This is a genomic window from Robertmurraya sp., from assembly GCF_036676585.1.
Lineage (GTDB): Bacteria > Bacillota > Bacilli > Bacillales > Cytobacillaceae > Robertmurraya_A.
The window spans coordinates 1-45,539 of the sequence record NZ_JAKFCQ010000103.1 but is presented as its reverse complement, the minus strand read 5'-3'; the positions used below and the strand labels follow the sequence as shown (position 1 = coordinate 45,539).

Annotated in this window: 52 protein-coding genes; 42 read left to right on the top strand and 10 right to left on the bottom strand. The window is 37.7% G+C overall.

Annotated features, from left to right (window positions below; all coding sequences use genetic code 11):
* Positions 1–50: 50 nt before the first annotated feature.
* The 3 genes from ACGLXV_RS14465 (at position 51) to ACGLXV_RS14455 (ending at position 4,156) form a co-directional block, all read left to right on the top strand.
* Positions 51–890 carry a Cof-type HAD-IIB family hydrolase gene (locus ACGLXV_RS14465; protein WP_391559185.1) on the top strand — a complete coding sequence of 280 codons (840 nt, stop codon included), beginning with the start codon at positions 51–53 and terminating at the stop codon, positions 888–890.
* 285 nt (positions 891–1,175) lie between these two features.
* Positions 1,176–2,357, top strand: a complete 1,182-nt coding sequence (locus ACGLXV_RS14460) for an acetyl-CoA C-acetyltransferase (RefSeq protein WP_391559182.1) — start codon at positions 1,176–1,178, stop codon at positions 2,355–2,357.
* A 107-nt stretch (positions 2,358–2,464) separates the two neighbouring features.
* Positions 2,465–4,156 (top strand): methyl-accepting chemotaxis protein, encoded by a 1,692-nt coding sequence (locus ACGLXV_RS14455; RefSeq protein WP_391559181.1) that lies wholly within the window; start codon positions 2,465–2,467, stop codon positions 4,154–4,156.
* Between the two features lie 41 nt (positions 4,157–4,197).
* Here the strand turns inward: ACGLXV_RS14455 and ACGLXV_RS14450 are convergent, their stop codons facing one another.
* On the bottom strand, positions 4,198–5,799 hold the full coding sequence (locus ACGLXV_RS14450; protein ID WP_391559179.1) for an ATP-binding protein: 1,602 nt from the start codon (positions 5,797–5,799) through the stop codon (positions 4,198–4,200).
* Positions 5,800–6,039: 240 nt separating this feature from the next.
* Here ACGLXV_RS14450 and ACGLXV_RS14445 point away from each other — a divergent pair, with 240 nt between their 5' ends.
* From ACGLXV_RS14445 to ACGLXV_RS14370, 16 genes are all read left to right on the top strand, one after another.
* Positions 6,040–7,206, top strand: coding sequence for a TraB/GumN family protein (locus tag ACGLXV_RS14445; protein ID WP_391559178.1), 1,167 nt, complete (start codon positions 6,040–6,042; stop codon positions 7,204–7,206).
* Between the two features lie 235 nt (positions 7,207–7,441).
* On the top strand, positions 7,442–7,894 hold the full coding sequence (locus ACGLXV_RS14440; protein WP_391559177.1) for a GNAT family N-acetyltransferase: 453 nt from the start codon (positions 7,442–7,444) through the stop codon (positions 7,892–7,894).
* Positions 7,895–7,914: 20 nt separating this feature from the next.
* Positions 7,915–8,208: an antibiotic biosynthesis monooxygenase family protein gene (locus ACGLXV_RS14435; protein ID WP_391559176.1), complete on the top strand. Its 294-nt coding sequence runs from the start codon at positions 7,915–7,917 to the stop codon at positions 8,206–8,208.
* Between the two features lie 14 nt (positions 8,209–8,222).
* On the top strand, positions 8,223–8,513 hold the full coding sequence (locus tag ACGLXV_RS14430; RefSeq protein WP_391559175.1) for a hypothetical protein: 291 nt from the start codon (positions 8,223–8,225) through the stop codon (positions 8,511–8,513).
* 71 nt (positions 8,514–8,584) lie between these two features.
* On the top strand, positions 8,585–9,430 hold the full coding sequence (locus tag ACGLXV_RS14425; RefSeq protein ID WP_391559174.1) for a pentapeptide repeat-containing protein: 846 nt from the start codon (positions 8,585–8,587) through the stop codon (positions 9,428–9,430).
* Between the two features lie 106 nt (positions 9,431–9,536).
* A complete protein-coding gene (locus ACGLXV_RS14420; protein WP_391559173.1) occupies positions 9,537–10,100 on the top strand; it encodes a histidine phosphatase family protein in 564 nt (187 codons plus the stop codon).
* A gap of 122 nt (positions 10,101–10,222) precedes the next feature.
* On the top strand, positions 10,223–10,573 hold the full coding sequence (locus tag ACGLXV_RS14415) for a MerR family transcriptional regulator (RefSeq protein ID WP_391559172.1): 351 nt from the start codon (positions 10,223–10,225) through the stop codon (positions 10,571–10,573).
* 14 nt (positions 10,574–10,587) lie between these two features.
* Positions 10,588–10,902 (top strand): thioredoxin, encoded by a 315-nt coding sequence (gene trxA, locus ACGLXV_RS14410; protein ID WP_391559171.1) that lies wholly within the window; start codon positions 10,588–10,590, stop codon positions 10,900–10,902.
* Between the two features lie 80 nt (positions 10,903–10,982).
* Positions 10,983–11,513: a dihydrofolate reductase family protein gene (locus ACGLXV_RS14405; protein WP_391559170.1), complete on the top strand. Its 531-nt coding sequence runs from the start codon at positions 10,983–10,985 to the stop codon at positions 11,511–11,513.
* Between the two features lie 12 nt (positions 11,514–11,525).
* Positions 11,526–12,230, top strand: coding sequence for a YjjG family noncanonical pyrimidine nucleotidase (locus tag ACGLXV_RS14400; protein ID WP_391559169.1), 705 nt, complete (start codon positions 11,526–11,528; stop codon positions 12,228–12,230).
* A gap of 136 nt (positions 12,231–12,366) precedes the next feature.
* Positions 12,367–13,164, top strand: a complete 798-nt coding sequence (locus ACGLXV_RS14395) for an SRPBCC domain-containing protein (RefSeq protein WP_391559168.1) — start codon at positions 12,367–12,369, stop codon at positions 13,162–13,164.
* Positions 13,165–13,195: 31 nt separating this feature from the next.
* A complete protein-coding gene (locus tag ACGLXV_RS14390; RefSeq protein ID WP_391559167.1) occupies positions 13,196–13,630 on the top strand; it encodes an SRPBCC family protein in 435 nt (144 codons plus the stop codon).
* A gap of 99 nt (positions 13,631–13,729) precedes the next feature.
* Entirely contained in the window at positions 13,730–13,807 is a 78-nt protein-coding gene (locus ACGLXV_RS14385; RefSeq protein WP_084362022.1) for a YjcZ family sporulation protein, read from the top strand.
* A gap of 159 nt (positions 13,808–13,966) precedes the next feature.
* Positions 13,967–14,986, top strand: coding sequence for an ROK family transcriptional regulator (locus ACGLXV_RS14380; RefSeq protein WP_391559166.1), 1,020 nt, complete (start codon positions 13,967–13,969; stop codon positions 14,984–14,986).
* A 24-nt stretch (positions 14,987–15,010) separates the two neighbouring features.
* Positions 15,011–16,231 (top strand): MFS transporter, encoded by a 1,221-nt coding sequence (locus ACGLXV_RS14375; protein ID WP_391559165.1) that lies wholly within the window; start codon positions 15,011–15,013, stop codon positions 16,229–16,231.
* 23 nt (positions 16,232–16,254) lie between these two features.
* Positions 16,255–16,635 carry a VOC family protein gene (locus ACGLXV_RS14370; protein WP_391559164.1) on the top strand — a complete coding sequence of 127 codons (381 nt, stop codon included), beginning with the start codon at positions 16,255–16,257 and terminating at the stop codon, positions 16,633–16,635.
* Between the two features lie 55 nt (positions 16,636–16,690).
* Here ACGLXV_RS14370 and ACGLXV_RS14365 read toward each other — a convergent pair whose 3' ends face one another.
* Entirely contained in the window at positions 16,691–17,149 is a 459-nt protein-coding gene (locus ACGLXV_RS14365; RefSeq protein WP_119707881.1) for a hypothetical protein, read from the bottom strand.
* 186 nt (positions 17,150–17,335) lie between these two features.
* Here ACGLXV_RS14365 and ACGLXV_RS14360 point away from each other — a divergent pair, with 186 nt between their 5' ends.
* The 3 genes from ACGLXV_RS14360 (at position 17,336) to ACGLXV_RS14350 (ending at position 18,925) form a co-directional block, all read left to right on the top strand.
* Positions 17,336–18,022 carry a hypothetical protein gene (locus tag ACGLXV_RS14360; protein WP_391559163.1) on the top strand — a complete coding sequence of 229 codons (687 nt, stop codon included), beginning with the start codon at positions 17,336–17,338 and terminating at the stop codon, positions 18,020–18,022.
* Positions 18,023–18,114: 92 nt separating this feature from the next.
* Entirely contained in the window at positions 18,115–18,291 is a 177-nt protein-coding gene (locus ACGLXV_RS14355; protein ID WP_391559162.1) for a hypothetical protein, read from the top strand.
* 28 nt (positions 18,292–18,319) lie between these two features.
* The gene (locus tag ACGLXV_RS14350; protein ID WP_391559161.1) at positions 18,320–18,925 is read left to right on the top strand and encodes a dienelactone hydrolase family protein; all 606 of its coding nucleotides are present in this window, start codon (positions 18,320–18,322) and stop codon (positions 18,923–18,925) included.
* Positions 18,926–18,967: 42 nt separating this feature from the next.
* Here the strand turns inward: ACGLXV_RS14350 and ACGLXV_RS14345 are convergent, their stop codons facing one another.
* Positions 18,968–19,228, bottom strand: a complete 261-nt coding sequence (locus ACGLXV_RS14345) for a hypothetical protein (RefSeq protein ID WP_391559160.1) — start codon at positions 19,226–19,228, stop codon at positions 18,968–18,970.
* Between the two features lie 206 nt (positions 19,229–19,434).
* Positions 19,435–20,856: a sigma-54 interaction domain-containing protein gene (locus ACGLXV_RS14340; protein ID WP_391559159.1), complete on the bottom strand. Its 1,422-nt coding sequence runs from the start codon at positions 20,854–20,856 to the stop codon at positions 19,435–19,437.
* Positions 20,857–21,068: 212 nt separating this feature from the next.
* On the opposite strand from ACGLXV_RS14340, the gene pruA reads away from it, so the two are divergent.
* Genes pruA through ACGLXV_RS14325 form a run of 3 tightly spaced genes read left to right on the top strand, consistent with a single transcriptional unit; the run spans position 21,069 to position 25,174 of the window.
* Entirely contained in the window at positions 21,069–22,613 is a 1,545-nt protein-coding gene (gene pruA, locus ACGLXV_RS14335) for an L-glutamate gamma-semialdehyde dehydrogenase (protein ID WP_391559158.1), read from the top strand.
* Between the two features lie 17 nt (positions 22,614–22,630).
* Positions 22,631–23,836 (top strand): ornithine--oxo-acid transaminase, encoded by a 1,206-nt coding sequence (locus tag ACGLXV_RS14330; protein ID WP_391559157.1) that lies wholly within the window; start codon positions 22,631–22,633, stop codon positions 23,834–23,836.
* Positions 23,837–23,881: 45 nt separating this feature from the next.
* Complete coding sequence (locus ACGLXV_RS14325) at positions 23,882–25,174, top strand: Glu/Leu/Phe/Val family dehydrogenase (protein ID WP_391559156.1); 1,293 nt, start codon at positions 23,882–23,884, stop codon at positions 25,172–25,174.
* A gap of 75 nt (positions 25,175–25,249) precedes the next feature.
* Here the strand turns inward: ACGLXV_RS14325 and ACGLXV_RS14320 are convergent.
* Positions 25,250–26,583, bottom strand: a protein-coding gene (locus tag ACGLXV_RS14320; RefSeq protein ID WP_377058879.1) for an IS3 family transposase whose coding sequence is annotated in 2 segments (ribosomal slippage) — positions 25,250–26,211 and positions 26,211–26,583 — 1,335 coding nt in all. Because the reading frame shifts where the segments join, the coding sequence is not laid out codon by codon here.
* 169 nt (positions 26,584–26,752) lie between these two features.
* Here ACGLXV_RS14320 and ACGLXV_RS14315 point away from each other — a divergent pair.
* The 7 genes from ACGLXV_RS14315 (at position 26,753) to ACGLXV_RS14285 (ending at position 33,217) form a co-directional block, all read left to right on the top strand.
* Complete coding sequence (locus ACGLXV_RS14315; RefSeq protein ID WP_119707889.1) at positions 26,753–27,010, top strand: biotin/lipoyl attachment domain-containing protein; 258 nt, start codon at positions 26,753–26,755, stop codon at positions 27,008–27,010.
* 191 nt (positions 27,011–27,201) lie between these two features.
* Positions 27,202–28,626: an amino acid permease gene (locus tag ACGLXV_RS14310; protein ID WP_391559155.1), complete on the top strand. Its 1,425-nt coding sequence runs from the start codon at positions 27,202–27,204 to the stop codon at positions 28,624–28,626.
* A gap of 314 nt (positions 28,627–28,940) precedes the next feature.
* Entirely contained in the window at positions 28,941–29,207 is a 267-nt protein-coding gene (locus ACGLXV_RS14305; RefSeq protein WP_391559154.1) for a DUF3949 domain-containing protein, read from the top strand.
* A 158-nt stretch (positions 29,208–29,365) separates the two neighbouring features.
* On the top strand, positions 29,366–31,030 hold the full coding sequence (locus tag ACGLXV_RS14300; protein ID WP_391559153.1) for an ATP-binding protein: 1,665 nt from the start codon (positions 29,366–29,368) through the stop codon (positions 31,028–31,030).
* A 30-nt stretch (positions 31,031–31,060) separates the two neighbouring features.
* Entirely contained in the window at positions 31,061–31,594 is a 534-nt protein-coding gene (locus ACGLXV_RS14295; RefSeq protein WP_391559152.1) for a DinB family protein, read from the top strand.
* Between the two features lie 110 nt (positions 31,595–31,704).
* Complete coding sequence (locus ACGLXV_RS14290; RefSeq protein WP_391559151.1) at positions 31,705–32,289, top strand: hypothetical protein; 585 nt, start codon at positions 31,705–31,707, stop codon at positions 32,287–32,289.
* 187 nt (positions 32,290–32,476) lie between these two features.
* Positions 32,477–33,217, top strand: a complete 741-nt coding sequence (locus ACGLXV_RS14285; protein ID WP_391559150.1) for a TerC family protein — start codon at positions 32,477–32,479, stop codon at positions 33,215–33,217.
* Between the two features lie 57 nt (positions 33,218–33,274).
* On the opposite strand, the gene ACGLXV_RS14280 is transcribed toward ACGLXV_RS14285, so the two are convergent.
* A complete protein-coding gene (locus tag ACGLXV_RS14280; RefSeq protein WP_391559149.1) occupies positions 33,275–33,580 on the bottom strand; it encodes a DUF5634 family protein in 306 nt (101 codons plus the stop codon).
* 231 nt (positions 33,581–33,811) lie between these two features.
* Between ACGLXV_RS14280 and ACGLXV_RS14275 the strand changes: the two genes are divergently transcribed.
* Positions 33,812–34,756: a DUF3231 family protein gene (locus ACGLXV_RS14275; RefSeq protein ID WP_391559184.1), complete on the top strand. Its 945-nt coding sequence runs from the start codon at positions 33,812–33,814 to the stop codon at positions 34,754–34,756.
* 104 nt (positions 34,757–34,860) lie between these two features.
* Here the strand turns inward: ACGLXV_RS14275 and chrA are convergent, their stop codons facing one another.
* From chrA to ACGLXV_RS14255, 4 genes are all read right to left on the bottom strand, one after another.
* Positions 34,861–36,039: a chromate efflux transporter gene (gene chrA, locus ACGLXV_RS14270; protein WP_391559148.1), complete on the bottom strand. Its 1,179-nt coding sequence runs from the start codon at positions 36,037–36,039 to the stop codon at positions 34,861–34,863.
* A 13-nt stretch (positions 36,040–36,052) separates the two neighbouring features.
* Positions 36,053–36,361 carry a PadR family transcriptional regulator gene (locus tag ACGLXV_RS14265; protein WP_391559147.1) on the bottom strand — a complete coding sequence of 103 codons (309 nt, stop codon included), beginning with the start codon at positions 36,359–36,361 and terminating at the stop codon, positions 36,053–36,055.
* A 98-nt stretch (positions 36,362–36,459) separates the two neighbouring features.
* Positions 36,460–37,362, bottom strand: coding sequence for an EamA family transporter (locus ACGLXV_RS14260; protein ID WP_391559146.1), 903 nt, complete (start codon positions 37,360–37,362; stop codon positions 36,460–36,462).
* A 171-nt stretch (positions 37,363–37,533) separates the two neighbouring features.
* Positions 37,534–38,502: an NAD(P)-dependent alcohol dehydrogenase gene (locus ACGLXV_RS14255; protein WP_391559145.1), complete on the bottom strand. Its 969-nt coding sequence runs from the start codon at positions 38,500–38,502 to the stop codon at positions 37,534–37,536.
* A gap of 215 nt (positions 38,503–38,717) precedes the next feature.
* Between ACGLXV_RS14255 and ACGLXV_RS14250 the strand changes: the two genes are divergently transcribed.
* The 9 genes from ACGLXV_RS14250 to ACGLXV_RS14210 all read left to right on the top strand — a co-directional run.
* Positions 38,718–39,623, top strand: coding sequence for a sulfite exporter TauE/SafE family protein (locus tag ACGLXV_RS14250; RefSeq protein ID WP_391559144.1), 906 nt, complete (start codon positions 38,718–38,720; stop codon positions 39,621–39,623).
* Between the two features lie 153 nt (positions 39,624–39,776).
* Positions 39,777–40,232 (top strand): RrF2 family transcriptional regulator, encoded by a 456-nt coding sequence (locus ACGLXV_RS14245; protein WP_391559143.1) that lies wholly within the window; start codon positions 39,777–39,779, stop codon positions 40,230–40,232.
* The gene (locus ACGLXV_RS14240; RefSeq protein WP_391559142.1) at positions 40,210–40,395 is read left to right on the top strand and encodes a YezD family protein; all 186 of its coding nucleotides are present in this window, start codon (positions 40,210–40,212) and stop codon (positions 40,393–40,395) included. The genes ACGLXV_RS14245 and ACGLXV_RS14240 overlap by 23 nt, the downstream gene beginning before the upstream one ends.
* A gap of 121 nt (positions 40,396–40,516) precedes the next feature.
* Entirely contained in the window at positions 40,517–42,004 is a 1,488-nt protein-coding gene (locus ACGLXV_RS14235) for an aryl-sulfate sulfotransferase (protein ID WP_391559141.1), read from the top strand.
* Complete coding sequence (locus ACGLXV_RS14230) at positions 42,001–43,023, top strand: ABC transporter substrate-binding protein (RefSeq protein ID WP_391559140.1); 1,023 nt, start codon at positions 42,001–42,003, stop codon at positions 43,021–43,023. The genes ACGLXV_RS14235 and ACGLXV_RS14230 overlap by 4 nt, the downstream gene beginning before the upstream one ends.
* A 14-nt stretch (positions 43,024–43,037) precedes the next feature.
* On the top strand, positions 43,038–43,814 hold the full coding sequence (locus tag ACGLXV_RS14225) for an ABC transporter ATP-binding protein (RefSeq protein WP_391559139.1): 777 nt from the start codon (positions 43,038–43,040) through the stop codon (positions 43,812–43,814).
* A 94-nt stretch (positions 43,815–43,908) separates the two neighbouring features.
* Positions 43,909–44,652, top strand: coding sequence for an ABC transporter permease (locus tag ACGLXV_RS14220; protein WP_391559183.1), 744 nt, complete (start codon positions 43,909–43,911; stop codon positions 44,650–44,652).
* Between the two features lie 110 nt (positions 44,653–44,762).
* On the top strand, positions 44,763–44,927 hold the full coding sequence (locus ACGLXV_RS14215) for a Fur-regulated basic protein FbpA (RefSeq protein ID WP_119707909.1): 165 nt from the start codon (positions 44,763–44,765) through the stop codon (positions 44,925–44,927).
* A 121-nt stretch (positions 44,928–45,048) separates the two neighbouring features.
* On the top strand, positions 45,049–45,539 hold a 491-nt coding region (locus ACGLXV_RS14210), incomplete at its 3' end, for a DUF6944 family repetitive protein (protein ID WP_391559138.1).

Here is a 45,539-nt window from a genome sequence, read left to right as displayed (position 1 = left end):
GTCGGTAAAAGGAAATTCGTCCAAATACAATTAAACAAGTAAAGGTGATCATATTGAAAAAAGTAATTTTTATGGATATCGATGGAACACTTGTAAATGAACACGGAGTAGTACCTGAATCAGCGAAAATGGCCATTCAACAGGCGAGAGAAAATGGACATCAAGTATTTATTTGTACCGGTCGTTCAAAGGCAGAGTTATTTCATGATATCATGGAAATCGGGTTTGATGGGATTATTGGTGCTGCTGGGGGTTACATTGAAGTAGACGAAAAGGTCTTAATTCATGAGCGAGTTTCTACGGAAGATGTCATACATTTGGTTGAGTTTTTCAATAAGCATCAAATAGATTTTTATCTTGAGTCAAATGGAGGCTTATTTGCGAGTAAGAATTGTAAGAAGCATATACAAGGGATTATTAATAACTTTTTAGCAGAAAATCCACATGCCGAAGAAGAGGTCAAAAAGGGAATACAGCCTTTTCATGATTGCTTAATTGATGATGAGGATTTAATTCGTGAGGATATAAATAAAATTTCTTTTTTAGGGTCTAACGTTCCCATTGAAAAAATCAAGCAGGAATTCTCATCAAAATTTAATGTGATACCAAGTACGGTTCCTCTGTTTGGAGAAAATAGTGGAGAATTATCTGTACCTGGAATTCATAAGGCAGTGGCGATTGAGATATTGCTTGAGCATTTACAAGTTGATCGGGAGCACACATACGCGTATGGGGATGGTATGAACGATTTAGAGATGTTGCAATTTGTAAAATTTGGCATTGCGATGGGCAATGCGAAAGAAGCACTGAAAGAAGCAGCCGATGATATTACAGATACGCATGATAACGATGGGATTTATAATAGTTTTAAAAAATATCAATTAATATAAAACATTGTCACTTACCGTACTGGTAGCTTTATTCATGCGGATTCAAGAAAAAAGTGTGTAACGGAAGTAGTGGAAGCTACTTCCATTTTTTTTGTGATTGTTTGGGTTGATATAGTAGATAGACCTTTGGTACAGTAATTATGTAATGAATATTCAGAATACTCTGCTGGTGCAAGAAATAAGATAGTGTGAAAAAAGAATATATGTTGTAAGCGTTTACTATAAGTTGATGACATTATTACAGATAAAAAGGGAACATGAAAATAAGGGAGGGTAAAAACAAATATGACAGATGTATATATCGTAGATGGTGCACGTACGGCTTTTACGAAATTTGGTGGTGTGTTTTCACAAATGGGTGCTATGGAGCTAGGGACAGCGAGTGCCATTGAAGCACTTCATCGCTCGAAGGTGGAGCCGAATCAGATAGATCATGTAATTTATGGAAATGTGATTCATACAAGTAAAAATGCATCCTATTTATCAAGACATATCGGCTTACACAGTGGAGTTCCTCAAGAGGTTCCAGCGCTTACTTTGAATCGATTGTGCGGTTCAGGGCTTCAATCCGTTGTAACTGCTGCACATCATATTTTAGTTGGTGATGCAAGCCTTGTTCTTGCAGGAGGAGCAGAAAATATGTCGCAATCCCCCTACTCTAATTTCTCACAGCGGTTTAGCGGATCTAAAATGGGGAATCTCCAATTTGACGACATGCTGCTGGAAACATTGACCGACCAATATACAGGAAGTGGAATGGGGATGACTGCTGAAAAGCTGGCCCAAATCTATGAGATTACGAGAGAAGAGCAGGATCAATTTGCTGTAGCATCACATCAGCGAGCGGCCCAATCTGCAAGTAAGGGAATCTTAGATGAAGAAATTGTACCTGTTGAGGTGAAAACAAGAAAGGGTATTCAGATTGTTAAGACAGATGAACATATTAAGCCTGATGCAAATATAGAGGCACTTCAAGTTCTTAAATCTGCTTTTAAAATAGATGGAACCGTTACAGCCGGAAATGCCTCAGGAATTAATGACGGTGCAGCATCTCTTGTTATTGCTAGTAAAAAATTCATTCAAGAAAACCGTCTAAAATCGATTGCAAGAATTGTATCCTGGGCCGTGGCAGGAGTAGATCCAACGATAATGGGTATTGGTCCTGTTCCAGCAATTACTCAAGCGTTAAAACGTGCCAACCTTACTCTTGATGACATGGATCTAATCGAAGTGAACGAAGCATTTGCAGCACAATATTTAGCTGTTGAAAAAGCACTTGGATTAAACCGTGCGAAAACAAATGTGAATGGAGGGGCAATTGCGCTTGGTCATCCGGTTGGAGCAAGTGGAGCAAGGATTTTACTAACTGCGGCTTATGAACTAAGAAGGAGAAATGGTCAGTTTGCTGTTGTTAGCTTATGTATCGGTGGTGGCCAAGGAATTGCAATGGTAATAGAGCATAGATAATGGAAGCGTAGATATCTACGCTTTTTTTGTTTCTTCTATTAAGTAGCTAAAGATGTTAGAAACAATGTCGATATAATCCCTAGAAATATATTCAGGAGGGACTATGCTTGAAGATACAGAGTAAATTAATTGTTCTAGTTACTATTCTATTCCTATCGCTTATCGTTACAGGGATTTTATCTGTTTTTCAATTACATTCTACTAAAAACGCTTACCTTGAAATGCAGGAAGACCAAGAAATTCAATTGTTCTTGAAGTCTCTTCAGTATCGATTTACAGGAATATCTAATGATGAAAGAGCCTTTCTTCTAACAGGTGATATGGAGTTAGTTGATGGGATTGCAAAGAAAGTAGAAGAAATAGAGAGTTATTTTTCTATATTATCTTCAATGAATAGCTTAGCATCTGAGGATAAAGAGGAAATTAAAGAGATTCAAGCGAATCTTCAAACCTATTTTGAAAAAAATCAACAAATGGTCGAGTACTATACAAGTGGTGAGCAAGAAAAAGCATTAAAGATCCACATGGAAGAGGAAAGAAGTATTCGAAAAGAACTAGTAGATCCAAGCATAGAAACTTTTCTCACAAAAATAAATAAAGAAATAGAAGCTGATAAAAAGATAGTAAATGCGGATCAAAAAACAGGTTCGTTGATCCTATACATTGTAATTGGTCTATCTATTATCTTTGGAGTAATAGTAGCATTTTTCATTATTAGATCAATTGTGAAGCCTTTAAATGAGATGACTAAACGGTTGAAAGATATTGCAGAAGGTGAAGGCGATCTCACACATGTTATTCATTTAAAATCCAAAGATGAGCTAGGTGTGATGGCTAATTCGTTCAATCAGATGGTAGGGAAATTACGCGATTTAATGAAACAAGTAAGTGACAATGCAGATCAGGTGGCAGCAGCTGCTGAGCAACTAAACGTTAGCTCACAGGAAACAACAAAAGCAACGGAACAGATTGCTTCCACGGTAGAACAAGTTGCAGTAGGAACAGATCAACAAGTAATAACAGTTAAAGATACCTCGATTAAAGTGAGCGATCTATCATCAAGATTAAGTTCCATTGCTTCAAAAACTGAATGGGTTGCTAGCAATGCGTTATCAACAGCAACAGGAGCTGTTGAAGGGAACAAAGCAATTGAAGGTATTGCTGGAAAAATGGATGATATTCATTCAACTGTAGAGCAATTATCACAAGAGGTTAGAAAACTAGGAGAACGATCTGGTCAAATCAGTGAGATTGTTAAAGTAATCACTGGAATCGCTGAGCAAACGAATCTTTTAGCATTAAACGCTGCCATTGAAGCAGCGAGAGCGGGAGAAAATGGAAGAGGTTTTGCCGTTGTTTCAGATGAAGTTCGGAAATTAGCAGAACAATCTGCAGCATCCGCAAGTCAAATTTCTCAACTAATTGGCATCATTCAATCTGACACCAATCAAACATTACGTTCTATGGATGAAACAACAATTAAAGTAAATGAAGGTACATCATACATTCAACATGCTGGACAGTCGTTTAAAGAGATAGAACAATCGGTATCTGAGGTTTCTTCTGAGATCCTTAAAATGTCACGTTCAGTTCAAGAAATATCAAAGGAGACGGAACAAATGGTTGTTGCCATTGAAAAAGTAGGTGACACTTCAGAAATGACAGCGGCTGGAACCCAGAGTATGGCGGCATCAACAGAAGAGCAGCTGGCAGCAATGGATGAAATAAGTTCATCATCAAACTCTTTAGCAAAAATGGCAGAAGATCTTCAACAGTTAATAGGGAAATTTAAAGTGTAACTTAAAACAGCAGCTTCCTAGTAATGGAGGCTGCTGTTTTATTAGGTTTCCTTATGAGTGGGGAGTTCAATCACAAAAGTTGTTCCTGAATTCTCCATACTTTTGGCAGTCATTTGACCATTGTGGTTCTCAATTATTTTTAGCGAGACCGATAGGCCTAATCCTGTCCCCATATCCTTTGTTGAAAAGAATGGTTCGAAAATATTCGTCACAATAGAGGCAGGAATACCTTTCCCATTATCACTGAACGTTATCTGGATATGTTCATCTTTTAAATTAGTACAGATACTTACGGCTAGGGGAATATCCCGTTCAGCCTGTAAAGAATTTTGAAATAGATTAATAAATACCTGAAGCAACTCTTCGCGATTGCATAAGATGAAAAGATTCTCCGTATGTGGTGGTATATTAAAGTCCAGATTTACATTGTGCAGCAAAGCTTCACTTTTAAGGAAATTCCATAAGTAGTCTGTAAAGAAATGCTTAATTTGGATGCGTTCAAACACTTTTTCGGAAGGCTTTGCAATACTTAGAAAATCTGTAATAATTTTATTCGCTCGATCAATTTCCGGAATGAGTAGATTCGAAAATAATTGACCGATATCACTCCCCACCTCTTTTTCAAGAAATTGGAGGTACCCACGTACAGTTGTTAGAGGATTTCTTATTTCATGCGCGATACCAGCCGCAATTCGCCCTGCTAGTACTTGTTTTTCAGCCGTTTTTATCTTTTCCTCCATAAAAAAGCGGTCTGTCATGTCACGTAGTTGTCCGTACGCTCCAATGACCTTCTCACCCTCATATATCGGTTGTGCATCAAAAAGACAAATAATTGGGTCTCCTAAAGCACTTTGAAAAATGACTTCTTTACTATCATAAATTTCCTCCATAGTAAGGACATTCTTGAAATAGTCTCCTAAAATGGGAAGTTCATAAATATTTGTAAAAGGTTTATCAAAAATTTGCTTAGCAAAATCAGTAAATTCTAAAATCATCCCATTTGCATTAGAAATAATGATTCCGTTTCTAGCTCCATTTATTAATACTTGATTAAAGATATTAAGCTTACGATTTTGTTTTCTTAAAAGCAATTCTCTCTCAATGGAATCCACTAATTGGGTAAGCATTGGCAAAAATAAGGGATTGTGAAAAGCAACAGGGACCATGATATTTACACTACCTAATAGATTATCCTCATCTGTGTAATGAAAAGGAGCGCCATAGCACGCCATTTCATGAAGAAAGGTGTGGTAATGGTCCTCTCCCACTAACTGAACGGGATGCTTGTGTTCTAACGCCAAACTAACTACATTCGTTCCTGTATCTTCTTGTCTAAATAAACTTCCCAAGTGAATACCAAATTGATCAATAGTAGACTTTATGAGGTCGTCACCTGCCAGGTCTAATAAGTAACCTTCTGAATCCGAAATAGCGATGAAAATTGGCGTTTCTTGTAAAGTGAAAATCAGTTTTTCTGAAAAGAAACGAACAACGGACAGTATTTCTCTATACGCTTCTTGTCTTTTTTGAACCTCTAATTTGGATAAAGTTACTCTGGGACGAACGATCTCATTTGGATCCATCCCGATTTCTTTACACTTCCTCTTTGAAAGTGTGATATAACGTGGTTCCTTTTCGTTCATCGAATAGCACCTCAAAAATAATAAATGCAAATTGTATTATAACATGAAATATGTATCTTTTATCCTAGTGATTTGCCACATAGGAGGAATTTAAATAGATGTGCACAATTAACGAGAAAATCGAGCTAGAGTAAAAGGCGCAATCGGTAGCGCGTTCATGTTATAATGGACAAAAAGAACATAGACATCATTATTAGGTTAGTAGACAAATCACGTGATGGTTTTTAAAGGAAGGTATCTATGGTAGAAGAAAACATTACAAGAATTCATCTTGACGGAAAAGAATACATACTTATTGGGACCGCCCATGTGTCGAAGCATAGTGCAGAGCAGGTGAAGGAGGTTATTGAAACTGAGAAACCTGATGCTGTCTGTGTAGAGTTGGATAAGCAAAGATATCAATCGATTACGGATGGAAATAAGTGGAAAGAAATGGATATCATACAAGTGATTAAGGAAAAGAAAGCTTCCTTATTGTTAATGAATTTAGCTATTTCTTCCTTTCAAAATCGGATGGCTAATCAATTTGGCATAAAAGCAGGACAGGAAATGATTCAAGGAATTGAATCAGCGAAAGAAACAGGCGCAACACTTGTACTCGCCGATCGGAATATCCAAATTACCTTTGCTAGAATTTGGGGTGGAATTGGCCTTAAAGGGAAAGCGCTTCTTTTAAGCCAAGTGATCGCAGGTATTTTTAGTAAGGAAAGTATTACGGAAGAAGAATTGGAAAAAATGAAAAGTCAGGATACGCTTCAAGCGATCCTTAATGAATTTACGGAAACCTTTCCGCGATTAAAGAAACCTCTTATCGATGAACGAGATCAATATCTTGCACAAAAAATAAAAGAGGCGCCAGGGGAGAAAATTGTTGCCGTACTTGGAGCAGCACATGTACCTGGAATCAAGGAAGAAATTAAAAAAGAACAGGACTTAACAAAGCTAACATCTGTCCCCCCTAAATCAAAATGGCCAAAAATCATTGGCTGGAGTATTCCTGTGATGATCTTAGCAATCATTGCGTATACGTTTATCGCGAACCCGCAGGCAGGGTTATCTCAAACGTTCAGTTGGATTTTGTGGCATGGTGGGTTATCAGCATTAGGAGCAGCAATTGCACTCGGACATCCATTGACGGTTTTAATCGCCTTTTTGGCAGCTCCGATTACATCCTTAAACCCAGTTCTCGCATCAGGCTGGTTTGCCGGACTTGCCCAAGCTTATGTCAGACGCCCAAGTGTTAAAGATTTTGAAACACTGTCTGAAGACGTGTTTAGTGTAAAAGGATTTTGGAAAAACAAAGTTAGCCGAATCTTGCTAATTGTTGTATTATCAAACCTTGGAAGTACACTAGGAACAGTCATTGGCGGAGCAGATGTCATCCGAGTGTTCTTCGAGAACTTATAATATAGGAAGATGAAGATCCGAAGGGGGTCTTCATCTTTTTTATTATTTTGGGCGGGAGCAATTGTTACGGTTTCGTCACTTAGATATTCAGAATTTAGTGGATAGGGGGAAGTAAATTAAGCTATGTAAAATTGGTACTCTATTTATCTGACAGGAAAGAACAGAATTCTTTCCATTTAAAAAAATAAAAATGGTGTATAATGGAAAGTACCATGACAGTAGGTGAGAATTCTATATGAAAATACGAAAGCTTAATACAGGGGAATCAGTCCCATTCGATTTGTTGCTTGAAGCTGATCCTTCTCGAAAAATAGTAGAAGAGTATATTAGAAGGGGAGATTGCTATATAGCTGAAGACTCCAACACAGTAGTTGGTGTTTACGTTCTACTCCCTACTAGACCTGAAACCGTTGAGCTAGTGAATCTTTCCGTTATAGAGAGTGAACAAGGGAAAGGGCTTGGCAAAAAGCTTGTTTTGCACGCTATCCAGAAAGCTATAGATCGTGGATTTCAACGAATAGAAATTGGTACGGGTAATTCCAGTATTGGACAGCTGGCTCTTTATCAAAAATGTGGCTTTCGGATTGTGGGTGTAGATGTCGACTTTTTTAGTAAGAATTACCCAGAGGAAATCTACGAAAATGGTATCCATTGTAGAGATATGATTCGACTATCAAGAGATTTGTAAGAAAAAAGGGGGAGTTTTTTATGATTTTAGAAGCGGTTATGCTTCAGGTTAGAGAGGGTCTTGAAGAGGAATACGAGGAGGCATTTCGACAAGCATCCGGAATTATTTCCAGTATGAGAGGCTATCAGTCACATGAGTTACAGCGCTGTTTGGAAGTGAAGGGAAAGTATTTGTTACTTGTGAAGTGGGACACATTAGAGGATCACACAATTGGATTTCGTGGGTCAGCAGAGTACCAGGAGTGGAAACTTTTATTACACCAATTCTATGACCCGTTTCCGACAGTAGAGCATTTTAGTAAGGTTGAACATTAACTCGGAGGCAGACTATGAGGGTCCTATTAGAACTAGTGAGAATCATATTATTGTTCGGGTTTCTTGGGAGCTTGTTAGGGATGCTATTTACATTTATTTATGAATTTCTAGGAGTAAATATAGCTAATAAAGAGTGGATGGTTTCTCTTTCTATCTTTATTCTCTTATTTGTTTTATATCGGAATAGATGGCAGTTTAGTGGATGGTATAAGGGGAAGGGAAGAGAAAAGCTTCCAAAGAAAGTTACGAATGTACTTGTTTCAGGTGTAAGTTTACTTCTCATTTTAGTTCCCTTTTTAACATGAAAAGGTCCGTTACACGAAAGGGATGTATAGAAATATGCTTGTTGTTTATATTTGGAAGAGGAGTGTACAGGTTGTCTCATCAAACTATAACAAACAAAGGTCTTTTTATAAATTATAAAGCTGATTGTGAAAATTGTTTTGGTTTATGCTGTGTCGCTTTGCCATTTATCAAATCAGCTGATTTTGCAGTAGATAAAGATGGAGGGGTACCTTGTAAAAACCTTCAGGAAGATTATCGTTGCGGAATTCATGAGGGTTTACGGGGGAAGGGATATAAAGGCTGCACCGTGTATGAATGCTTTGGAGCTGGACAAAAAGTTTCTCAATTTACTTATAAAGGTAGAGATTGGCGGGAAGACAAGAATGCAGCAAAGGAAATGTTTCATGTTTTTCCAATCATGCAGCAGCTTCACGAGATGTTGTATTATTTACAGGAAGCACTTATTCTAGCAGAAACTCGTTCCATTCATAATGAGATACAAAAGGTACTAGAGGAGACGGAAGCCCTTACGAAACTAAATCCGAATTCATTAATGGATCTTAGTGTATCAAATCATCGTAAGGTCGTAAATGAATACCTTTTAAAATCAAGTGAGCTTGTTCGTCATAAAGTGAAAAAAGATAAAAATCATCAGAAAAAAGTTGGAAAAGGCATGGATTTAATTGGTGCCAAGTTAAAAGGTGCAAACTTAAAAGGTATGAGTTGGAGGGGTACTTTTCTAATTGCTGCGGACCTTCGTGAAAGTGATTTACGGTATTGTGACTTTATTGGTTCCGATTTGAGGGATGCCAATTTACATGGCGCTAATTTACAAGGCAGTATCTTTCTTACACAAGCACAAGTAAATGCCGCGGAAGGCGACAAAAATACTAAATTACCATCTCACTTAAAAGTACCGGAACATTGGTTAACGTAGGTTAACATATATCACAGGAGAATTTACAAATGATTCAGATCAGGTTGGGCGGTGTAAATTTCATTTACATTGCTTTTTTATTTATTTTTCAGTGGGAGATATATTTATGGAGATTTCTTTAATAAGGCATGGAAGATCAAAATGGGTACAGAATGATTGGATTACATTTAAACAATTTGAAGACTGGGTAACTAGGTATGATGATCATGGGGTTTATGCAGAAGAAACTTACCCGAAGGAAACGAAAAAAAAATTGGCAACAGCCATTATGGTCTATACAAGTGATTTATATAGGTCTAGGGAGTCTGCAAAATTATTAATTCCCACAGTGGATCTTGTTTCCGATTCTTTGTTCAGAGAAACAGAGTTGCCAACAATTTCAGGATTTTTCTCGAAAGTAAAATTACAGCCGAGCGGATGGGCAGTCTTGATGAGGTGCTTGTGGGTTGCGGGTTATTCTAGAAAATGTGAATCCTTTGCGGATGCAAAAAATCGAGCCAAACAAGCTGCAGAGGAACTAGTCCGTTCGGCTGAAAAATCCCAATCTGTGGTATTGGTCGGACATGGATTTTTTAATATCTTAATAGCGAAAGAACTTTTACAAATGGGATGGACAGGCGCGAAGAGACCTGCGATGAAGCATTGGCAAGTTACTACATATACTAAATGAATTTTATTGAAGGAGTTAATCAAACAGGTTTGACTCTTTTTATTTTTCAAAAAAATCTTGACCCTCACATTAGTGTTACGGTTTAGAATGGAAGTATCAAGTGTATGAAAGGAGTCTCCTCAATGAAAATCGGTGAATTATCTAAATTAACGGGGGTGAGTATTCGTTCCCTAAGGTATTATGAGGAGCAGGGAATTCTGAGTCCTACGAGATTATCAAATGGCTATCGCATATACAATGAAACTGCCGTTGACCAAGTCCATACGATCAAGTTTTATTTGGATTTAGGACTCTCCATAGATCAGATTTCTGGGTTTTTACATTGTGTTCTTAAAAATAAAGAAACCTTTTGTAAAGAAGTACTGCCGATTTACGAGGAAAAACTGGAGGAAATTGAAAAGCAGATTGAGACGCTTCAAATGATTCGATTAAATTTAATGGAACGTGTGGCAGCGATTAAAGATGACCGATAAAGGAGGAACAAGTAATGTTGGAACTAGGTCAAGAAACATTTCATGAACAAGTAGAAAAAAAGGGAGTTGTATTAGTGGATTTTGGTGCTCCATGGTGCCCTCCGTGCCGTGTGCAAGAACCGATTTTAGAGGAACTTGAAGTGAAATACGGAAGTCGTGTGGTGATTGCGAAAGTTGATGCGGATGAAGAACCTGAACTAGCATCCCAATTTGGAATTATGGGGTTGCCAACTCTATTAGTATTCAAGGATGGGGAGCTGATCAATACGATGCGTGGTCTGCATAGTAGAGAACAAATTAGTACAATCATTGATCGTTTCATCATATAACAAATATGATAAAATGATATTTATGGAAATAAAATGGCTACCTTCATGGTGGCTTTTTTACTGCTAGGGGGGGAAAATGGATGAATCGAAAGGTTGTTCTTTTCATAGCGACGAGCTTGGATGGATATATTGCCACTAATGAAGAATCACTTGACTGGCTTTTTCAAGTAGAAGGCGAAGGAGATAATGGATACTCAGAATTTTATGAAACAGTAGACACAATCCTCATGGGAAGAAGGACCTTTGACTGGGTGATGAACCAGGTAAATGGACAATTTCCGTACGTAGGAAAAGAGAGTTTTGTATTTTCAAGAAGTAAACAACCGGTGCACGATCAACATGTGAAGTTTGTTGCGGATGACGTTATTCCTTTTATAAATAAGCTTAAAGCACAACAAGGGAAGTCTATTTGGTTAGTTGGTGGAGGAGACTTGATTCACTCGTTTTTAAAAGAGAAGCTTGTGGATGAGCTCACGATTACCGTAGCTCCGGTTTTACTTGGGGCAGGGATTCCGTTATTTAAGGAATACGAGCTTGAACAGAAGCTTGAGTTAAAGGGAATTAAAAGATTCAATCAATTTGTTGAGTTGCATTATATGGTTAAAAGATAGGAAGGAAATAATGTGAAAACATATAAGTATTTATTTTTTGATATAGATGATACGTTATTAGATTTTCAAGCTACGGAGAAGGAAGCGTTACGCGCTCTCTTTGCAGAACAAAATATGGACTTAACGGCAGAAGACGAACGCAGGTATAAAGAGATAAACCAGGGTTTGTGGAATGCTTATGAAAACGGAAAGATTGATCGAGACGAGGTACTCAACACGAGATTTTCGACTTTCTTTATGCATTACGATTTGAAAGTAAATGGAAGTTTATTAGAAAGAAAGTATCGCAGTTATTTAGAGCAAGGACATCAGCTTATTGACGGTGCAATGGACTTAATTATACAATTGCAGCCTCAATATGAACTGTACATTGTAACGAATGGCGTGTCCAAAACGCAGGATAGAAGACTTAGAGACTCTGGTTTATATCCATATTTTAAGGATATTTTTGTCTCTGAAGACACAGGGTTTCAAAAGCCAATGAAGGAATTCTTTGAATATGTGTTTGACAGAATTCCAAACTATATTCCAGAACAGGGTTTGATTATCGGGGATTCTTTATCTGCAGATATTAAAGGTGGACAGATCTCTGGTCTAGATACCTGTTGGTTTAACCCGTTACGAAAAGAAAATCAATCAGGGCTTAGTCCTACTTTTGAGATTCAACAGTTAAAGGAGATACATGAGATTCTACCAAGTTTGGTGAAAACCTCATAGGAATAATAAAGGAAGTGGCGACTTGATATTAAGCTCTTCCTTTTTTTTATTTAACATGTTACTATATAGTCACATATAATAAGTGACCAAAAGGTAACATGTTATATTTAAAACCAATCTGGAAAGGATCATTGTGATGGATGACGAACTTTCGGCTCTTTTTAAAGCACTGGGCCACCCGACCCGAAGACGCATTCTTGATATATTGAAACAATCCCCAAAAACGACGGGAGAACTAAATGATTTTTTTCCCGAAGTCTCAAGATATGCGATTATGAAGCATTTATCAGCTTTGCAAGAAGGCAATCTCGTAATTGTTCGACGCGAGGGGAAATACAGATTTAATTATCTTAATGTCATTCCTTTAGAGGAAATGAACGAAAGATGGGTAGGGAAATATATGAAAAAGGATGCCCGATCACTTCTGAATTTAAAATCATTAGCTGAACAAACAGGAGGAGAACTAGAAATGGATCATTCAAATCAAGCACAAGTGTTTCGTATTGAACAAGAAGTAGTCATAAACGCACCACGGCAAGAGGTTTTTAAAGCTTTGACCGAGAAGGCAGAAGACTGGTGGGAGTTTCGTATAGCTCCAAAAGGTGTGTGCTCAACATTTTCATTTGATGCAGTACCAGGAGGACAATTTATTGAAAGATGGGGAGAAAATGATGGAGCGGTATGGGGAAATGTGTATTATGTAAATGCTCCAGAGGAAATTCGAATACATGGTCATTTAGGCATGCAAGGGGCAGTTAATAGTGCATATACCTATCGATTGACTGAAAAAGATGGTGTTACAACCCTTCAATTATCTCATACTGCTTCAGGTGTTATTGAAGAAGAATGGGAGGAATCACATAATCATGGATGGAAACATCTTCTCGGCACGTTATTAAAGAAATATGTTGAAGAAAATAATAACGTACAATAGATGATCCAATCTGAACTGGAGGAACATTATCATGGTAGACGTGTTTACAGAAATCATCATAAATCGTCCGTTAGAAAAAGTATCAACGTACGCATCCAATCCGGAAAATGCTCCAGAGTGGTATGTGAATATACAGTCGGCGGAATGGAAAACTGAAAAAACTGTAAAGAAAGGATCTCAAATTGCATTTAAGGCTAATTTCCTCGGACGAGAGCTTGCTTATATTTATGAGATTATCGAATTCCAACCAGGGGAGAAGTTAGTTATGAAGACCTCTGCTGGTCCGTTTCCAATGGAGACAATATATACATGGGAGTCTATTGAAAGTGATGTTACTCGTATGACTCTTCGAAATCGGGGAAATCCAACTGGTTTCTCTAAACTTTTCTCTCCTTTTATGACTACGATGATGAAGAAAGCGAATATGAAGGATTTGAAAAAGATCAAAAAGATACTTGAGGACTAAGAATAGCAGGTTTTACCAATAGTTATAATAGGCATTCGCCCTTCCGATCTCTTTCTATCATCATAGGATAGTATTGTAACTCTGAGGAGGTGTGAATGAATGTATAACAATAGTTTTGCGTTAATCGTTGTACTATTCATCTTGTTAATTATTGTTGGTACAGCATTTGTTGCCTAAATGGCATTGTGAATATGTAAAGAGTCAGCCATAACTGGTTGACTCTTTTTGAGTTTAATAAAATTTTGTTATTGTGTGAACGATTTTAGTATGCTATTGTATCTTTGTAACTTATTAAAGATATTTAATAAGTGTCTTGGAACGGTGGTGAATGAATAGATGAGTGACTTAATAGCAACTCCGAAATCAATGAAAAACCTCATCTTAAGGGGAATCCGATCTGGATTAATTGAACTTGGGAGTGCAACAAAAGTCGAATTAAGCAATAAATTAGGAATTAGTTTTCCTACGATTAGCAAATTTCTCGCGCAAATGGAAAAGGATGGAGAACTGTTGGTCGTTGGCCTTGATGATTCGAGTGGAGGAAGAAGAGCCAAACGCTATTCATACAATCCAGAGTTTATGCTGGGCTTGGCGATTTTTTTAGAAAGTAATGAAACCCACTATACCGTATTTAATTGTTTGGGTGAGGTAAAAGAACAAGGGAACACGTCAAGCGTACTAAAGAATAACGATTTGAGTTTATTAACCAAATGTATTCAGGGCATCATTACTGAGTATCCAAAAGTTGCCTCCATTGCGATTGGCGTACCTGGATCGGTTGATAATGGACGTATATTTTACATACCTGATTATGACCATTTACAGAACTTTGATTTAAAAGGGTATTATGAAAATCTTTTTTCTATCCCTGTCGTAATCGAAAACGATATGAATGCAGCGGTACTTGGCTACTATAAATCGCTTGAGCATATGGACAATCAGTCCCTCGTATACTTGTATTTTGGCAAGAATGGTCCAGGTGCCGGAGTTCTAATTAATGGAGACGTGGTGCGTGGGAGTTCCTTTTTCTCAGGTGAAGTATCATTTGTTCCACAGTACGAAAAACAAAACTTCTCTCAAGCCTTAGAAAATCGAGCGGCATTTCTTGATGATCATACTTTGGATGCGGTAAGTAGGTTAGTAGCTACATTTGTTGCCATAATAAACCCTCATTTGATTATTTTTTGTCATGATGAAGTGAATGAAGAAGTTCTTGAAGAGATTAAAAAGAAAAGCTCGACCTATGTTCCACGTGAACATCTTCCTCAATTAACCGAAAGCAACTGGAAACAAGACTATTTGTTAGGTTTACAGAATTTAGGGCTCGAGCTCATGATCACTAAAACAAGTAAGTAAGCAGACAAGAGAGGAGAACTTCTAATGGCAACATTTTTCTTAGTGATTATTTATTTGGCTTTTATAAGCTTAGGATTACCAGATTCCTTGTTAGGAGTTACATGGCCATTAATGAGAGCAGAATACGGAGCACCTATGGAAATGGCTGGATGGCTGTTTATGACGATTGCAGGTGCCACGATTGTTTCGAGTCTTTTTACAGGAAAAGTTCTTAATAGGTTCGGTACTGGTAAGGTGACTTTTGTTAGCTGTCTCCTGACGGCTGTAGCAATACTTGGATTTAATTTTGCACCATCAATGATTTGGCTGTTTATTTGTGCAATCCCTCTTGGTTTAGGAGCGGGTTGCGTGGATGCTGCTTTAAACAATTATGTGGCTGCCAACTATAAGGCACACCACATGAGTTGGCTTCACTGCTTTTGGGGAGTGGGGGCTACGCTTGGGCCGATTATTATGTCTTCGTTTCTTACGGGAGATCAATCATGGAGAAGTGGATATTTTACCATTGCTGGCCTTCAGTTTGGATTAGTCGTTATTCTTTTCTTAACCTTGCCGTTATGGGAAAAGGTAGCTAGTAAATCGACTAACAAACTAAACACTGAAATAGATTCTTCTATCAGTCAAACTACAAAAAATGAAAAGCCTCTTAAAATTAAGGGAGTAAAGTTAGCCATGGCTACGTTTTTATTTTATTGCGGTGCTGAAGCAGGTGTAGGTCTTTGGGGAAGTAGTTATTTGGTAAACGTAAAAGATCTGTCTGTTGGTGTAGCTGCTCAGTGGATTTCTGTATATTATGGAGGCATTACGATAGGAAGGTTCTTGACCGGATTTATTACGCTAAAGGTTGATAATAAAACATTAATTCGCTCAGGTCAGATGACAGCTCTCGCTGGAACGATCCTTATGTTATTACCCATACCATCAATCTTTTCACTTGTAGGTTTAATATTAATTGGTTTAGGCTTGGCACCCATTTTTCCATGTATGTTACACGAAACTCCAACGCGATTTGGAAAGGAACATTCTCAGACGATCATGGGTTATCAAATGGCGCTTGCGTATACGGGAAGTACCTTTTTACCACCAATACTAGGATTGGTGGCTTCTCATACAACGATAGGTATTTTTCCTTATGTGATCGTACTCTTTGCAATAGGTATGCTTTTGGCTTCAGAAAAGTTAAATAGGGTCATGATCGATAGGAAGATTTTATTAAAAAGAAATACTGAATCAACTGCTATGTAACCAATAGGGAGGAGCGGAGTGAATTGAAAATTGAGCATATAGCCATCTGGGTTAAAGATCTAGAAAAGATGAAAGCTTTTTATGAAAGATACTTTAACGGAAAGTCAAATGAAAAGTATCATAATGTGAAAAAAGGCTTTGAATCTTATTTTATTCAATACGAAAGTGGAGCGCGTTTAGAGATTATGCGCAAAGTAGGTGTGAATAAAGAAGATCAAGCTGACAGAATCGGTTGGGCACATGTCGCGTTTTCACTTGGCAGTAGAGAAAAGGTCAATGAACTTACGGAAAAGCTTCAAGAAGATGGGTATGTGCTCGTGGATGGACCACGTCTGACGGGTGATGGCTATTATGAAAGTGTAATAGAGGACCCTGAAGGGAATTTAATTGAGTTAACCGTTTAATACTTCCTTAACAAGGCTACCTTTCAGGGTGGCTTTTTTTTTCCATTATGTTGGCCTAGCTATCTTTTACCAAAACAGGCTCCAACCATTTTTGGAAACCATAAATCAATACAGCTACAAATAAGCTGAGTAAAAGAACACCAAAAGAAGTAATATTTATTAACTTGTAAATACCTAAATACTCATACCATTTGCTAATCCCAAAAGCTAATAATGAATCCATTACCAAATTTGTAAGCATGTACAGTAGAAATTTTCCATAAGTAAAGTACATGATGATCACCGTTCCAACTAAAAACAAACCGTACACAAATGTGGTTGTATTCGTGAGGAGAATAATATTCTCTTTGATTTCCCACCACTTAAATCGATCAGCAAGTTGAAAGACGAAAGTTAAAACTAGTGAACCAAATACTCCAGCAGGAAAGAACCGTTTCAATTTGTTCTTTTTTAGAAAAAATAGTAACAACCAGGGACCAAGTAGTAACGTCCATAATAAAATTTGATTGAACATGGTACACCACCTAGTGCTTTTTTACATAATATTCCCTTAATCTTTCGTATTAAGTCAATTGTATGATTTTAAATTAATTAAGAATCATTATGACCTAGCTTTCAAGTGGGGCATTTTAAAAATTTAGGCATATGATGAAATGCATGATTAATTATAAATAGATTACATGAGTAGGAGGTTGTATCTATGTACAACTACGGCAACCCATATTACTATGCCTACAATTATCAACCAGTCCAACCGTATTATTATTATGAAGATCCATCTGTTTCTACATTAAGACAACCAGTGGATTTAGGTACAAGATGGGAAGTGGAAGAAGGTGGCTGGAGAGCCGTTTGGACAAGACGAGGAAACAGCAATGTGTTTGATGGCAGATGGACGAGAGCCGGACAAACGCCAATTACCGCTGTATTGAGAATGACTGTGGACGGCAATTTCGTCTGTATTTCAAGAAGAAATAGTAGCGATGGAAACAATTGTCAGTACGTAGGCAGAATTGAAGGAAACAGAGTAGTAGGTAGCAATGTGTGTAACAGAGGCGGCGGTTCTTGGAGCGGTACGATTTTAAGAGGACCAGCAGAACCAGATTTAGGAAGAAGATGGGAAGTAGTAGAAGGTGGCTGGAGAGGAATTTGGACACGACGAGGAAATAGCAATGTATTTGATGGTAGATGGACTAGACAAGGTGCAAATCCAATAACAGCTGTCTTACGAATGCAGCAACAAGGAAACCAGGTTCGAATTGAACGTCGAAATAGCAGCGATGGAAACAACTGTACCTACACAGGTAGAATAGAAGGGCGAAGAGCATCCGGAAACTTTACATGTGACCAAGGTGGAGGAAATTGGAGTGCTACAATCACTGGATAATGAAATTGAGAAGGGCTACTAATTAGTAGTCCTTTTATTGTATAAATGGATGATCCTATTTGATAAAATGGAAATATTAGGAGGTTGGTGCTTTGATCTTGGTATTTCTAGCTTCTGTTTTCATTGTTATTTCGTTTGCTTTCTGGATTGATTGGAAAAGAAAGGAAAATAAGAATAATCCCCACATCCCAACCAACCCGAACGCGAAACCTGGAGACAGCTCAAACTATATGATGGGGGATAATAAATATACGGGTGGATCCCAATAATTGTGGTGAAACAAGTAGGAGTGGTAAATTGAATAAGTCTGACAAACTCATCATTGTAATCCATGAAATATATGGAGTTAACCAACATATTAAGACATACTGTAATCATTTTGCCAAGTTGGGATATGAGGTTTTTTGCCCTAATCTTTTAAATAAAGAACAACCCTTTCCCTATGACCAAGAAGAAACAGCATATCAGCATTTTATGAATGAACTCGGTTTTTTAATGGCTAGAGACAAGATCAATAAGATGATCAATGAATATAGGGAAAAGTATAAGAAAATTTATCTTGTCGGATTTAGTGTGGGCGCAACTATTTCTTGGCTTTGTAGTGATGATGAAGGCGTTAATGGGATAATTGGATATTATGGGTCGAGAATAAGAGATTACATGAATGTCTATCCAAAATGTCCTGTAATACTATTTTTTCCTGAAAAAGAAGAAGCTTTTCATGTAGACGATTTAATTCCTAAATTAATAGAAAAGAACGTGGAAGTAAACAAATTCGAAGGAAAACATGGATTTAGTGATCCCTTCTCTATGAAATATAATAAACATTCTGCCGAAGAAGCATTTCAAAGTGTGGTAGATTTTTTAGATAGTCTAGAGGTGCCCAATATACCCATCAATTAAACGGTCAAAAATACAGTGGAGAGGGAAAATCTCCACTGTATTTTATTCTGAAAAAGAAATAGGAGATCCCGTTGATGTGTGTTGATTCATCCATTCTAGAGAGACTTTTGAGACCGTTTGCCAATCAGAAATTTCTGATTTGTGCTGCTCAACCCAACTCATGCAGAATTGTGAGTCAATGCCGTTTTCTTCACATTGTTGTAAAAATGACTGGATACTGGATTCAGTACAATTTTCGAATGAGCCGCAGGTGGTTTGAAAAATCTTCTCCATTTTCGTTTGTTGTGCATTTTCCTGGACCATAATAATTCCTCCCATCGATATTTGTTTGCCAACTTAAGTATATCCATGTGGCAAAAAAATATTTCAAAAAATGGAATTCAATTAGTGCAATGATTCACTAAATCCTGGAATTCACTGGTCCTAAACCAGCAGTTAGAACAAAAATTCAACTGGTATCTGGAAATCCCCAGTCCTAAACAACTTTTAAAGAATCTGGTTTCGCAGTATCAATTTGATTCTATATGTAACTTTTTCATTCGGTACTGTAGACTTTGTCGACTGAGTCCAAGTAAGTTGGCTGACTTTGAAATGTTAAAGTCGTTTTTCTTTAGAACATGTTCAATATATGATCGTTCAAACAATTCCATTTGGTCCTTTAGCGGGACGGTGACATCATTGCTCTCTTTAATAAAATGGTCCACTGTTGATAAGGGAATCATCATTTCTTTCATTTGCATTTTGCTTCGATATTGGAAAGGTAAATGAGAGTATTGAATCTCTTCTTCATCCATAATAATGTTCATGGCAGCTTCAATGATATGTTCAAGTTCTCGAACATTTCCGAGCCAATCATATTCCATGAAGGATCTAGTCACTTCTTCAGACAAACCTTTTACATTCATTTGAAAACGTTCATTATACTTTTCAATAAAATGTTGAACAAGAAGGGGAATATCTTCCTTTCGATCCCTTAACGGTGGAACAAAGAGAGTGACAACTCCCAGTCGATAATACAAGTCTTTTCGTAAATGATCATTGGCAATCGCATCAATTGGGTCCTCATTAATATTGGCAATGACTCTTACATCTACCGCTGTATCCTTTGTATCACCCACACGACGAATCATTTTTTCCTGTAGAACTCGTAATAATTTGGCTTGAAGATTTAGATTTAAGGAGTTGATTTCATCCAGTAATAATGTACCGCCATTTGCTTGTTCAAATAACCCTGGTGAGTCAACAGCACCTGTAAATGCTCCACGCTTTGTTCCAAATAATAGACTTTCTATTAAATTATCGGGTAGGGCTGCACAGTTTTGTGAAATAAAAGGAGCCGAAAACCGGCTGCTTGCATTATGAATACTTTGCGCAAACAGCTCCTTTCCCGTTCCTGTTTCACCAACAATTAACACATAAGAAGAGGTTCGTGCAGCACGTTTCGCAAATTCAATTACTTCTTTAATCGCAGGACTATTGCCGATAATATGATTAAACGTAAACCGAGTCGTCCCTTTCGTATTCATATTTCCTTTTATAAGGCGTTCTAGTTTCGTGACATCATTGGCAATTTCAACGGCTCCTTGAATTTCACCATTTTTAAAAATAGGGAAGGTATTGTTGATAGTTGTAATTTCTCGACCTTTATTGTTGAAGTAGGTTTGTTTTACATTCGTGGTCTCTTTGCCTTCTTGAAGTGCTTGTACAAGAGTACTAGATTGATCGTCTTTAAACATAAACACATCTAATAGATTTTTATCTATTACATCGTGTAAATCCATTGATTCCATCTGCATCATTTTCTTGTTATAAATAATGGTCTTACCGGTTTCATCCACTGCGTGAACGCCAACCTCTACCTCGTTCAAAATTCTCTCATATAACTTATTTACATATTGAAGATACGATAATGATTTTTTAAAATTTTCCATAAGCGTTCTCCCTTGATTTAGTCCCATTACCAACTATTTAATCAAAACAAACTTCATAACGCAAAATATTTTTTGCTATTTGTGACAAAAAAACGAAAATAGTGCAAAAATTTATTGCGTTTATATAAAGAGAAACCTTTATGTGACGCCAAAATAAAAGTTGGCACGAAACTTGCATTAAACATTATGAAGAATCAAAAGGGGGAGAAAGAATGAAACCTTATACACATGAACCATTTACCAATTTTACGATTGAAAAGAATAAACTAGACTTTCAAAAAGCACTAGATTATGTTCAAACACAATTAGGAAAAGATTACCCAGTGATTATTGGAGATGAAGAAATTACAACAGAAGAAAAAATTGTTTCAATTAATCCAGCGAATAAGGAAGAGATGATTGGTACCGTATCTATGGCCAATCAAGAGCTAGCGGAGAAAGCGATGCATGCTGCTCTGACAGCATTTGAAAGCTGGAAAAAGTGGAAACCTGAGCACCGTGCAAACATATTATTCCGTGCTGCTGCAATAATGCGCCGACGTAAACATGAATTTTCTAGTTATCTAGTAAAAGAAGCAGGGAAACCATGGAACGAAGCGGATGCGGACACAGCAGAAGCCATTGATTTTCTTGAGTATTACGGGCGTCAAATGCTGAAGTTGAAGAACGGAATGGATGTGCAAAGTCGTGTAGGTGAGTACAATCAATTTCACTATATTCCACTTGGAGTAGGAGTCATTATTTCACCGTTTAATTTTCCGCTTGCAATTATGGCAGGAACGACGGTTGCAGCCATTGTCACAGGAAATACGGTGTTATTAAAACCAGCCAATTCAACACCAGTCATTGCAGCAAAATTTGTAGAGTTAATGTATGAGGCGGGACTGCCTAAGGGAGTGTTGAATTACGTACCTGGCAGTGGAGCGCAAATCGGAGATTATCTTGTTGATCATCCGAAAACTCGCTTTGTATCGTTCACGGGTTCTCGTGAAGTGGGATGCCGAATCAACGAGCGTGCAGCTAAAGTTCATCCTGGACAAATTTGGATTAAGCGAGTGATCGCTGAAATGGGTGGAAAAGACACAGTGATCGTTGATAACGATGCAGATTTAGATCTTGCTGCTGCTTCGATTGTTTACTCGGCTTTTGGCTTTTCAGGACAAAAATGCTCAGCAGGTTCACGAGCGGTAGTACACCAAGATGTGTATGAGGAAGTGCTAGAAAAAGCTGTTACCATAACAGGTAAGCTGACTGTCGGGAGTCCAGAATTACAAGAAACCTACATGGGACCTGTTATTGATGAAAAAGCATACAAAAAAATCATGGAGTATATCGAAATCGGCAAACAAGAGGGCATGCTAATGGCCGGTGGTGAAGGAGACGATTCTAAAGGATTCTTCATAAAGCCAACCATCTTTGCCGATGTAGATGAAAAGGCGCGATTGATGCAAGAAGAAATCTTTGGCCCCGTTCTAGCATTCTGTAAAGCTCGTGACTTTGACCATATGATGGAGATCGCAAATAATACGGATTACGGACTAACTGGTGCCCTTATCTCTAACAATCGAGAGCATATCGAACGAGCTAGAGAAGAATTTCATGTTGGTAATCTTTATTTCAACCGAGGTTGTACAGGTGCCATCGTTGGCTATCAACCTTTTGGTGGATTTAATATGTCAGGCACAGACTCTAAAGCTGGTGGACCTGATTATTTACTGTTGCATATGCAAGCAAAAACAACATCAGAAACTCTATAAAACAAGGAGGTAACACAATGAATCAAACAACTTCTAAAACTACTAATATTATTGAACAAACTCAAAAATTTGGAGCAAACAATTATCATCCGCTACCAATCGTAATTGAAAAAGCAGAAGGTGTGTGGGTGGAAAATCCGGAAGGCGATCGTTATATGGATATGTTGAGTGCTTACTCAGCAGTGAATCAAGGGCATCGTCATCCGAAAATCATCCAAGCCCTGAAGGATCAAGCGGATAAAGTCACACTAACGTCACGTGCCTTTCATAATGATCAGTTAGGACCTTGGTATGAAAAGATTTGTAAGCTAACGAAAAAAGACATGGCACTGCCGATGAATACTGGGGCAGAAGCGGTAGAAACCGCCCTAAAAGCTGCTCGTCGCTGGGGCTACGATGTGAAAGGGATTGCTGAGAATCAAGCAGAAATCATTGCATGCACAGGTAACTTCCATGGAAGAACTCTTGGAGCAGTGTCCTTATCATCAGATCCGGAGTACAAGCGTGGATTTGGTCCACTTTTACCAGGGATTACGTTAATTCCGTACGGGGATCTAGAAGCGCTAAAGGGAGCCATCACCCCAAATACTGCCGCATTCTTAATGGAACCAATTCAAGGAGAAGCGGGAATTCTTTTACCACCAGAAGGGTTCTTAAAGGCTGCATCTGACTTATGTAAAGAACATAATGTATTGTTTATTGCAGACGAAATTCAAGTTGGCCTCGCGCGTACAGGAAAAATGTTTGCATGTGATTGGGAGGAAGTGGAGCCAGATATCCTTATTTTAGGGAAAGCACTGGGTGGGGGAGTATTCCCAATCTCTTGTGTGGTCGCAAACTCCGATGTTTTAGGAGTATTCAATCCAGGTTCGCATGGATCTACATTTGGAGGAAATCCACTGGCTTGTGCCGTTTCACTTGCTTCTCTTGAAGTTATTGAGGAAGAAAATTTAGCTGAGCGTTCCCTCGAGTTAGGGGAGTATTTCCTGAATCAACTAAAAACGATCAACAATCCGAAGATAAAAGAAATTAGAGGGAAAGGGTTGTTTATCGGTGTGGAACTTACTGAAGGAGCTAGACCATATTGTGAGCAACTAAAGGAAGCTGGTTTGTTGTGTAAAGAAACCCATGAAACGGTTATTCGTTTTGCGCCACCATTAATTATAACAAAGGAAGAAATCGATTGGGCGTTTGAAAAAATTCAAAACGTGTTAGGTTCTTAATGTCAATCGTTAACCAATATTACTAAATCGACGAGGGGTAGAACTATGCCTAATAATACTGTGGTAAATGCGATCGAAAAGGATCAACAAAAGGAACAAGAATCACTTAACTTGTTTTACTCAACGCAAACGGTTATACAAAAAGCCTTAAATAAGCTAGGGTATACACACGAAATGTATGAATTGTTAAAAGATCCAATCAGAATGCTAACAGTTCGTATTCCAGTCCGTATGGATGATGGGACGGTTCAAATTTTTACAGGATACCGTTCACAGCACAATGATGCTGTGGGACCGACAAAAGGAGGTGTGCGTTTCCATCCGGAAGTAGATGAGGAAGAGGTAAAGGCATTATCGATCTGGATGAGTTTGAAATGTGGGATCACGGATCTTCCTTATGGAGGAGGAAAAGGTGGAATTATTTGTGATCCGCGAAAGATGTCCTTTAGAGAACTCGAGAGATTAAGTCGTGGGTATGTCCGTGCAATCAGCCAAATTGTTGGACCAACGAAGGATATTCCAGCACCAGATGTGTACACAAATTCACAAATTATGGCGTGGATGATGGATGAGTATAGCCGTTTGCGTGAGTTTGATTCTCCCGGTTTTATCACAGGAAAACCAATCGTATTAGGTGGATCTAAGGGCAGAGAAACGGCAACCGCCCGAGGAGTAACGATTTGCGTAGAAGAAGCTGTAAAGAAAAAAGGCTTTGAATTACAAGGAGCAAGAGTGGTCATTCAAGGGTTTGGAAATGCAGGAAGCTATTTAGCGAAATTTATGCACGATGCCGGGGCAAAGGTGATCGCAGTTTCAGATGTATATGGGGGAGTTCATGATCCAAATGGGCTCGATATCGATTATCTTCTCGATCGACGCGATAGTTTTGGAACCTTTTCTAAAATCTTTGAAAACACGATAAGTAATTCAGAGTTATTAGAGCTTGACTGTGATATTTTAGTACCTGCAGCTATTTCAAATCAAATTACCGCTCAAAATGCAGCCAATATTAAAGCGAAAATTGTGGTGGAAGCAGCAAATGGTCCAACCACTCTTGAAGCAACAACCATTTTAACAGAACGAGGAATATTGTTAGTGCCAGATATATTGGCAAGTGCCGGTGGAGTTACGGTTTCTTACTTTGAATGGGTGCAAAATAATCAAGGTTATTATTGGTCAGAGGAAGAGGTCGATGAAAAACTATCTAAGGTGATGAACCATTCCTTTGAAAATATATTTCAAACAGCTGCGCTCCATTGTGTAGATATGCGCTTAGCAGCATATATGGTAGGGATTAAAAAGATGGCAGAAGCGGCTAGATTCCGTGGATGGGTATAGGTAAGCAGTTATAAAAAAGGTTACTGAACCTATATTGAACTGAGCCCCATTTCACGGACAGTTTAAAAAAGGTGCTTAAGCTGCTAATAGATGACTCCGGTATTGTACCGGAGTCATCTTCTTTAAGCCCCACTGATAACGATGATTGTTATATTCCTCAATAACTCGATTAACTTCTGCACTTACTTCTGCTAGATTCTCACAGGACTTATACTCGGCGAGATCTTTAAAATGCCCAAAGAACGCTTCCATTGGGGCGTTGTCCCAACAGTTACCCTTGCGGGACATTGACTGTTTTAGCCCGAGGTTTTTCACCTTCATTTGAAACACAGGATGAGTATAATGGAAACCCTGATCTGAATGTAAGATTGCTTCAGGGTGGAAGTGTTTATTTACTGCCATTTCTAGCTTTTTAAGCGTCTTATAGACAATATCCATTTCCAAGGATGTTGATAAATAATGTGCCAAGATTTCTTTGGTTGATCCATCCTTTATACATGACAAATAAGCTTTCTGTCCTTTTCCATAATAAATATATGTAATATCTGTAAGCAATACTTTCCCTGGTTCTTCTTGGTTAAAGTTACGATCTAGAAGATTAGGACAGGTGCGGTGTTCCTGGGTCGCTTTTACCATCTTTCGATATGGATTGGCCCTTCTAATTTTAGTTATTAGGCTATACTTAGCCATAAGTCTTCTGATTTTCTTATGGTTCATTACTGCCGAATAATCATTTTCCATAATCATTTTGATTTGAAGGGCACCAACCTTCTCTTTCTTAGAAAGAAAGATTCTCCTGATTAGTTCAATATCCAGTTCGTCCTGTTCATTACGAATCTCCCTTGAAGGAGTAGCCTTAAGCCAATCATAATAGCCACTTCGGCTTACCCCGGCTAGCTTACACAGATAAGTGACAGCGTGCTTCAATTTGTGTTCTCTTATAGTCTTTTCAATCAGATAGAACTTTTCAGCTGGTGCTAGAAGCGTTTCTTCTTCAACACCTGCCTTTCTAGTTCTTCGAGCTTTTTTAAGAAATCTACTTCAGCTTCTAAAAATTTTATCCTAGCTTCTGCTTTCTTTAGTTGTTCCTCTACAGAAAGTGACCTTGAAGAAGGTCTCCCTGTACTTCCTTTCCCTCGGCGTTCAGTGAGGAAGCCTTCCTCCCCATACTTATCAAAAGTTTCCTTCCACCTTAAAAGACAGCGACCAGGTAGCTTTTTACCTATAATATCTAGGTTGAACCCATTCTCAAGAAAGATTTGAGAAGGACTTTTACCTAGCTTATATTCTTGTACTGCTTTTATTTTGAATTCAGCTTTATATGTAATGGATTTGTCGGATGCATGAATGATATTTGGATTCTTCTCTAATTCTTTTATTTGATATTCTGTATATAAATTCTTGGCCATGATAAATCCCCCGTTTTCGTATGAATTCATTATAAACGGGATTTTTTCTTAAAAGATAAAAAACCCCGAATAAGGGGCACCTTTTTTTTAATAGTGACCGTTATTCGGGGTATAGTTCATATTAGGCAGCCCTGTAAGTAAAAAAGATTTGTAAAAGGAGTGAACCTAGTTGCTAGGTAAAGTATATGAATTTATTTATAGTCCTTGTTCCGGTACGATAGAGAAGGTTCTTACAGGGGAAAGTAACCATGTGTATGAATGGGAAAAGTTATTCGTTATTAAAAAGACTAACGGGCGTACAGAAGAAATATCAATTGGAATTAGTGGACATATCACTTCTTTACATGTGAAAGAAGGCGAAGTTGTGAATCCTTTGACTGTACTAGCTACCATTCAGGATGACCTAATAATTACCGGATCTGATTAGAAATTAAAACTCTTTCCGATCAAACGGAAAGAGTTTTTTTGCATCCCTAATGCAAAATTCAATTTTAAATGCAAAAATACTTGGCATAATATGTTCGGAAAAAGTTCACAATTTAAGCTTTTCTATTTTGGCATGAAATTTGCAATATAGAAGATGTAAACGCATACTTACAAGGGGAAAAGGGGGATATAATGAATTTACCGGAAAACAACACTTCACATGAATTAAAAAGAACAATGAAAACACGTCACTTATTTATGATCTCATTAGGAGGGGTAATAGGATCAGGGTTGTTCTTAGGATCTGGCTACACGATTAGCGAAGCGGGTCCGATGGGGGCAATACTTTCTTATCTAGTGGGTGGAATTATTATGTTTTTAACAATGCTGTGCCTTGGTGAGTTATCTGTTGCCATGCCAGTATCAGGCTCCTTTCAAACATACACGACCAAATTTATCGGACCAGGAACGGGATTTGCCCTGGGTTGGTTATATTGGCTCGGGTGGTCTGTAACGGTTGCGTTGGAATTCCTTGCAGCAGGACAGTTGATGGAAAGATGGTTTCCAGATGTTCCGGTTTGGATATGGAGTGGGATCTTTGCTGTCGTCTTGTTCTCCTTGAATGCATTATCGGCTAGAGCTTTTGCGGAAGCAGAATTCTGGTTTTCTAGTATTAAAATATTAGCCATTCTACTTTTTATTGTGTTAGGTGGAGCAGCCTTGTTCGGATTCATCGATTTAAAAGGTGGACAAGAAGCGCCGTTCTTATCAAATTTTACGGCTCATGGCTTGCTTCCGAACGGCTTTTCCGCGTTAATTATCACTATGATTGCAGTTAACTTTTCCTTTCAGGGTACAGAATTAATTGGGATTGCTGCTGGGGAAAGTGAAAACCCAGAGACAACCATTCCTAGATCGATCAAGCAAACGGTATGGAGAACTCTTGTATTCTTTGTCCTAGCGATTTTTGTGGTTGCTGGATTAATTCCGATGGAAAAAGCAGGAGTGATTGAGAGTCCTTTTGTTGTTGTATTTGATAGCATTGGAATACCGTATGCGGCAGATATTATGAATTTTGTTATTCTAACAGCCTTACTTTCAGTTGGAAATTCAGGTTTGTATGCGGCTACTCGTATGTTATATGCGATGTCAAAAGAAAAAATGGCAAGTCCAGTTTTAACAAAAGTAAACAAAAAGGGTGTACCCATGAATGCATTGATTTTAACAATGGGGATTTCTCTATTGTCACTGCTTTCAGGATTTTTCGCAGCAGAAACGGTGTTTGTATGGCTGCTTTCAATTGCTGGACTCGGTGCACAAGTTGGTTGGATTTCAATTACTGCTTCTCAAATTGCTTTCCGTAGAAAATATATACGGGACGGAGGTAAGCTAGAGGATCTAAAATTTAAAACACCATTTTTCCCGGTACTTCCAATCATCGCGCTTACATTAAATATTATTGTACTTGCTAGCTTAGCATTTGACTCAGAGCAACGATTAGCCCTATATCTAGGCGTTCCGTTTGTCATTGCATGCTACTTGATTTATCACTTCAAGATAAAAGATCAACATGAAAATAAGGAAGAAGCAAATTACCAAGTACGAAAAGTACAGTAACCATACAATACAAGAAAGCTTTATGCTCCTTATGGATATAAAGCTTTCTTTTGTTTTTTTCAGGGTGATATTAGGATGGTTTAATATGGTGAAATGATTTGTCTAAGTACGAGACAATGATTACGTTGAGAAAGATCGAAATGTGATTCGACGATATTGGATAGAAGTGGAGTAATACTATTTATATAAACGCACTTACTACCGGAGTTCCACAGCAGGAATAGTATTTATTCTTGAAACCTTTACACTCCTTACACGTATATAGTTGTAAGGAGCTGTAGACGCTGAGTCTTCCAATGAGAGGGGAAAGTGTGATGAGTGTATACGTAGGTGTTGGGATTATAAGTGCTTATATTGTATTATCATTATTACTAGTACCGGTGCAGTATAAGTATATTAAACAATTAGCAGAGACCAAGAACAGAAACAAGGAAAGAGGAGTTTCTGAAGAAGAGCACTATAATCAAATGAGCTTTGAAACAGAGCAGTTACACTTTAATGCGCAAGGAAATCTCTTGTTCATAGGAGCCAATCTGTTGGCAACCCTAGTTTACAATTTGAAAACCAGAGGGAAGAAGTAATACAACTTTATCATAGTGGATTATGTGCTGCCATTTAAGGCAGTTTTTTTGATATAGTGAATTAATTTTTTAATTAGTTTGTACTATTCATAATATTAGAAATGAAAAAATCCATTTTTTGCATTATACTTAACTTACTACGTATAGGTGAGGTATTTATGGAAAATAAAATTGTACCTTTAACGAATTTGATAGATTTAAAAAATCATGGGCATATATTGTATACATACAATAAGATTGATAATTATATTGAAAATGCCATCTCATATATCGAATCGGGGATTGACCAAGGTCATCACATCATTATGATTGAAAGTAAAGATACATATGAACAAATGAAGATAATATTAAAAGGGATGTTGACACAGGATGCACTTGATTGCATCCATTTTCTTGATAATTATGAGTTTTATCGACTATATGATGATTTTCATTGTGACTTAATCGTTAGTCATTTTTCAGATGTTATTACTCATTTTCAAGAAAAACATATAACCGTAAGAACGTGGGCAAATGTTTGCTGGAATGATGAAAGGGAAATTGAGTTGAAACTCGAGAGCTTTGAAAGAACCGCTGATCAATGTGTTCGTCATTCCAATCTAATATCGGTCTGCGCGTATAACGGGAACAAAATAACCGCCTCTCTCCAAAACAGCATGCTAAAATCCCACGAGTACATTATGACCGATCATGAATTAGTAAAATCTTATTTTTATAAAAATAATTCCGTTCCATTACCTTCGTTAACTATCGCAAAAGAAACCCAACTAGAGGAAAAATTAATTGCTACAAAGCATCAATTGCAATCTTTTATCTTTCAAAATTTAGATCCTGTGGTCATCATTGATAAGTGGGACAAAGTCATTACAGTAAATGCGGCATTTCAGTCAACCTTTGGTTTCACTGCAAATGAAGTGTTAGGTCTTTATGCAAGTGAACTTCCTATCCTACCAGATGATAGAAAATTCGAAGTGATACTAAATAGAAGTTTTACTGTTCTCGGCGAAAAGGTAAAAGGGTATGAAACGATAAGAATAACAAAGGATGGCAAAGTGCTTCAGGTACAGTTGTCTTGTTTCCCATTGCTTGATGAAAGGAATGAGTTGGATGGCTGGGCTGTAATCATACGGGATATTACCGAAAGAAAGCAAGCTCAGGAGTTATTAATTAAGTCAGAAAAATTGTCCATTGCTGGGGAGCTAGCTGCTGGCATTGCTCATGAGATTCGGAATCCAATTACTTCTATTAAAGGATTCCTTCAGTTGATGCAATCAAGTAACTTTGAAAAGCAGATTTATTATGACATTATGTCATCTGAAATTACTCGAATTGAGCAAATTCTTAGTGAGCTTCTTATGTTAGCAAAACCGCAAGCCGTTCATTTTGCACGTAGGGATGTAATGGTACTAATACGAGATGTAGTTACGTTATTAGGACCTCAAGCAACGCTTAATAATGTTCAAATCATCACTGATTTCAAAACGGAAACAGCACAGATTATGTGTGAGGAAAATCAAATCAAACAGGTTTGCATCAATTTTATAAAAAATGCAATAGATGCGATGCCGGATGGAGGAAACTTAATCATACAACTGATTTCTAGTGCAAAGAAGGAATTAATTATTCGTTTTATAGATGAAGGAAGCGGAATTCCAGATGAACTGATTTCAAAGCTTGGTCAACCATTCTATACGACAAAGGAAAAGGGGACAGGTCTCGGATTTATGGTGAGTAAAAGAATTGTAGAGAATCATCAAGGTACTGTCACCATATGTAGTGAAGTAGGGAAAGGCACTACCATTGAAGTGAAATTGCCTAATTAAATTACCTGTAACATTGAGAGGAGAGCAAAGATGAAACAAAAGCTAGAATCGAATGAATATGCATCTTATTATTCCACGTATGTAGACTTGGTACCTGAGGGAGATATGATTAACATCTTAATGCAACAAATGGATGAGACAGCGGACATTATTAAGGACTTAACAGAGCAGCAAGCCCATTTTTCTTATGGAATAGGAAAGTGGAGTATCAAAGAAGTGATCGGACATATTGCGGATACTGAACGAATCATGGGATATAGGCTTTTATCTTTTGCACGTGGTGAAAAAGCTGAACTACCAGGATATGATGATAATGATTACGTAAGAAATGCTTCGTTCAATGGTCTATCCCTACAAGATTTACTTGAAAACTTTCAGATAACTCGTAAATCTACGTTACAGTTAATAAAAAGCCTTCCGAGTGAAGCGTTTTTACGTAGGGGAAAAGCTAATGGCTCAGAGGTTTCCGTCCGTGCACTAGTCTACATTATAGCAGGACATGAGCTACATCACCGTAATCTCATTAAGGAGCGCTATATTGGATCCAGGGAATTTCCTAAATAATATAACTTCCTGACTATGTTAAAAATTTGTATTTAGTGTTTCTTTGGATACGAATGGTCAAAATGGGTAACGATACAGTTATTATTGTATTTTTTAAAAGGATGATTCAATTGTCTAATACCCGTCTTGAACAATTCGATAAAGCCGTACAACTGAGAGAAGATTCAACCGATCTATTAATTCATATTTGGAAAGAGTATCATTTGTACACAACGTTGGAGTACTGGATAATGGCGTCAATACTTGTTGTTCCATTATTAATATTATTTATTAAAATTGATAAAAGTAAAATCTTTTTAATTGGATTTTACGGGTATAGTGTTCATGTTGTTCTTGCTTATGTTGATATATATGGCATGAATGAGGGATTTTGGCACTATCCATTTCAATTACTACCTGTTTTGCCAAGTTTATCTATTGATGCTAGTATTGTTCCGGTAGTAAGTATGATCATGTATCAATGGACGTTAAATCATTATAAGAACTACTATCTTTATGCCATTTTAACTGCAGGTGCCTTTGCGTTTGTATTGAAACCATTACTTGTTGGCCTTGGATTATTTAAATTGTATGGAAAAGTAAATTTTATACATTTATATGTGGGGTACATCTTAATCCTACTTATGGCAAAATTTATGACCAATGTATTTATATGGACTCAAAAAAAATATGGGCCTCCAGCCAAACAATTTTGACCATGCCTTTACAAAAAGTAAAGGCATTTTTTTTTTTTGTATGGGAAAGTGTGTAAAAGAAGGAATAATATACATCTTTGTAGAATTAGTTAAACTTGTGTTTCTGCAAACAATAAAAGAAGAGGAAAGGGAAGTTTATCATCCACTAGAAAAAGTAGTGGAACTGTTAAATAGGGGGATTTAATAAATGGATGTATCATTATTGTTACAATATGGTTGGGTTTTGCTTATTTTGATTGTTCTAGAAGGATTATTATCTGCTGATAATGCCCTGGTTTTAGCGATTATGGCAAAGCATTTACCTGAAGACCAACAGAAAAAAGCGATAAATATTGGATTGCTTTTAGCATTCGTGTTTAGAATAGGGGCCATTTTCATCATTTCGTACCTGTTTCATGTGTGGCAAGTTCAAGCCATTGGAGCAGCGTACTTAATTTATATTGCTTTAAAGCATTTGTTCACGAAACACGAACGTGAAAAAGACGCGAAAGGGAAAAGTTATCGTGCAACTGTAGCTTCAATTGCTTTAGCCGACATTGCCTTTGCAGTGGATTCTATTTTGGCTGCCGTTGCTCTTGTTCTTGCACTACCAGACACGCCACTAGGAGATATTGGTGGAATGGACGCAGCTCAATTCATTGTTATCTTATTGGGAGCGATTGCTGGGTTAATTGTTATTCGATTTGCTGCAGCATTCTTTGTTAAGATCTTAACGGAACGTCCAAGTCTTGAGCGCGCTGCCATGCTACTAGTTGGTTGGGTAGGGATAAAACTCCTTATGCACACTCTTGCCCATCCATCGGTTCATATCATTTCACATGATTTTGTTGAAGGTCCGATTTGGAATACAATCTTTTGGTCTGTCATGTTAATAATCGCTCTTGGTGGTTGGTTCATGTCGGGCAAACAAAAAGCAGTTGGTCACTAAAATAAAGAGGTGCATGAATCCTTATTGGATTTGTGCACCTTTTACATTATTTAAGTATTAGTGCAATTGTTGAAAAGCTTCTTCTATGCTCCCATATCCTTTTTTGTCATCGAAATTTGGTTCATCTGTTTCAATGGTCCATTCTTTATTAATGAGTCCAAATTGCCCCTCATGATTCGTCTTATATGTTTGATGTAGCATGTATGTCCCACCATTTTGGTTAATGGTATAGCCTATATAATATTCTCCATTTGGCCCTTGCTCTTCAAAAAGACCAATATCTTCTAACTTATATGTATCCATTAACGAGTGAAAAGATTGTTGTAATGTGTTCATGATCTCCTCACGTGTACCATATTCCAAATTAATCATCCTTTCATGGTGTATGTAAAATAAATCCTCTATGAGTAGTAATATCCTACAAAGTTCAATTTATTAGAAAAAAAGTGAAATAACGAACCTTTCCTTATAAAAGCAATAAATGTATGGAAAGATAAAATAATTACTCAAACATAAAGGGTGTTATATGTAATGGATGATAAGACGAAAATCCGGTTGACTGCAGCAGAAATGTCGATGTTATAGACTCAATACATCAACGACACAGCTTCCATTTGTGTAAATAGTTATTTTTTAGAAAAAGTAGAAGATCATGAAGTCAAACCAGTTATTGAATTTGCTCTAAATGGTTCAAAATATAATATTTCCTTTTTAAAGGAGCTATTTACAAAAGAAAGCTTTCCCATCCCAATTGGATTTACCGAAAAGGATGTTCATGTAACCGCTCCAAGACTCTTCTCAGATACATATTTTTTAATGTATTTAAGAAATATGTCTGTTCTTGGAATGGCAGCGGGAGGCCTAGCTCTTGGGATTGCAACGAGACCAGAGGTAGTGGAATTTTTTAAAAGTGTTTTGAAAACGGCAGTAGGCTTACAGGACTTAACACGAGATTTAATGTTAAAGCAGGGTACATATGTCAGACCACCATTCATTTCAACACCAGATAGAGTCGACTTTGTTGAAAGGCAGAGCTTTTTAACTGGATTTTTAGGAGAAAAAAGATCGCTTGTGGCACAAGAAATTACGATGTTATTTAATAATATCCAAACAAATGCCATTGGAAAAACGTTAATTACAGGTTTTGCTCAAACGGCCAGAACAAAAGAGGTAAAAGATTACTTTATACGAGGAAAACGAATTGCTCAAAAGCATATCGACATATTTAGTGACATTCTAAAAAAGGAAGATTTACCTGCTCCGATGACTTGGGATACCGCTCTTTCGGATTCGACCATACCTGTTTTCTCAGAGAAATTAATGATGTTTCACGTATCTGGTATGATTGCTGCTGGTATTGGAAATTATGGTGCTTCTATGTCAGGAAGCCCTCGTAGAGATTTAGGTTTAAAATACGCGTCTCTTATTCCTGAGATCGCCCTGTATGCAGAGGATGGAGCAAATATCATGATTAAGCATGGCTGGTTAGAGGAACCGCCTCAATCGGACAATAGAGAGAAATTAATAAATGGGGAATAAAAAAGAACAAATGTATGGACCATACATTTGTTCTTTTGGTAGTTGTAGATTATTTACTACTTTTTTCAAAGTGAAAAAAGCCACTGGCATAGACCTTTGATGAGTTATATAAATGTCATAAGTGCTCCGCCGATTACACCTGTCACAACAATGATCCATGGAGGTAACTTCCAGTATACGAGCATACTGAATAAAATAGCCGCAAATGCAAAATCAATCGGAGCTAAAATGGAACTCGTCCAAATAGGTTGATAGAAGGCGGATATTAGAATTCCTACCACCGCCGCATTCACCCCCATTAATGCCCCTTTTATTTTAGGATTACGACGTATAGAATCCCAGAAAGGTAATGCTCCCAGCACTAGAAGAAAGGCAGGTAAGAAGATGGCGAAAGTGGCTAATAACCCACCGTGCCAACCGCTTATGACCGTTCCTAAATAAGCAGCAAAGGTAAAGAGGGGGCCAGGTACTGCTTGTGTAGCACCATAACCAGCTAAAAATGCCTCTTCAGTTAATATTCCAGTCGGAACAAATTCTCGTTCTAGTAATGGTAACACCACATGTCCGCCACCAAATACTAAAGAACCTGATCGATAAAAACTATCAAACAAAGCGACCCAATGAAGTGAAGTGGCCTCTCTTAAAATTGGGAGCAATAGTAAAAGACTAAAAAATACTAGTAAGGAAATGACTCCAAAACGACGACTAATTGGAAATGCCATCTTTTGTTCATGTGTATCTGTTTGTTGTCTGTAGAGGAAAAATCCAAGAATTCCTGCAATGAAGATTACTCCAACCTGAGTAAAGGCTGTTTGCCAAAGGAGTGTTACAACAAGAGCAAATAGTGCAAGTGCTTTTCTTTTTAAATCAGGAGTTAAATTGTTTGCCATTCCTAAGATCGCATGTGCAACGACTGCAACAGCAACAATTTTTAATCCATGTATCCAGCCTGCTTCACCCACTTCAAATCCACGAAGTAAAAGAGCAAATATCATAAGGGCAACAACCGAGGGAAGAGTAAAACCGATAAATGATACAATTCCTCCAAGAACTCCAGCCCTCATGACACCAATTCCAATCCCTACTTGGCTACTAGCTGGACCAGGTAGGAATTGACATAGTGCGACTAAATCAGCGTAACTTTTTTCATCAAGCCACTTTCTTTTGCGTATATACTCGTTGTGGAAATAACCTAAATGGGCGATTGGACCCCCAAAGGATGTTAATCCTAATTTGGTAGACACGATAAGGATTTCCAATAATGATTTCAGCTGATTCACCATATCACCTCTAAAGCTAATCTTTTATTTCTTTAAATAATTCATATGCCTTATTTCTAGCCTCGTCTAAAATTTGTATGCCTTTCTCGGTTGTTGAATAATACTTTCGTATTTTCCCTTCAACGTTTTTCTCTTCCTTTGATAGTAATCCATCTTCTTCCATGGAGTGGAGAATAGGGTAGAGTGTACCAGAGCTAATATTGTAGCCATGTTCTTTTAGTTCTTCGAGCATCCACACACCAAAGATAGGTTTTTCCTTGGCATGATGCAAAATATGAATGTGAATAAATCCAAGAAAGAGTTTCCTCAGTACCTTGTCTTCCAAAGGTTCACCTCCAAATTACCAATATAGGAAACCGATATTGACTTTCGAAATCGATTATAACATTAATCCCTAGTATTGCTATTCATAACAAGTATTATTTACAAAACCTTTACATTGTTAGGGTGTTTCGTAGCTTGATAAGTTACAATTTGTGGATAGGCAATGCCAGACAAAATAATCAAAACACCTGACCATTGTACCCATGTTACCTGTTCTTGAAGTACCCAGACGGAAGCTATTACAGCTACAGGGAGTTCTCCAGCACTAAGTATACTAGCAAGTGCGGGACTAATCTTAGGTGCTCCTAGGGAAAAGAGTAGGATGGGAATAACTGTTCCGAAGGCACCTAAAAGGAAACCATAAAACCATATACCGTCTCCGAGTGAAGAAAATAATACTTTAGGTGTGAAAATGGTTAGTAGTACTAATAGACCACCAGTAGATATGTAGAAACTACGAGTAATTAAAGGGAGTTGAGTTTCCACTTTTCCACTTAATAAAATAAATAAGGACATCATAAAAGCAGCAAGTAAACCAAAAATCAATCCTAACATATCTATTTCCTTAACATTTCCTCCAGCCATTCCACCTGCTAAAAAAGTGCCTGCTATTAATAATACGAGAGATAAAAGGGTAGATTTAGAAGGCCATTTTTTGGTTGCTAATGAATGAAGCAATATTCCCATCCAAGTGAATTGAAAAAGCAAAATAATCGCTATAGATGCTGGAATGGTTTGTAGGGAATAGTAGTAAAAAACGCCAGTCAATGCAGTAGATGCACCAACAGCAGCCAGACGTATAAACTGTTTCAAACTTATTTTTTGTCGAGAGAAAATAATCATTAAGATGAGCATCATTCCCCATCCAAAACCATATTGCCCGGTTGTTACTTCACGAAAGGTAAACCCTTCTTTGTAAGCTAATTTCACAATCGTTGACAATATTCCGAAAGAACAGGCTCCTAGAAAAACATAAAATGAATATAAGACCAAACGAAACAAGATTTAACCCCTCCTAAAAATATAAAGAACCCATCTTTATTGTTTTAGTTTCCAGAAAACAATAAAAATGGGTTCTATGAGTTAACAAAATTATACTTTTTATATAGGGTTTGTGACAAGGGATATACTTCTATTTTTATGAGGAGGAAACAAGCTTTTATATCATTTATGTTAAACGGTGATCACCACTTTACCTTGAGCATGACCTTCAGAGAAATAATTGAAAGCATCAGCAATCTCACTTAATTTATATTTTCTATCGATAACTGGCTTTACACTACCTGTTTCAAGTAAATCTTTTACATAAATTAAGTCTTTTTGATTGGCTCTCTGTAGTATGTTTCCCATCTTTTTACTTCCGATGATTGATGTCCACGGTCCTTGTATCAGGGTTTGAAATAACTGTTCTCCTGAACCTCCGACATGAAGAAAGATGCCATTCGGATTCAATGCTCTTTTATAAACAGATAAGGGTTGGCTTCCATTCACACCTAATATCAAGTCATACTTTTCCTGCGATAGGGTGAAATTCTCTTTCTGATAATCGATGACATGGTCAGCACCAATGGAAAGTAAAATGTCTACATTTCTTGTACTGCACACTCCCGTCACTTCAGCACCAAGAGATTTTGCTATTTGCACAGCAAATGTTCCAACACCACCAGAGGCTCCATATATCAGAACTTTTTGTCCAGGTTGAATATTCCCTTTATTCCGAAGTGCTTGTAGAGCAGTAACTCCAGCCATAGGAACTGCTGCTGCTTCCTCAAAGGACACATTTTTTGGTTTGAATGCGAGAGCGTCTTCAGGAACGCATACATATTCTGCAAAACCACCCCAGCCATAGGCAGATAGGTCACCGAACACCTCATCACCTGGTTGAAATTGCTTTACTCCATTCCCTATTGATTCAACTTCACCAGCAATGTCGCCTCCAGGTATGGAGTATTTCGGTTTAAATAAACCAAAAGCCAATCGAGCCAAATAGGGTTCACCTTTTAAAAGAACGAGGTTTCCATAATTAACAGAGGAGGCATGTATTTTCACTAACACTTCCTTGTTCTTAGGAACAGGTTTATCCACCTCTTTTAATGAAAGTACATCAGAATTTCCATACTTTGTACAAACAACTGCCTGCATGTAAATACCTCCTATAAATCAATCTCAATAAAATTTAATATAGCTTAAAGATATTCAATGAAACATCTCTTAAAAACTGATCAGGTTCTTTTTAACAAACAAAAAAATTGTTTTTAAAAAATTTTAATAATTTTTTAAATTCCTAGTTTACAGGTAGGGATAATGTGGATTATAGTAAAGAAACAAAGTTACTAAAGAAGTTTGGAGGCTATGAAATGAAAAAGTTAATTGTATTTGCGTTTATTGGTTTGTTTGCACAGCTAATAGACGGGGCATTAGGAATGGCGTATGGGGTGACGTCCTCATCAATGTTACTAGCATTTGGCATTGCACCAGCAGTTGCATCCGCATCCGTTCATTTAGCAGAAGTGGTAACAACAGCTGCATCTGGAGCTTCACACATTAAATTTGGAAATGTTGATAAGCAAACCGTAGTCAGACTCGTCATTCCAGGATCGATTGGAGCATTTTTAGGGGCTACATTTTTGAGTAATATTCCCGGTGACCTTGCAAAACCCTATATTTCTATTTTTTTACTTGCCCTTGGTGTATATGTTTTAGCTAGATTCTTATTCATGTTTAAAGTTGGAGAACAGAAAAATAATATTGGCCTTTCAAGAAAAAAATCCATTCCTCTAGGATTGATCGCGGGTTTTGCTGATGCGACAGGTGGAGGAGGCTGGGGTCCCATTGCAACTCCTGTATTGCTATCTCAAAAAGGAATCAGTGCACGTAAAGTAGTTGGTACAGTTGATACTAGCGAATTTGCCATTGCCGTTTCTGCTACACTTGGATTTTTAATCTCCCTTGGTTGGGAACAAGTAAACTGGCTGTGGGTAGGAGCTTTAATGATTGGTGGATTAATTGCTGCACCGATTGCTGCCTGGTTAGTACAAAAAATCCATGCTCAATTAATGGGTGTACTTGTAGGAGGATTTATTATCCTAGTTAACTCTAGAACTCTTGTAACAACATGGATTGATCAAACAAATGTTTATCCATTTGTTTACGCTAGTATTGCAGGTATTTGGATAGCTTCGATTGTATATATTGCAATAAAAATTAAAAATACAAATACAAATACAAATACAAATGCTAATGCAAGTGAAGTATTAAATTAAGTTTTGCGACCCCCTTAAGACTACAAAGTAATTCAATTTTTATATGCAAAAGTCGACTGATTTAATCAACAATTATATGTTTATGGTAAAATGTTGACTAGAATACTCAACTTTTCAAATGATTGAATAAGGCTAAATTTAGGGGGAAATAAAATGAAGGTTTCAAGTAAGGGAGAATATGCACTAAGAGCACTACTAGTCCTTGGGGAACATCATGGAAAAGTGGTATCAATTCAAGAAATTTCAGATAAAACTTTAGTTACTGTAAGTTATTTAGAACAAATCTTATTAAAGCTAAAAAAATTAGGGTATTTAGAAAGTAAAAGAGGAACAAATGGAGGATATATCCTGAAGCGAGAGACAAGGGACATAAACATTGGTGAAGTCATTCGGGTGTTAGAGGGACCACTTTCCCCTATGGGATGTGCATCAATCACGAAATACGAACCATGTCAATTAGAACCTTCATGTCAACTAAAGCCACTCTGGTCGCTTGTAAGAGATACGATCGCGTATGTGTTAGATCAAACAACTTTAGAGGATTTATTGGAGAATCGATTAACTTTGAACAAAGGGGATGATTTTCTTGCTTTCAAAAGGACAAATTGATGAGCAAGTACTAGAAAAAGTGAAGGTTTTACTCGAGAGCTTAGAATATGGGACGGTTCAAATAACCGTACATGACTCTCAGGTAACTCAAATCGATAAAATAGAAAAATACCGTTTACCTTTACAAGCAAAAGGGAAAACCCAACAAAAACATGCTAAATAACAAAAGTAAATACATGCCGATCGGACAACCGAAGGCTCCTGTTAGTTAACTGTTCATGAACATGAACCGTTGCTGAGGGGGCTTTTTATTTTGAAAAAATATACAGAGGAGTGGAGAAAAAATGGGACATCCAACGATTTATCCAACAGGAGCGACAGTTTATCAACCAGAAAAAGCAAGCAGTGGTTATACGATTTATCAAGCTGCAGACTTAGGGGCACTATTAATTGATATGAATGGAAAGGAAGTGCATTTGTGGAAAGGACTTCGTGGGTTTCCTAATAAACTTTTACCTGGAGGCTATGTATTAGGGAGTACAGCCGAAAGAGATCCCAAATATGGATTTCAAGATGAAGTGGATGTAGTTCAAGTGGATTGGGAAGGGAATATTGTTTGGGAATTTAACAAATATGAATATATTGAAGACCCCGGACATGAACCGCAATGGATGGCGAGGGCTCACCACGATTATCAAAGAGAAGGCAGCCCAGTGGGATATTACTCTCCAGAATTAGAGCCTCGTATTATTGGCGGAACAACGTTAATTTTAGCTCACAAAAATGTTCATAAGCCTGAAATCTCTGACAAATTATTATTAGATGACGTCATCATTGAGGTGGATTGGGAAGGGAATATTCTTTGGGAGTGGGCAGTTAGTGATCATTTTGATGAGCTAGGCTTTGATGAAAGTGCGAAAAATGTTCTTTTCCGAGATCCGAATACACGGTTCTTTGGAAACTCTACTGGAGATTCGGCTGGAGACTGGATGCATATCAATTCCATGTCTACGATCGGACCAAATAAGTTTTATGATCAGGGAGATGAACGTTTTCATCCTGACAATATTATTTGGGATGCAAGAGAAACGAATATTATTGCGATTATTGATAAAAAAACTGGAAAAATTGTTTGGAAGTTGGGTCCAGACTACTCCACACAAGATATGAAGCATTTAGGCTGGATTATTGGTCAGCATCATGCACATATCATTCCTCAAGGCTTACCTGGTGAAGGGAATCTCCTCGTATTTGATAATGGTGGATGGGCTGGATATGGATTGCCGAATCCTGCTTCTCCATATGGAGTAAAGAGCGCGGTACGCGATCATTCCAGAATTTTAGAAATTAACCCTGTCACATTAGAAATCGAATGGCTATATACACCAACAGAAGCGGGTTTCCAAGCACCATTAGATTCTTATCGCTTTTATAGTCCTTATATAAGCTCTGCCCAACGTTTGCCTAATGGAAACACATTGATTACCGAAGGGGCAGATGGAAGGATTTTTGAAGTCACTCACGAGCATGAATTAGTTTGGGAATATATTTCTCCTTATAAAAATAAAAGAAATGCAAACATGGTGTATCGTGCTTATCGTGTCCCATATGATTGGGTACCTCAGTTAGATAAGCCGGAAGAAACAGAAATTGTGCCTTTGAATATTGCTGAGTTTAGGGTGCCTAATGCAGCAAGTACAGGTACAGATTCAGTTGTTACGGTTGCAGGAACCGTATCATATGGAGATGGAGCATTCTGTGTAGCAACTGTAGACGAAACGAGAAAAGAGAAAGTAGAAGAATTAGAGGATTCTAAGGGGGAGATAGAATGAAAAAAATAATGTTATCAGTACTTAGTATATTGCTACTTTTTAGCCTTATCATCACAGGATGCTCAAGCACCACAAAAAGCAGTACAAGTGACTCAGGAGGAAAAGCAACAGAAGTGAGTACGGTTAGATTGGCCATTGATACAGCTGCAGGAGGATCTTTTCAGTTTCGAGCAGCTGAAAAGCAGGGATATTTTGACGAACAAGGGGTAAATGCAGAGCTATCTAATTTTGCTTATGGCATTGATACGGTTAACGCCATTTTAACGGAACAGGCGGACACAGGACTTGCTGCTGATTACGCTCTATTAAACTCGTTAGGGAAAGGCGATATGGTGGTTGTTTCCACTCTGACAAGAGGCCATGAAAGATCATTAAAAGATAACCAGCTTCTTGTGCGAGGGGACATCAAGAGTCCAGAGGATTTAAAAGGAAAGAAATTAGGTGTGCCTAAAGGGACGGTAACCGAGTATATATGGGCGAAATATTTGGAAGCCAATCAAATTAGTGAAGAAGACATCACTTACGTTCCATATAGTACACCTGATGAAGCCCTTGTAGGAGTGAAAAAGGGAGATATCGATGCGGTTTGGAGTTCAGGTGCCTTAAAAGATAAGTTCAAAAGTATAGAAGGAGTCACACAGTTAGATGACTTAGAAAGTGCGGGTGTCACAATTGATAGTTACCTTCTTGCGAAACGATCATTTGTGGAGGAACATCCAGAAGCAGTGGAGTCGGTTCTAAAGGCATTATCACAAGGTATTGAGTATGTAGGTAACCATCAAAAAGAAACAGCCCAAATGGCCTTTGAACAATTAAAAGTACCAGAAGAAGACGCGTTAAAAGATATTGAAAGACAAAATTATGTTTTAGGATTTAGCGAGGAGGATGTTAAGCATCTTGAGGATATGAAAGAATGGCTAGAGGAAAAAGGGATATTAAAAGAGTCATATAATCTAAAGGATAAGCTGTCCCTTGAGCCACTGAAGAATGCCTTTCCTGATTTAGTAACAGTTGAATAAAGGAGGAAAAAAGGATGAGCACAGTAAAGGAAAAAGTGATTGAAACTCCTGCAGCTATTTCCATTACGGGATTAACAAAATCCTTTAACGATAGTAGTTTTCATGTGCTGGAGGAGGTGGATTTATCCATTCAACGAGGGGAGTTTTTTATTCTCCTTGGTCCGAGTGGATGCGGGAAGTCTACCTTACTGAATATCATTGCTGGGTTTATTGATAAGTCTGCCGGTGAACTGATCGTTGACGAAGAAGAGGTTCATAAACCGGGCAGAAATCGAGGGGTTGTTTTCCAACAGGCCGATTCTGCACTATTTCCATGGCTAACGGTAAAAGAAAATGTTGAGTTTGGATTGAAGATGAAGAAAGTACCCAAAAACATTCGTCAAGAAACATCTGCACATTATATTAATCTAGTCGGGCTAAAAGGTCACGAAGGGAAATTCCCGAGAGAGCTTTCGGGTGGAATGAAACAAAGAGTACAGTTAGCTCGTGTATTAGCCAATGATCCAGAAATTTTGTTAATGGATGAACCTTTCGGTGCCCTTGATGCGATGACTAGAAGAACGATGCAAACCGAATTCATTCGAATATGGAAGGAAACGAATAAAACCGTTATTTTTGTGACACATGATATTCAGGAGGCACTGTTACTTGGGCAAAAGGTAGGTGTCATGTCTGTAGGACCGTCCTCAAATATTGAAGCTATATACGATATTTCATTACCTTATCCTAGGAGTTTTACCGATAAGGAGTTTAGTCTCCATTACCACAGTATTCAATCTCATTTTGATTAAAGGAGGGGGCCAAATGGGTGCACTAAGAAATAAAGTGATAAAAAGTGAGAAGATATTTCAAAAGAAAAAAATTCCATCGAGCCTTCTGGTGAAAATGATAAACAGTGGAATTCTTGCGTGGATTCTTGTTTTTGCGATTTGGAGCATAGCAGCTAGCCTGTCTGATCCGCAGTTTCTACCGAGTCCATTGGCTGTTTGGAAAGGTGCGGTCGACCTTAGTCAAGATGGTTCACTCTTCCTTTATATATGGGTGAGTCTTGTAAGAGTCATTTCAGGCTGGACATTAGGAAATCTTGTAGCGATTCCTACTGGATTGCTAATTGGTCGGATTCCCATACTCCGAGCATTATTTGATCCGATTATTAACTTTGTCCGATTTATCCCACCACTCGCATTTATCACCTTATTTATGCTTTGGTTTGGTATTGGGGAGCAGTCGAAAATCTTTTTAATTATGTACGCCACTTTTTTCATTGTAACCATTAACACCCTTACCGGTGTGCAGGCTATTGAAGAAGATAAAATACGTTCAGCTAGAAGTATGGGAGCATCAGAGTGGCAAATTATGTTTCATGTCATTATCCCGGCATCCCTTCCTTATATTTTTACAGGTGCAAGGCTTGCCATGGGTTCTTCCTTTATGGCCATCATCGGGGCAGAAATGGTTGCAGCTAATGAAGGAATAGGCTATATGATTTGGAACTCAAGATTGTATTTTAAAACAGATTGGATCTTTGTGGGGCTAGTAATTCTTGGACTAATGGGCTTCACGATGGACCGTATCTTCAACCAGTTTGGAAAAGTAATTCTTAAAAGATATAACGTGGTTAGGAATTGATAAAAGAACTCTTACCTTACTAATTTATGTAAAAAAAACAGTTTGGTTTTCCAATAGTACAGTAGTAAGACTTGTTGGTGAATGAATAAACTAAACTGGAGGTATTGAGGATGTCAAAACAATTAAGATTAGCAGTAGAAAAAAGAAAGAATTATTTAATTAATTACTTAATCAAAGCAGGAATCTACAAGAAGAACGAGCAACATTTATTTGAGCTAACACTTACAGACTTAGAATTAGAGTATAAAAAGTGGAACCGAAATCGTAAGGAATAAGTGTGGACCTTCGTTAAGCGAAGGTCTTTATTTTTATAAGTTGAGTTTTTAGTAACTGATCATGGGTAGCACGCCTATAAGAATTGAATATAATTTAACATACAACAGTAAGGAGTATGTTATGGACGATCAGGTCAAAGAATTATTTGGTGCGGTAATAACTGCAATAGGGACAATACTTTCAGCAATAGCAAGTATACCTACACAGTCCACTAGAATAACAGATTTATACAAAGGCTTAGACATTGTCGGGAATACACTTCAAGGAACCGGCAATGCCATCCAAGCAGACGCGCAAAGAAATCCCTCACTCGAGAAACTAGGTAATGAGATTCAAGCAATAGGAAACAGTACGGTTGTTGCTGGTCTTATTTTGGATGTAGAAGAAGTAACGGAAGAAAAATTAGTGATCACGGGCAACTTATTACAAGCATTAGGGGGCGGTGTAGCACTAGGGGAGGAATTTGAGGACCCATCCGCTCCTGGACAAATTTACAATATATACGGGAACCTACTCCAATCTACAGGGAATTCGCTTCAAGCAATTGGAGGGTCTATTAACTTAAGAGAAAAGGAAGAGTCTGAATCTGAATCTGATTCTGATTCTGATTC

Coding starts and splice junctions, on each gene's coding strand:
- ACGLXV_RS14460 (WP_391559182.1), top strand. CDS start 1,176: ATGACAGATGTATATATCGTAGATGGTGCACGTACGGCTTTTACGAAA.
- ACGLXV_RS14450 (WP_391559179.1), bottom strand. CDS start 5,799: ATGAACGAAAAGGAACCACGTTATATCACACTTTCAAAGAGGAAGTGT.
- ACGLXV_RS14445 (WP_391559178.1), top strand. CDS start 6,040: ATGGTAGAAGAAAACATTACAAGAATTCATCTTGACGGAAAAGAATAC.
- ACGLXV_RS14440 (WP_391559177.1), top strand. CDS start 7,442: ATGAAAATACGAAAGCTTAATACAGGGGAATCAGTCCCATTCGATTTG.
- ACGLXV_RS14435 (WP_391559176.1), top strand. CDS start 7,915: ATGATTTTAGAAGCGGTTATGCTTCAGGTTAGAGAGGGTCTTGAAGAG.
- ACGLXV_RS14430 (WP_391559175.1), top strand. CDS start 8,223: ATGAGGGTCCTATTAGAACTAGTGAGAATCATATTATTGTTCGGGTTT.
- ACGLXV_RS14420 (WP_391559173.1), top strand. CDS start 9,537: ATGGAGATTTCTTTAATAAGGCATGGAAGATCAAAATGGGTACAGAAT.
- ACGLXV_RS14415 (WP_391559172.1), top strand. CDS start 10,223: ATGAAAATCGGTGAATTATCTAAATTAACGGGGGTGAGTATTCGTTCC.
- trxA (WP_391559171.1), top strand. CDS start 10,588: ATGTTGGAACTAGGTCAAGAAACATTTCATGAACAAGTAGAAAAAAAG.
- ACGLXV_RS14405 (WP_391559170.1), top strand. CDS start 10,983: ATGAATCGAAAGGTTGTTCTTTTCATAGCGACGAGCTTGGATGGATAT.
- ACGLXV_RS14395 (WP_391559168.1), top strand. CDS start 12,367: ATGGATGACGAACTTTCGGCTCTTTTTAAAGCACTGGGCCACCCGACC.
- ACGLXV_RS14390 (WP_391559167.1), top strand. CDS start 13,196: ATGGTAGACGTGTTTACAGAAATCATCATAAATCGTCCGTTAGAAAAA.
- ACGLXV_RS14385 (WP_084362022.1), top strand. CDS start 13,730: ATGTATAACAATAGTTTTGCGTTAATCGTTGTACTATTCATCTTGTTA.
- ACGLXV_RS14380 (WP_391559166.1), top strand. CDS start 13,967: ATGAGTGACTTAATAGCAACTCCGAAATCAATGAAAAACCTCATCTTA.
- ACGLXV_RS14375 (WP_391559165.1), top strand. CDS start 15,011: ATGGCAACATTTTTCTTAGTGATTATTTATTTGGCTTTTATAAGCTTA.
- ACGLXV_RS14365 (WP_119707881.1), bottom strand. CDS start 17,149: ATGTTCAATCAAATTTTATTATGGACGTTACTACTTGGTCCCTGGTTG.
- ACGLXV_RS14360 (WP_391559163.1), top strand. CDS start 17,336: ATGTACAACTACGGCAACCCATATTACTATGCCTACAATTATCAACCA.
- ACGLXV_RS14345 (WP_391559160.1), bottom strand. CDS start 19,228: ATGGTCCAGGAAAATGCACAACAAACGAAAATGGAGAAGATTTTTCAA.
- ACGLXV_RS14340 (WP_391559159.1), bottom strand. CDS start 20,856: ATGGAAAATTTTAAAAAATCATTATCGTATCTTCAATATGTAAATAAG.
- pruA (WP_391559158.1), top strand. CDS start 21,069: ATGAAACCTTATACACATGAACCATTTACCAATTTTACGATTGAAAAG.
- ACGLXV_RS14330 (WP_391559157.1), top strand. CDS start 22,631: ATGAATCAAACAACTTCTAAAACTACTAATATTATTGAACAAACTCAA.
- ACGLXV_RS14325 (WP_391559156.1), top strand. CDS start 23,882: ATGCCTAATAATACTGTGGTAAATGCGATCGAAAAGGATCAACAAAAG.
- ACGLXV_RS14310 (WP_391559155.1), top strand. CDS start 27,202: ATGAATTTACCGGAAAACAACACTTCACATGAATTAAAAAGAACAATG.
- ACGLXV_RS14305 (WP_391559154.1), top strand. CDS start 28,941: ATGAGTGTATACGTAGGTGTTGGGATTATAAGTGCTTATATTGTATTA.
- ACGLXV_RS14300 (WP_391559153.1), top strand. CDS start 29,366: ATGGAAAATAAAATTGTACCTTTAACGAATTTGATAGATTTAAAAAAT.
- ACGLXV_RS14295 (WP_391559152.1), top strand. CDS start 31,061: ATGAAACAAAAGCTAGAATCGAATGAATATGCATCTTATTATTCCACG.
- ACGLXV_RS14285 (WP_391559150.1), top strand. CDS start 32,477: ATGGATGTATCATTATTGTTACAATATGGTTGGGTTTTGCTTATTTTG.
- chrA (WP_391559148.1), bottom strand. CDS start 36,039: ATGGTGAATCAGCTGAAATCATTATTGGAAATCCTTATCGTGTCTACC.
- ACGLXV_RS14255 (WP_391559145.1), bottom strand. CDS start 38,502: ATGCAGGCAGTTGTTTGTACAAAGTATGGAAATTCTGATGTACTTTCA.
- ACGLXV_RS14250 (WP_391559144.1), top strand. CDS start 38,718: ATGAAAAAGTTAATTGTATTTGCGTTTATTGGTTTGTTTGCACAGCTA.
- ACGLXV_RS14245 (WP_391559143.1), top strand. CDS start 39,777: ATGAAGGTTTCAAGTAAGGGAGAATATGCACTAAGAGCACTACTAGTC.
- ACGLXV_RS14235 (WP_391559141.1), top strand. CDS start 40,517: ATGGGACATCCAACGATTTATCCAACAGGAGCGACAGTTTATCAACCA.
- ACGLXV_RS14230 (WP_391559140.1), top strand. CDS start 42,001: ATGAAAAAAATAATGTTATCAGTACTTAGTATATTGCTACTTTTTAGC.
- ACGLXV_RS14225 (WP_391559139.1), top strand. CDS start 43,038: ATGAGCACAGTAAAGGAAAAAGTGATTGAAACTCCTGCAGCTATTTCC.
- ACGLXV_RS14220 (WP_391559183.1), top strand. CDS start 43,909: ATGATAAACAGTGGAATTCTTGCGTGGATTCTTGTTTTTGCGATTTGG.
- ACGLXV_RS14215 (WP_119707909.1), top strand. CDS start 44,763: ATGTCAAAACAATTAAGATTAGCAGTAGAAAAAAGAAAGAATTATTTA.